The 57,671-nt window shown below is 57.9% G+C and carries 52 protein-coding genes; 26 read left to right on the top strand and 26 right to left on the bottom strand.

What is annotated here, in order from left to right:
• Window positions 1–88: 88 nt before the first annotated feature.
• The 4 genes from QZ383_RS11710 to QZ383_RS11695 form a co-directional block, all read right to left on the bottom strand.
• Window positions 89–1,633 carry a DHA2 family efflux MFS transporter permease subunit gene (locus tag QZ383_RS11710; protein ID WP_291445640.1) on the bottom strand — a complete coding sequence of 515 codons (1,545 nt, stop codon included), beginning with the start codon at window positions 1,631–1,633 and terminating at the stop codon, window positions 89–91.
• 24 nt (window positions 1,634–1,657) lie between these two features.
• On the bottom strand, window positions 1,658–2,833 hold the full coding sequence (locus QZ383_RS11705; RefSeq protein WP_291445638.1) for an HlyD family efflux transporter periplasmic adaptor subunit: 1,176 nt from the start codon (window positions 2,831–2,833) through the stop codon (window positions 1,658–1,660).
• A gap of 11 nt (window positions 2,834–2,844) precedes the next feature.
• Entirely contained in the window at window positions 2,845–4,281 is a 1,437-nt protein-coding gene (locus QZ383_RS11700) for an efflux transporter outer membrane subunit (protein ID WP_291445636.1), read from the bottom strand.
• Between the two features lie 69 nt (window positions 4,282–4,350).
• A complete protein-coding gene (locus QZ383_RS11695; RefSeq protein WP_192112432.1) occupies window positions 4,351–4,809 on the bottom strand; it encodes a MarR family transcriptional regulator in 459 nt (152 codons plus the stop codon).
• Window positions 4,810–5,390: 581 nt separating this feature from the next.
• On the opposite strand from QZ383_RS11695, the gene glp reads away from it, so the two are divergent.
• On the top strand, window positions 5,391–6,674 hold the full coding sequence (glp, locus tag QZ383_RS11690) for a gephyrin-like molybdotransferase Glp (protein ID WP_291445634.1): 1,284 nt from the start codon (window positions 5,391–5,393) through the stop codon (window positions 6,672–6,674).
• Between the two features lie 39 nt (window positions 6,675–6,713).
• Window positions 6,714–8,672, top strand: coding sequence for a molybdopterin biosynthesis protein (locus QZ383_RS11685; RefSeq protein WP_291445632.1), 1,959 nt, complete (start codon window positions 6,714–6,716; stop codon window positions 8,670–8,672).
• A 16-nt stretch (window positions 8,673–8,688) separates the two neighbouring features.
• On the opposite strand, the gene QZ383_RS11680 is transcribed toward QZ383_RS11685, so the two are convergent.
• From QZ383_RS11680 to QZ383_RS11650, 7 genes are all read right to left on the bottom strand, one after another.
• Window positions 8,689–9,564, bottom strand: a complete 876-nt coding sequence (locus QZ383_RS11680; RefSeq protein ID WP_291445630.1) for a ThiF family adenylyltransferase — start codon at window positions 9,562–9,564, stop codon at window positions 8,689–8,691.
• Between the two features lie 11 nt (window positions 9,565–9,575).
• Window positions 9,576–9,815 (bottom strand): MoaD/ThiS family protein, encoded by a 240-nt coding sequence (locus QZ383_RS11675; protein WP_291445629.1) that lies wholly within the window; start codon window positions 9,813–9,815, stop codon window positions 9,576–9,578.
• 153 nt (window positions 9,816–9,968) lie between these two features.
• Complete coding sequence (locus tag QZ383_RS11670; RefSeq protein ID WP_291445627.1) at window positions 9,969–11,717, bottom strand: aldehyde ferredoxin oxidoreductase C-terminal domain-containing protein; 1,749 nt, start codon at window positions 11,715–11,717, stop codon at window positions 9,969–9,971.
• Window positions 11,718–11,923: 206 nt separating this feature from the next.
• On the bottom strand, window positions 11,924–12,577 hold the full coding sequence (locus tag QZ383_RS11665; protein WP_291445625.1) for an ABC transporter ATP-binding protein: 654 nt from the start codon (window positions 12,575–12,577) through the stop codon (window positions 11,924–11,926).
• Window positions 12,574–13,269: an ABC transporter permease gene (locus QZ383_RS11660; RefSeq protein ID WP_192112425.1), complete on the bottom strand. Its 696-nt coding sequence runs from the start codon at window positions 13,267–13,269 to the stop codon at window positions 12,574–12,576. The genes QZ383_RS11665 and QZ383_RS11660 overlap by 4 nt, the downstream gene beginning before the upstream one ends.
• 101 nt (window positions 13,270–13,370) lie before the next feature.
• Window positions 13,371–14,198: a substrate-binding domain-containing protein gene (locus tag QZ383_RS11655; RefSeq protein WP_291445623.1), complete on the bottom strand. Its 828-nt coding sequence runs from the start codon at window positions 14,196–14,198 to the stop codon at window positions 13,371–13,373.
• A 169-nt stretch (window positions 14,199–14,367) separates the two neighbouring features.
• Complete coding sequence (locus QZ383_RS11650; RefSeq protein WP_291445622.1) at window positions 14,368–15,375, bottom strand: TOBE domain-containing protein; 1,008 nt, start codon at window positions 15,373–15,375, stop codon at window positions 14,368–14,370.
• A gap of 426 nt (window positions 15,376–15,801) precedes the next feature.
• On the opposite strand from QZ383_RS11650, the gene QZ383_RS11645 reads away from it, so the two are divergent.
• Window positions 15,802–16,314 carry a DUF2846 domain-containing protein gene (locus QZ383_RS11645; RefSeq protein ID WP_291445620.1) on the top strand — a complete coding sequence of 171 codons (513 nt, stop codon included), beginning with the start codon at window positions 15,802–15,804 and terminating at the stop codon, window positions 16,312–16,314.
• A gap of 200 nt (window positions 16,315–16,514) precedes the next feature.
• On the opposite strand, the gene QZ383_RS11640 is transcribed toward QZ383_RS11645, so the two are convergent.
• Together QZ383_RS11640 and QZ383_RS11635 are read right to left on the bottom strand one after the other, a co-directional pair.
• Window positions 16,515–17,180, bottom strand: a complete 666-nt coding sequence (locus QZ383_RS11640) for a DUF1641 domain-containing protein (protein WP_291445619.1) — start codon at window positions 17,178–17,180, stop codon at window positions 16,515–16,517.
• Window positions 17,181–17,194: 14 nt separating this feature from the next.
• A complete protein-coding gene (locus QZ383_RS11635; protein ID WP_291445617.1) occupies window positions 17,195–18,436 on the bottom strand; it encodes an FAD-dependent oxidoreductase in 1,242 nt (413 codons plus the stop codon).
• Window positions 18,437–18,836: 400 nt separating this feature from the next.
• On the opposite strand from QZ383_RS11635, the gene QZ383_RS14505 reads away from it, so the two are divergent.
• Window positions 18,837–19,268, top strand: a complete 432-nt coding sequence (locus tag QZ383_RS14505; RefSeq protein ID WP_365861861.1) for an energy transducer TonB — start codon at window positions 18,837–18,839, stop codon at window positions 19,266–19,268.
• Window positions 19,269–19,372: 104 nt separating this feature from the next.
• Here QZ383_RS14505 and arsB read toward each other — a convergent pair whose 3' ends face one another.
• From arsB to QZ383_RS11615, 3 genes are all read right to left on the bottom strand, one after another.
• Complete coding sequence (gene arsB / locus QZ383_RS11625) at window positions 19,373–20,431, bottom strand: ACR3 family arsenite efflux transporter (RefSeq protein ID WP_291445615.1); 1,059 nt, start codon at window positions 20,429–20,431, stop codon at window positions 19,373–19,375.
• 12 nt (window positions 20,432–20,443) lie between these two features.
• Window positions 20,444–20,917, bottom strand: a complete 474-nt coding sequence (locus QZ383_RS11620) for an arsenate reductase ArsC (RefSeq protein ID WP_291445613.1) — start codon at window positions 20,915–20,917, stop codon at window positions 20,444–20,446.
• Window positions 20,918–21,020: 103 nt separating this feature from the next.
• Entirely contained in the window at window positions 21,021–21,410 is a 390-nt protein-coding gene (locus QZ383_RS11615; RefSeq protein ID WP_291445612.1) for a helix-turn-helix domain-containing protein, read from the bottom strand.
• Window positions 21,411–21,578: 168 nt separating this feature from the next.
• Between QZ383_RS11615 and kdpA the strand changes: the two genes are divergently transcribed.
• From kdpA to QZ383_RS11590, 5 genes are read left to right on the top strand one after another with little or no spacing between them, the layout of a single operon-like run.
• Window positions 21,579–23,372, top strand: coding sequence for a potassium-transporting ATPase subunit KdpA (kdpA, locus tag QZ383_RS11610; RefSeq protein WP_291445610.1), 1,794 nt, complete (start codon window positions 21,579–21,581; stop codon window positions 23,370–23,372).
• A 28-nt stretch (window positions 23,373–23,400) separates the two neighbouring features.
• Complete coding sequence (gene kdpB / locus QZ383_RS11605) at window positions 23,401–25,479, top strand: potassium-transporting ATPase subunit KdpB (protein ID WP_291445609.1); 2,079 nt, start codon at window positions 23,401–23,403, stop codon at window positions 25,477–25,479.
• Between the two features lie 11 nt (window positions 25,480–25,490).
• Window positions 25,491–26,126 carry a potassium-transporting ATPase subunit C gene (locus QZ383_RS11600; protein ID WP_291445607.1) on the top strand — a complete coding sequence of 212 codons (636 nt, stop codon included), beginning with the start codon at window positions 25,491–25,493 and terminating at the stop codon, window positions 26,124–26,126.
• Window positions 26,127–26,158: 32 nt separating this feature from the next.
• Window positions 26,159–28,978, top strand: a complete 2,820-nt coding sequence (locus QZ383_RS11595; protein ID WP_291445606.1) for a sensor histidine kinase KdpD — start codon at window positions 26,159–26,161, stop codon at window positions 28,976–28,978.
• 14 nt (window positions 28,979–28,992) lie between these two features.
• Window positions 28,993–29,745 carry a response regulator transcription factor gene (locus QZ383_RS11590; RefSeq protein ID WP_291445605.1) on the top strand — a complete coding sequence of 251 codons (753 nt, stop codon included), beginning with the start codon at window positions 28,993–28,995 and terminating at the stop codon, window positions 29,743–29,745.
• A gap of 149 nt (window positions 29,746–29,894) precedes the next feature.
• On the opposite strand, the gene QZ383_RS11585 is transcribed toward QZ383_RS11590, so the two are convergent.
• The 6 genes from QZ383_RS11585 to QZ383_RS11560 form a co-directional block, all read right to left on the bottom strand.
• Complete coding sequence (locus QZ383_RS11585) at window positions 29,895–30,161, bottom strand: RNA-binding protein (RefSeq protein WP_192112410.1); 267 nt, start codon at window positions 30,159–30,161, stop codon at window positions 29,895–29,897.
• A gap of 823 nt (window positions 30,162–30,984) precedes the next feature.
• Window positions 30,985–31,266, bottom strand: a complete 282-nt coding sequence (locus tag QZ383_RS11580) for a hypothetical protein (RefSeq protein ID WP_027180673.1) — start codon at window positions 31,264–31,266, stop codon at window positions 30,985–30,987.
• Between the two features lie 118 nt (window positions 31,267–31,384).
• Complete coding sequence (locus QZ383_RS11575) at window positions 31,385–31,615, bottom strand: hypothetical protein (protein WP_291445602.1); 231 nt, start codon at window positions 31,613–31,615, stop codon at window positions 31,385–31,387.
• A gap of 73 nt (window positions 31,616–31,688) precedes the next feature.
• A complete protein-coding gene (locus QZ383_RS11570) occupies window positions 31,689–33,233 on the bottom strand; it encodes a fused MFS/spermidine synthase (RefSeq protein WP_291445600.1) in 1,545 nt (514 codons plus the stop codon).
• A 72-nt stretch (window positions 33,234–33,305) separates the two neighbouring features.
• Entirely contained in the window at window positions 33,306–33,827 is a 522-nt protein-coding gene (locus tag QZ383_RS11565) for a nucleoside deaminase (protein ID WP_291445599.1), read from the bottom strand.
• A 7-nt stretch (window positions 33,828–33,834) separates the two neighbouring features.
• Window positions 33,835–34,500: a TIGR00730 family Rossman fold protein gene (locus tag QZ383_RS11560; protein WP_291445598.1), complete on the bottom strand. Its 666-nt coding sequence runs from the start codon at window positions 34,498–34,500 to the stop codon at window positions 33,835–33,837.
• Between the two features lie 252 nt (window positions 34,501–34,752).
• Here QZ383_RS11560 and QZ383_RS11555 point away from each other — a divergent pair, with 252 nt between their 5' ends.
• The 17 genes from QZ383_RS11555 (at window position 34,753) to QZ383_RS11475 (ending at window position 51,153) form a co-directional block, all read left to right on the top strand.
• The gene (locus tag QZ383_RS11555; protein ID WP_291445597.1) at window positions 34,753–36,363 is read left to right on the top strand and encodes an MBL fold metallo-hydrolase; all 1,611 of its coding nucleotides are present in this window, start codon (window positions 34,753–34,755) and stop codon (window positions 36,361–36,363) included.
• A 6-nt stretch (window positions 36,364–36,369) separates the two neighbouring features.
• Window positions 36,370–36,921: a 16S rRNA (guanine(966)-N(2))-methyltransferase RsmD gene (gene rsmD / locus QZ383_RS11550; RefSeq protein ID WP_291445595.1), complete on the top strand. Its 552-nt coding sequence runs from the start codon at window positions 36,370–36,372 to the stop codon at window positions 36,919–36,921.
• Window positions 36,918–37,457: a pantetheine-phosphate adenylyltransferase gene (gene coaD, locus QZ383_RS11545; RefSeq protein ID WP_022657927.1), complete on the top strand. Its 540-nt coding sequence runs from the start codon at window positions 36,918–36,920 to the stop codon at window positions 37,455–37,457. The genes rsmD and coaD overlap by 4 nt, the downstream gene beginning before the upstream one ends.
• A gap of 2 nt (window positions 37,458–37,459) precedes the next feature.
• On the top strand, window positions 37,460–38,413 hold the full coding sequence (miaA, locus tag QZ383_RS11540; protein ID WP_291445593.1) for a tRNA (adenosine(37)-N6)-dimethylallyltransferase MiaA: 954 nt from the start codon (window positions 37,460–37,462) through the stop codon (window positions 38,411–38,413).
• Window positions 38,414–38,458: 45 nt separating this feature from the next.
• On the top strand, window positions 38,459–39,148 hold the full coding sequence (locus QZ383_RS11535; protein WP_291445591.1) for a phenylalanine--tRNA ligase beta subunit-related protein: 690 nt from the start codon (window positions 38,459–38,461) through the stop codon (window positions 39,146–39,148).
• 300 nt (window positions 39,149–39,448) lie between these two features.
• Window positions 39,449–40,420, top strand: coding sequence for a nine-heme cytochrome c (locus QZ383_RS11530; RefSeq protein ID WP_291445589.1), 972 nt, complete (start codon window positions 39,449–39,451; stop codon window positions 40,418–40,420).
• Window positions 40,421–40,447: 27 nt separating this feature from the next.
• Entirely contained in the window at window positions 40,448–41,560 is a 1,113-nt protein-coding gene (gene hmcB, locus QZ383_RS11525; protein WP_240823880.1) for a sulfate respiration complex iron-sulfur protein HmcB, read from the top strand.
• Entirely contained in the window at window positions 41,561–42,775 is a 1,215-nt protein-coding gene (gene hmcC, locus QZ383_RS11520) for a sulfate respiration complex protein HmcC (RefSeq protein WP_291445587.1), read from the top strand.
• A gap of 23 nt (window positions 42,776–42,798) precedes the next feature.
• Window positions 42,799–42,948, top strand: coding sequence for a sulfate respiration complex protein HmcD (gene hmcD, locus QZ383_RS11515; RefSeq protein WP_291445585.1), 150 nt, complete (start codon window positions 42,799–42,801; stop codon window positions 42,946–42,948).
• A 457-nt stretch (window positions 42,949–43,405) separates the two neighbouring features.
• The gene (gene rnk, locus QZ383_RS11510; protein WP_291445584.1) at window positions 43,406–43,819 is read left to right on the top strand and encodes a nucleoside diphosphate kinase regulator; all 414 of its coding nucleotides are present in this window, start codon (window positions 43,406–43,408) and stop codon (window positions 43,817–43,819) included.
• 74 nt (window positions 43,820–43,893) lie between these two features.
• Window positions 43,894–44,958: a peptidoglycan bridge formation glycyltransferase FemA/FemB family protein gene (locus QZ383_RS11505; protein ID WP_291445582.1), complete on the top strand. Its 1,065-nt coding sequence runs from the start codon at window positions 43,894–43,896 to the stop codon at window positions 44,956–44,958.
• A 253-nt stretch (window positions 44,959–45,211) separates the two neighbouring features.
• Window positions 45,212–45,463, top strand: coding sequence for a HypC/HybG/HupF family hydrogenase formation chaperone (locus QZ383_RS11500; RefSeq protein ID WP_022657919.1), 252 nt, complete (start codon window positions 45,212–45,214; stop codon window positions 45,461–45,463).
• Window positions 45,464–45,815: 352 nt separating this feature from the next.
• Window positions 45,816–48,632 (top strand): isoleucine--tRNA ligase, encoded by a 2,817-nt coding sequence (ileS, locus tag QZ383_RS11495; RefSeq protein ID WP_291445579.1) that lies wholly within the window; start codon window positions 45,816–45,818, stop codon window positions 48,630–48,632.
• Between the two features lie 5 nt (window positions 48,633–48,637).
• A complete protein-coding gene (gene lspA, locus QZ383_RS11490) occupies window positions 48,638–49,165 on the top strand; it encodes a signal peptidase II (protein WP_291445577.1) in 528 nt (175 codons plus the stop codon).
• A complete protein-coding gene (locus QZ383_RS11485; protein ID WP_022657916.1) occupies window positions 49,162–49,368 on the top strand; it encodes a PLDc N-terminal domain-containing protein in 207 nt (68 codons plus the stop codon). The genes lspA and QZ383_RS11485 overlap by 4 nt, the downstream gene beginning before the upstream one ends.
• 11 nt (window positions 49,369–49,379) lie before the next feature.
• Window positions 49,380–50,399 carry a tol-pal system protein YbgF gene (gene ybgF, locus QZ383_RS11480; protein ID WP_291445575.1) on the top strand — a complete coding sequence of 340 codons (1,020 nt, stop codon included), beginning with the start codon at window positions 49,380–49,382 and terminating at the stop codon, window positions 50,397–50,399.
• 124 nt (window positions 50,400–50,523) lie between these two features.
• On the top strand, window positions 50,524–51,153 hold the full coding sequence (locus QZ383_RS11475; RefSeq protein WP_291445574.1) for a protein phosphatase CheZ: 630 nt from the start codon (window positions 50,524–50,526) through the stop codon (window positions 51,151–51,153).
• Window positions 51,154–51,449: 296 nt separating this feature from the next.
• Here the strand turns inward: QZ383_RS11475 and QZ383_RS11470 are convergent, their stop codons facing one another.
• The 4 genes from QZ383_RS11470 to fdnG all read right to left on the bottom strand — a co-directional run bounded on the left by QZ383_RS11470 (window position 51,450) and on the right by fdnG (window position 57,253).
• Window positions 51,450–51,881, bottom strand: coding sequence for a cytochrome c3 family protein (locus QZ383_RS11470; RefSeq protein WP_291445572.1), 432 nt, complete (start codon window positions 51,879–51,881; stop codon window positions 51,450–51,452).
• A 269-nt stretch (window positions 51,882–52,150) separates the two neighbouring features.
• Window positions 52,151–53,101, bottom strand: coding sequence for a formate dehydrogenase accessory protein FdhE (locus QZ383_RS11465; RefSeq protein WP_291445570.1), 951 nt, complete (start codon window positions 53,099–53,101; stop codon window positions 52,151–52,153).
• Between the two features lie 404 nt (window positions 53,102–53,505).
• On the bottom strand, window positions 53,506–54,165 hold the full coding sequence (locus QZ383_RS11460; RefSeq protein WP_022657910.1) for a 4Fe-4S dicluster domain-containing protein: 660 nt from the start codon (window positions 54,163–54,165) through the stop codon (window positions 53,506–53,508).
• A 49-nt stretch (window positions 54,166–54,214) separates the two neighbouring features.
• A complete protein-coding gene (fdnG, locus tag QZ383_RS11455; RefSeq protein ID WP_291445564.1) occupies window positions 54,215–57,253 on the bottom strand; it encodes a formate dehydrogenase-N subunit alpha in 3,039 nt (1,012 codons plus the stop codon).
• Window positions 57,254–57,671 lie beyond the last annotated feature (418 nt).

Below are 57,671 nucleotides of genomic sequence, written 5' to 3'. Positions count from 1 at the left end.
CCAACACTTATGGGTTTCTTCACCACCGTCAATGGCGGCCAGGATCGTCTTAAATTCCATAATAATCCCTCATTTTTTGGCAGGAATATCAATGAGCGCCGCCCGCATCGGTGGGAGCCGTGGCCCCCTGCCGGACCGGTCTTGACAACCAAACCAGTCCTAATAAGCCGATGAACATTGCGCCCGACAACCAAAACAGGTCAGTTGCCGACATGATGAAGCTCTGCTGCTCCAGCACTCTGTCCAGCATGCCGTAGACCTGCTGCGGTGCCAAATGTAGTGAGGCAGCGTGTTCGACAAACTGTGAGGTTTGTTGCGAATATGGGGTAATGCTCTCGGCCAGATAGGCGTGATGGCGGATGGCGCCATCTTCCCACAAAGTACCATAGAGCGAAGCCGCGAATGAGCCAGCCATAATACGGGTGAAGTTATAGAGGCCAGAAGCTGCCGGGATGCGATTTGGCTCAAGCCCCGACAATATCACCGTGGTGAGAGGGATAAAGAAGGTCGCCATAGCCAGGCCTTGAAGCACATGCGTGCCTGCTATGCTCCAAGGTGAAACGTCTGGACTGAAGGTCGAACGCCAGAAGCCACAAGCGGCGAAAACCATAAAGGCGACAGAAGCGTACAATCTGGGGTCGACCTTATGGATAGTTTTGCCGACAAGAGGCGACAGAATCAACGCAAGAATGCCCACAGGTGCTGTTACCAATCCCGCCCACGTTGCGGTGTAGCCCATTGTTCTCTGTAGCCACATGGGAATCAAGACCAGATTGCCAAAGAACACGGCGTAGCCGACGGTAATGGCAAGAGTGCCCGTGGTAAAATTGCGGCTTTTAAATAGAGACAGATCAACAATGGGGTGTTTTTCGGTCAGTTCCCAAATCAGAAAGAAAGCGAAGCCCACAAAGGCTATCACAGCCAATCCCACAATAAAGTTGGAACTGAACCAATCCTCGTCCTTGCCTTTGTCCAGCAGTATCTGCACAGCGCCTACCCAGATAATAAGCAGGGCTAACCCGATTTTATCAATGGGCAGCCTGCGTATTTCGCTTTCTCGCCCTTTCAGCGTAACCCAGGTCAACCAGGCTGAAACGAAGCCCACAGGAACATTGATATAAAAAATCCACGGCCAGGAAACATTATCGGTCAACCAGCCCCCCAGCATCGGCCCCATCACCGGAGCGATGACCGTGGTCATGGCCCAAAGGGCGATGGCCATGCCAGCCTTGGACTTGGGGTAGCATTGCAGCAGCAGCGCCTGCGACAGTGGGATCATCGGCCCTGCAACCAACCCTTGCAGAGCGCGAAACGCCAGAAGCATGCCAAGATTAGACGCAATACCGCACAGGAATGACGTCAGTACAAACAGAAGGACAGAGGCCAGAAATAGCCGTAACTGCCCGAACCTCATAAATAACCAACCGGTTAACGGCACTGAAATGGCATTGGCGACACCAAACGAGGTAATTACCCAGGTTCCCTGACTTGCGCTCACCCCAAGGTCGCCAGCGATGGTGGTCAGGGCAACATTGGCGATAGTAGTGTCCAAAACATTCATAAATGTGGCCAGTGACAGGGCCAAAGTCGCCAGAACGAGTCGATTACCCGATAACGGGGGGTGGGAGATCATAATATCGCCTCCATCCACATCACGCTACTGAGCCAGCCCGCTGTTTTGAACAGACAACTCGGAGATCAGGTGGTCAACATCCCGGTCCATATCCCCAAAAACAGCTGTTTCGGCCACAGTATCGGCCTGCTTGCCGGTTGACAGCTGCGGGCCGCTTTCGTCCTTGACCGTAACCTCAACCACCATCGACAGGCCGATGCGCAGGGGATGTGCCTTCAGTTCGGCAGGATCAAGCGCAATACGAACAGGCAGACGCTGAACTACCTTGATCCAGTTGCCGGTGGCGTTCTGCGCGGGCAGCAGCGAAAAAGCCGAGCCAGTACCAGCTGACAATCCCACCACCTTGCCGTGATACGTCACCGAGGAGCCGTAAAGATCGGCGATCAGGGTGGCTGGCTGGCCAATGCGCATGGCGCTCAGCTGGCCTTCTTTAAAATTTGCGTCCACCCACAGTTGCTCCAGCGGCACCACCGCCATCAGGGGCGTGCCAGGGGCAGTGCGCTGCCCCACCTGCACAGAACGCCGAGCCACCTGCCCCGAAACCGGGGCGGGAACCTGCGTTCTGCGCCAGGCCAGATAGGCCTCCCGCAGGCGGGCGGCAGCCATCTTGACGCGCGGGTGGTCAGCCAGTGTGGTGTTGTCCACCAGCACTCGATTGCCCTCCAATTGCTTGCGAACGTTATTCAACTGATCATTGGCAGTTTGTACGGCATCGCGGGCATGCTTCAGTTCTTCCGCCGAAACAGCACCGGTACCGGCCAGTTTCTGGCGGCGGGCCAAATCCTCTTGCAGACGGGACAAATTGGTTTCCTGTAATGAGACGGATGCAACCAAAGCACCCTCGTTGCTATAAAGGGCGCGCACCTCACGCAGGGTCTGCGAGAAAGTAGCCTTGGCCTGATCCAACGCCAGACGGGTATCAACATCGTCAATGCTGACAAGTGGCTGCCCGGCCTGAACATAGTCGGTATCATCGGCACGCACGGCAACCACTGTGCCAGTGATCTGCGGCGTGACCTGAATCACGTTGCCCGACACATACGCATCGTCGGTGGAGACATCATAGCGAGCCGAAACGAACCAATAGGCACCGTAAACAAAAGCCAAGACGACAAAGCTGGCAGCGGCCGCGCTCAGCAGAAATTTGCGTCTGGACGATGGAATCAACGATTGGGGAGAGACGGGAGTAGGAGTACTCATTGCGAAATTCCTTATGGATTGGTGACGGTCTGCTGCGGCACCACGCCGCCGCCAAGAGCATGAGTCAAGGCAACGACGATGGTGTACTGACGATTGTGCGAAATCGCTTCCCTGCGCTTCTGGTCGATCAGTTCGCCCTCGGCCGAAAGCACGGTGAGATAATTGCTGAGACCTTCGCGATAGCGCAACATCGCCAGACGATAAGCCTCGCTGAGATGCTGGACGGCCACTCGTTGTTCAGCCAGGGCCGTCTGGTTGCCCTTCCACGAAGTCAGCTGCCCCACCACATCCTGTAGGGCGGCCAGCACAGTGGCATTATACTGCTCCACCTGAATGTCCTGCTCGGCAGTGACCTGCCCCAGATTACTGCGCAGACGACCGGCATCAAAGATCGGCAAAGTGATCGCTGGCCCAGCACCATAAATGCGGCTGGAACCCCTGAAAAATTTGTCGAGGCCTATGGACTCAAAACCCAAGAAGGCGGTCAGGTTGATATTGGGATAAAATTGCGCCTTGGCGGCGTCGATACTGTACCCCGCCGCCTCGATCCGCCACCGTAGGGCCACGACGTCAGGCCGTCGTCCGATAAGCTCGGCAGGCATTTCACTGGGCAAACCGACAGGAGCCGACAAACGCAGGGACGGGCGAGCGATGCTTTCGCCCCGGTCAGGCGAAGCGCCGGTTAACACTGCCAGAGTCTGCTTCATCAGGGCAATGCGCTCTTGACTGGCGGAAATTTCAGCCTTGGTTGAGGCGATGGCGGCCTTTGCCTGACGGTTTTCGATGTCATTGCCGATTCCGGCTGAATTCAGTCTGGCTGCCAGCTGCTGGATTTCAGTCTTCTGGCGCAACAGATCGTGGTCAATGTCCAGCTGATCATACTCGCCAGCCAGGGCCACATAGGTCTTGGCAATGGCGCTGGTCAGCTCCAGCCGGGCGGCCTGGGTGTCCACCTCTGCGGCTTTGGCATTGCCCAGCGCCTGTCGATAGGCGGCCTCGTTACCGCCCCACAGGTCAAGGGTATAGGAACCGACCAGTTCGGCATTGTTTCTGGTTTTGATTTCTCCAGCCAAAGGAGCCGGATAAAGCCCGTTGTTGGTGAAGCGTTCGTCTGAGACCGAAGTTTTGGCACCCATCTGCGGAAAAAGCAGCGAACGGCTGATGCCGGCAATGGCTTCGGCCTTGCGCAGTCGGGCCTGTGCCAAACGCAAGGCCGGGCTGCCCTGCAAGGCCTCGCCCACCAGTTTGTTCAGTTGTTGATCATGAAAACCAACCCACCAGTCCTCAGCAGGCCACGGCTGCCCCTTGCCAGCATCGCGAATGCTCTGCTCGATGGCCAGAGTGGACGGATCTATGGCCTTGGCTTGCGGCTTGATGCCGCTCCAATTGGCACAACCAGATAACAAAACGACAAGAAGCGGTGTGACTTGCAGAAAGGTGACGCGCATGGGCTATCCTTACATGTTAATTGCTGTGGCAGTAACTGCTTAAGCAGCTAATATGGCAAAAAAATATAGCTACTCAGCGATTTTTAAATTGGCGACAATACGATCAAGGAAGCCCATCAACGTTTCAACTTCGTCGGAGGTAAAGCCCTTAAGACTCTGATTATGATTGCTTATAGCCACGGGCGTCAGCCGGGGATAGAGATCCTGCCCCTCCTTGGTCAGATGCAGGTTGACTACTCTACGGTCTTCAGAACTGCGTTCCCGGTAAATCAGACCGGCTTTCTCCAACCGGTCAAGCATGCGCGTCATTGAACCACTGTCATATTCGATTGCGCGGCATAGCTCGGCAGCAGTGCTTCCCACCTTGCTGCCAATGCGAATTAAAACAATCCATTGCGCAAAAGTAATGCCCAGGTCGGCCACCCGGCGGCCGCCCACTACTTTAATCGCGCTGGCGATGTCAATGATCGAGCGTAAGGGGTTGCGCTTGGGAGAGTAGTTATCGAACGTATAACGATGGTAAGACATAATTACCCCAATTCACAGTTACTGCTTGGGCATATACTGCTTAAGCAGCATAACGTCAAACAAATTTTCACTTTAGCGAGCGTTGCCGATCTCGCACTTATATACGCAACCCTACACGAATTGCGCAGACAGCTCTGTTGCGCCTGTGTCCATGATCTTTATAGACACGAGCACAAATCATAATTGTGCCTATTTGTTAATATATTAAGTCTGTTATGAACGATATTGAACTGTTCAGACAAAGTCCGCCGAAGTTGCACAACTTCGGCGGACTTTGCGTTTTACGGCTGAACAGGCTTCTTTAAATCTCCCCCAACGTTGCTGACTTCTGTTTTTTGGGGTGGGAATCAATGCCTCGGAAACAACAGGCTGCCTCAGGCGAGAACTTATTGCGAAATGTACCAAGGGCGTGCATCAGCAAGGGCAAGAGACACCAATCAATCACGGAATGATTGATGACCATTCACAGCCAGCTTTTGGGCTTTTGCCGTCCCTTGTGCAAATCGTATTGCCCTTTACCCCCGTTTGCGCCAATATTACCATAGATTTCATACCGTCGCGCACATGAACCGGAGGGCCGGGTGAAGCCTTTTTTGACCTTGCAATCAGTTGAATCGGTGCTTGAGCATATTCGGGCCTTTCCCCTATTGGGTGAAGAGCGCGTCCAGTTGGACGACGCCCTTGTTCGCAGCCTTGCCCAATGCTTTTCGGCAACAGAAGACCTGCCGGGATTTGACCGCTCCACCGTTGACGGTTTTGCCTGCCGCGCCCGCGATGTTTTTGGCGCGCAGGAGGGCAACCCTGCTCTGGTGGAATGCGTGGCCGACTGCCGCATGGGCGAGGTGCCAGGCATCAAGCTTGAAGAGGGACAGGCCGCGCGCATTCTCACCGGGGGCATGCTGCCGCAGGGCGCGGATTGCGTGGTGATGGTTGAATACTCCCGCCCGGCGGGAGGCAACCTCATTGAGATTACCCGCAGTCAGGCCCCGGGCGACAATGTTATTTTTCGCGATGATGACGCAACCGCAGAGTCTTTGCTGCTGCAAGCCGGGCACCGCCTGCGCCCTCAGGACATCGGCCTGCTGGCGGCATTTGGAGTGGTGGAGGTGGAGGTACGCCGCAAACCGCTGGTTGCCGTACTCTCTACGGGCGACGAGGTTGTTCCCAGTTCCGCGACCCCACCGCCGGGCAAAATCCGCGATATCAACGCCCACAGCATTGCAGCCCTCTGCCGCGAGGCTGGCGCGCAGCCAATGAGAGCCGGGATTGTCAACGATGACGCCGCCAAGCTCAAAGCAGCCGTGACCCAGCTCGCAGAAACACATGACGTGGTGGTGGTTTCCGGCGGCTCCTCAGCGGGCATGCGCGACCACACCGTGGAAATTTTTGAGTCTCTTCCCCAGGCCCAGCTGCTAGTGCACGGGGTCGCCATCAGCCCCGGCAAACCCTTTATTCTGGCCAGGGCCGTAGTCAACGGGCGCACAGTCTGCCTTGTGGGCCTGCCCGGTCACGTCACCAGCGCGCTTGTCTGCGCCCGCGTATTTCTTGCTCCCTTGCTAGAGCATCTTCAAGGCCATGCCGATTCCGCAAAACAGCCGCAGGTTCCCGCTGTGCTTGCACGTTCTGTAGCTTCCGCACAGGGCAGGCGCGACTATCTGCGCGTGAAACTGCGCCCCCTGCCCAGCCAGCTCCCCACGCGGGCGCAGTCAGACAAAGCCCTGCAACCGCTGTACGAGGCGGAACCCATCATGGGCGCATCGGGCCTTATCTCTGGCATTGCTGCGGCAGACGGCCTCATGGTCTGCCCTGAAAACCGCGAAGGCTACGATGCGGGCGATACCGTAATGGTGGAACTTTTTCGCTAGACCAGTACGCGTCTGGCACTTATTGCTGGGAGAATCATCTTGAAGCGCAACACCTATCTGACCCTGCTGCCCCCGGAAGAAGCCCGCGCCAGCTGGTTTTCATGCCTTGACGCCAAAACTTTCGCCCTTGGCGAAGAACGCATCCCTCTGGCGCAGGCCCTGCGCCGCGTGCTCAGCAGGCCCGTGGCGGCCCTGCGTTCATCCCCGGCCTTTCACGGTGCGGCAATGGACGGCATTGCCGTACATGCGGAGGATACCTTCACCGCCTCTGCCCGCACCCCCTTGCGGCTCAAACTCGGCGAGCAGGCCCACTGGATCAACACCGGTCACCCCTTGCCTCTGGGCTGCAATGCCGTGGTGATGATGGAGAACATCAATACCGAAACCGAAAAGGATCATCAGGGCGAATCGCAGTGGGCCGTTATAGAAAAAGCCGCCTTTCCCTGGCAGCACGTGCGCAAAATGGGTGAAGACATGGTGGCTACAGAGATCATCCTGCCGCCCGGCACGTGCATTGGTCCCTACGACCTTGGCGCGCTGGCGGCCGGCGGTGCGCTTGAAGTACCGGTATTCCGCCGCCCCCGCGTTTCCATCATCCCCAGCGGGTCTGAAATTGTTCCGCTGGTGGATGCACGAGATGAAGATCTGCGCGCAGGTCGTGTGCTGCCCGAATTCAATTCACTGATTTTTTCGGCCATGATTACGGAGGCCGGGGGCGAAGCCGCCACCCTGCCTGTGGTTCCTGACGACCCAGAGGCCATACGGGCCGCCATTGCCAACGCCATTGCAACTGCCGACATGGTCATTCTCAATGCCGGGTCTTCGGCTGGCAGCCACGACTTTACAGCCCATGTGCTCGGGCAGATGGGCACTGTGGTGACGCATGGCATTTCAGTCATGCCGGGCAAACCCACGGTGCTGGCGGTGGTCAACGGCAAACCTGTGGTGGGTGTACCCGGGTATCCGGTTTCTGCGGGCATATCCATGGAAGAATTTGTTCTGCCCCTGCTGGCCCTGTGGCAGAAACGCGCCATGAGCGAGCGGCAAAAGATCACGGCAGTACCCTGCAATCCCCTGCCCTCGCGCCCCGGCATGGAAGAACGGTTGCGGGTCAAACTGGGCTGCGTGGGCGATACGGTTGTGGCCGTGCCCCTGCCGCGCGGCGCAGGCACCATAACCAGCCTCAGCCGGGCCGATGGCATCATCCGCATTCCACGCGACAGCGAAGGCTGCAATGCGGGGGAACCTGTTACTGTCGAGCTGCTGCGCCCCGCCACGGCCCTGGCAGGCGCGCTGCTTGCCATTGGCAGTCACGACAACACACTTGACCTGCTGGACAGCATGCTGCGCAAGGCGCATCCGCAGTTCCGCCTCACCTCGGCCCATGTGGGTTCGCTGGGCGGCATCATGGCGCTCAAGCGCGGGCAGTGCCATCTGGCGGGCAGCCATCTGCTCGACCCGGCAAGCGGCGTATATAACCGCAAGGCCATTGAAGATAATCTGGAAGAACCCACCGTGCTGCTGCGTCTGGTGGACAGGGAACAGGGCATTCTGACCGCGCCCGGCAACCCCCTTGGCATCAGCAGCATTGAAGACCTCGCCAAGCCGGGGGTGCGCTTCATCAACCGCCAGCGCGGCAGCGGAACCCGCGTGCTGCTCGATTACCGCCTGAGTTGCCTTGGCATCGCGCCCACAAGTATCAGCGGCTACCGCGACGAGGAATACACCCACATGAACGTAGCTGCGGCGGTGCTTTCCGGCCGGGTGGATGCCGGCCTTGCCGTGCGGGCGGCAGCCAACGCGCTGGGCCTGCCATTCATACCCATTGGCGTTGAGGAATACGATCTGGTCATTCCCCGGCGCTTTTTTGATGGGGATGCGGTTCAGGCCCTGCTGGATGTTATCCGCAGCGAGGCCTTCCGCCAGACAGTGGAAGGCCTGGGCGGTTACGGCATGGAAAAAACCGGGCAGATTATCTGGGAATACGCCGGGAAATAGGGCGTGGAATGAACGGCTAGGCCTTGCCTGCCCAGTCAAAACGCTCCAGTTCCGGCACAGAGAGGTCGAGGTGGAACAGGGCGCTGCTGGCGGTGCGGCTCAAGATGGCCCGCAGAGCCAGCTTGGCCATAAGGCAGGCAACCGAAGCCGGGGCCAGCGCCCCAACGCCTTCGCGCCTTGCATGCTCAAGCTCGCTGTTGCTCTGCCCCTGCGGGTAAAGCTCCTCAAGCCGCGCCTGCGGGCCTGCGTTGGCGTAGCAAAAGCCTTCTTCGCGCAGTACGGAACCGTGAATGAAGACGACGCCGGCAGCAAGAGCTGCCCGCTCCAGGGCAGTTTTACCGCTGATGTTGTCCAGGCAGTCCAACGCCACGTCCATACCCGCCACAAGATCGGGCAGATTGCCCTCATCGGCCACTAATTCAAGGGCTTCTGTTTCCACATGGCTGGCAATATCCGCCAGCGCGTCGCGCACTACGCAGACCTTGCGCTGCCCCAGCACACGCTCGGAGCAGAACCGCTGGCGGTTGAGATTGCTCTCGTCAAACACATCGTTGTCCACCAGCCGGATGCTCCCCACGCCGGAGCGGGCCAGCAGTTCGGCCACATACCCCCCCAGACCGCCGCAACCCAGCACAAGCGCACGGCCTTGCAGCAGCCGCGTCATTTCCTCCGCTGTGACCAGCCCGAAATTCCGGCGAAACCGCTCCGGCCAAATGTTCTGCCCCAACAGGTAAATCATGGCCGCGCGTAATGTCAGAGCCTGGGATGCAGCCCAAAGGCGCAAGCCCTCAAGGCTCACAAACAGGGTTTCCTGCGTGTCGCCAGCAAATTTTGTCTGGTATTTTGCCCGAATATAGGGGCTGAAGAACTGATGCAGATCAGATTTTGTCATGGTCAACGGGCCTAGCCTCCTCCGACAGCCGGAAAATAGGCAATACGGTCTCCGTCGCGCATGAGATCGCTCACCTTCTGCTGGCGTCCGTTGACCATGACAATTTTTATGTCTTGCGGCGGCAAGCCCAGATGTTGCGCCAACTGGGCCACAGTGCTTCCTTCCGGCATTTCCACCTGCAGGCCTGTTTCCGGCACATAGCCCGGCACATAGTCACGCAGGGTGGTGCTCAGCTTAACGGTCAGTTTCATGGACGCTCCTTGACCTCGTGAGGTCTTGTCCAGTTATGCCCGCCCTGTCCGAAAACAGTCAAGCCAGCCGGGGCGCACGCCATGGCGCCGCCGTAAAACAAAATCTCTGGCCCCGCTCCGAACCAGCCGGAGCGGAGACCAATAAGGGCAACCCTACTTCTTTTCCTCAATCCAGTTGAAGACCGTCTTGAGTTCTTCGTGGGTGATATCGAAAGTGGTGTTATGCGGAGGCAGCTTTTCGTCAGTGAAGAAATCGGGCAGTACGTCCGCAGCCTGGGTAATGCCAGCACGGCGGTTGAAGTCGATTTCCGTGGAAAGAACGCGCTGGCCCAACGTTACAACGTCGTCGCCAGTGAGCTTCCAGCCAAACTTGGCATTGAGCATGTCCACAACGGCGGGCAGGGCGTCCGGCACGTCAAGGATGGCAAAGGCCGTGAACAGACACAGGCCCACGGAATCCACAGAGGCGGTAGCCACCTGGAGATTGCGTGAAAGCTCGATCTGCCCATCCTTCTTGAGGGGGTCAACCGTGCCGCCGCTGTTAAGGATGTTGGCCGTAACCGCGTAACCGGCGGTGTGGTCTGCGCCCATGGGCGAGGTGGCGTAGGTGACGCCCTGGCCCTTGACCGCACGGGGATCATATGCAGGCAGGCTCTGGCCCTTGACCGTGGGCACGCGCCGCACGCCAAACACCCGGCCCGTGGTGGCCGCGCCGCAACCAACAATACGGCCAAGCGGAGAGCCATCGCTGATGCCGTTCATGACATCAAGCACAGCCTTGGTATCCCCGTAAGGGATAGCTCCGCCAGCCATGGCAACGCCCACGGCAACGCCCACGTCGATGGTGTCAACGCCGATATCATCGCACATGTAGTCGTACTTGGAGATGGCATCAAGGTCACCAATGCCGGAGTGGGGGCCGAAGCACCACAGGGTTTCGTATTCGGGCCACTTGCTCTGGAACTTGCCCTTTTTGTCGGGCAAAATGCCGCTGCAACGGATCATGCAGCCGCTCATGCAGCCGTGGGCTACCTTGCCCTCGCCGCCGCGCTCCTTGGTGAGCTGGTTCAAAAGCTCGCCCGAAACAGCCTCATGCTTGTCAAACTGGCCAACAGTAAAGTTTGCGGTGGGCAGGCCGCCCGCCTCGTGCAGAATGTTGACGAGCACGGCGGTGCCGTATTCGGCAAGCCCCTTGCTGGTGATGGGGTGTTCGGAAAGCGCCGTGGCGAAGCGCTTGGAAGCCTCGCGAAAAGCCTTTTCATCAGTCAGAGGCTGGCTCTTGCCGCCTTCGGGATTCACAATGATGGCCTTGAGGCCCTTGGAACCCATTACCGCGCCGACGCCACCGCGCCCGGCATGGCGCATGGGGCGCAGTTCGCGGTCGGTGCAGGCGATGGAAGCCGCGGTGAGCTTGAATTCGCCCGCACGGCCAATGGTGATGTAGCTGCAATCCTTACCGTACTTTTCCACCAGCTTGGCAACAGCATCAAAGTTGTTCATTCCGGCCACTTCGGCGGGAATCAGCTTGGCGTGGTCTTTACTCACTTCAAGCTGCCACCACTCGCCTTCCTTGGCCATGTCTTCCACAATAACAGCCAGAATGCCCAAACGGGCCAGGTGACCGCCGGGCTGGCCGCCCGCGTTGGATTCCTTGATGCCTTCGGTCAGCGGGCTTTTGCAGCCCACGGAAATACGGTTGGCGTTGGGGCTGTTGGTGGCGCCCAGCAGACCGGGAGCAAAAACAAGCTTGTTGTGGGGGCCAATGGGCGTACAGGTGGGCGGCACCTCACGCGCAACGATGGTAGAAGTCAACGCACGGCCGCCAAGGCCAGCGTATTCTTGAGGGATTTCTTCAAAAACACAGGTCTTGGTTGCCATATTGACGCGCAAAAAACGGAACATGGAGCCTCCTTAAACAAGGCGCATATACGCCCGTTTGTGTTTATCCTTCGATACCATTGTGAGAAAAAAAAGTGCAAGCGGGTAAAAAAAATGTCTCGCTTTTCTCCTGTTAGGGGAAAAGTTGGGGAGGAAAAGGGAGTTTTTGTGCAATAGGGAGGAAAAGGAGAATTTGCTGTAAGCGGAAACCAGGATAATGCAGGCAGGATCTATAATGACGAAATGCGGGCGTCCATGTCCCACGCAGTGCCAAGCTTGATTTCACGGGCATCAATGGCACGCAGCAAGGCAGGATCGTGTGTGGCGCAGACAACAGTCATGCCTTCTGCCGTGCTGTTCCTTGCGGCCAGGGCAATAGCCCATGCGCTTGCGGCATCCACATTGGCTGTTGGCTCGTCAAGCAGCAGCACCCTCGGCCGCAGGGCCAGGCGCGATGCCAGGGCAACCCGCTGGCGTTCACCACCAGAGAGTTCGCGCGGGCCTCGATCCGCAAAATTCCAGGGATCGTCAAAACCTGCGGCCTGCATGCAGCATTCAAATGTCTGCCGCAGATCTGCCCCTTGGTGGCGGATTTTCAACCCAAGCACCACGTTATTGAAAACGCTCATGTGCAGCAGATAGGGATCCTGCAAAAGCAGGGTTGCCTCCTTGCGTCCCTCTGCACCACCGGCATAGCGCAGCTCGCCAGCAGCCGGGCGCTCCAGAAAGGCCAGCAGCCGCAACAAGGTTGATTTGCCGCAGCCATTGGGGCCGGTGAGGAATACGGCCTCACCCTCTTCAATAGCAAGGTGCTGCACATTGAGCGCTTCGCGCCCATTATAGCGCTGCACAAGATTGTGGGCTTCATACAACTTGCCGCTCATGCCCGCCCCCTGCGCCGGAAAAATGCAAGCGCCAGATTGACCACAAAGGCCATGAGCAACAGCACAAGGCCAAGGGCAATACCCTGGGCAAAATCGCCCTTGCTGGTTTCAAGGGCAATGGCCGTTGTCATGGTGCGGGTGGCGTAACGAATGTTGCCCCCAAGCATCATGGCCACGCCCACTTCTGTAATCACGCGGCCAAAGGCCGTAACGCACACCATGCCCACGGCGTAACGGCACTCCCACAGCGCGTACATGGCAAGCTGCCTGCTGTTGGCCCCCAGTGTAAGCAGGGTTTCGCGGCAACGGGGATCAAGGTCTTCAAGCGCCTGCGCTGTCCACGAAACCACTATGGGCAAGGCCAGCACCGCCTGCCCTATGGCCATGCCCGGCAGGGTAAACAGCAGACCGTATTCGCCGAGTGGGCCGCGCGCGGTAATAAAGGCGTAGACCAGCAGGCCGATCAGCACTGTGGGAAAGGCCAGCAAGGTATCTGAAATCAGCCGCAACGCCCTTTTACCGGGAAAGGAGCAATGCCCAAGCAGAAAACCCAGCGGCACCCCCAGCAGCAAGGCTGCCGCCATGGCATAGCAGGTAGACGCAATGGTTGCATAAATGGCCGAAAGCGTGGCCGCATCCATGTGCGTGAGCAGATACAAGGCACTGCTGAAGCCGTTGATAAGATAATCCATTGCTGCCGCTCGTTGCTGGTCAGAAAAGCATTCGCCCGAAGCCGGGGCACACCACCGGCCCCGGGCGAATGCGCATTACATGCCTGCGCTACCGGGGTGCGCTACTTGTTGGCATTGGGGAAGAAAAGCTGTTTCCCCTTGAGCATGTACCCGGCAATCTTTTGCTGGGTGGCCGGGGCAACCCACCAGTCTTCAAACTTCTTGGCCAGATCGGTCTTGACCTTGGGGCACTGGGCGGGATTGACCGTGATGACGCTGTACTGGTTGAACAGGGCCTTGTCGCCTTCAACCACGATAGCCAGCGGGTTTTTGTCGCCCATCTTGTCGGCAAAGGTGATCCAGGTTCCGCGGTCGGTGAGGGCATAGGCCTGCTTTTCGGCAGCCATGTTCAGGGTAGAGATCATGCCCTGCCCCGCAGAAAAATACTTGGGATCCTTGTCGGGCACAATGTTGCTCTGCTGCCACAACTTCTGCTCCGCCTTGTGCGTGCCGGACTGGTCGCCACGGCTCACAAAGCCCGATTTGGTATCCAGAATACGCTTGAGCGCCTCGGCAGTGGTCTGCCCTTTCACGCCAGCGGGGTCGGCCACAGGGCCAACGATCACAAAGTCATTGTACATGACCTGACGGCGGTCCACGCCATGCCCGGCCTTGACGAATTCAAGCTCAGCCGAAGGCGCATGCACCAGCAGCACATCAGCATCGCAATTTTTGGCTATTTCAAGGGCTTTGCCTGTGCCCACGGCTACCCACTTAAGCTCAATGCCGGTTTCCTGCTTGAAAACAGGCTCCAGATATTCGAGCAGGCCGGAATCCTGCGTGCTGGTGGTGGTTGCCATCATGAGAGTATCGGCGGCCAGAACCGGCGCGGCGCAGGCCATGTAGCCCGCAGCGCAGGCCAGGAGCAGAAAACGGGATAAACGGAACATGGATCAGACTCCTTTTGAAGAGGTAATCTTAAAAGACCAACTCTGTTCAGCGCGACATTAATCACGCTATCATGAAAAAGCGGGACATAAAAGATTGCCAAAGGAGGCGCAAATCAGGGCAGCACCAAACCGGCTTCATGCGGACCGCAGCCGATATCAGAAACAAAAACTACTCGGCCACCAGCCGAACGGCGCTGGAGGCAAAATGGGCATACACCTTTTTGCCGTCACGCAGATGCATGGTGTCCAGCGTGCATGTGTCTACCGTTGCCCGCAGGGTTGTGCCGTCTGGCAAACCAACGCAGACAAAGGTTTCCACCATGTCCGAGTGCAGACTGTCCACCACGCCCTTGACGCAGTTGGCAAGGCTCATGGACGATTTTTCAGGGCTCAGGACTATGCGCTCCGGGTCTACCCGCACGCTCAGCACCTGATTTTCGTGCACTTCGTGCAGGGTGGCTTCTTCCGGCGTGCAGGCCGCCGCAAGCCTGAAATCTGAAAAAGTGGTTATCTCCACATATACCTTGCGCATGCCGGTAAATATGCGGGTAACAATGCCCCAAAAAAGATTGGTTCCGTCATCGGCCTCGCCGCCGTGGCAGGCGCTTGCCGAGGCGTCTTTTCCCTGAGCCTGCGAGGTGAGCAGCTTGCGCGCCTCGCCGTCAGAAAAGTTCAGAAAGGCCAGCAGTTGGTCAGCATCCTGTTGCCCGAGGAATTTGAGTACCAACGGCATGGGCACATGCAGTTCCAGCAGCTCAAGCCCTCGTGAATAACGTATGGCGCGCGGCCCCACGCAGGCAGACGGCAGATCCATCAGGCTGCCCACTGCGTAAAATTTCTTGCGCAGAAAGCTCTGGTCAAACTGCAAAAAATCAGGCCCGGCCGCCTGCGGCAGACCAAGAATACGCCGGATATTGCGCATGGCGCTCACAGGCAGCAGAATTTCGCGCGCGTTGGAGCCAGAAACGCGCAGCATGCCCGTGACGGTGTCAATGGAGGAACGAGGTTCCAGCGCCAGCACTTCGCCCAGCCGCAAGCCGCCGTAGCGCATAAGCAGAAAAATCAGGTGCAGACGCGCACGCATGGTTTTTTGCGTTCGGGTTGCGGCCTCGGCCTCCCACTGTTCCCAGCACAGGGTCAGGCCTTCGAGTTGTTGGCGAGTCAGATGATTACGCATAATTTTTCTTGGAGCGAGAATAGCAGGTTGCACAGCCGCTGTCAGCTATGCCTTTTTATCCATCTATTCAGATTGTTATAAATCCCCTACCAGTTGGCGCATGCTGTGACTTTCAAGTGGCAGGTGGCATCGAGACAAGGAACGGGGCTACTTTTTTGAGACGAATTATGCTCCGAGAGCGTCCCTGTTGCATTTATTGGTTCGACAAAAGCCCCAAAAACCTGTCGCCCTTGGCACTTTGCACCACCCCACCAATACCTATCACCTTGGCGTTTCACCCTCGTCCAGCATGCCTATCAGTGTCGCTATATTAATTGGAATGGAGAATATCCCTTCTTGCGCCAATGGTTTCACTTCCTCCTATCCAAAAACTGGGTTGAGGCGATATTCGCAGACTGATAAACCAGTATAAAATTGGAGGGAATTATGAATAAGCTGCTTTCGTTCAGTATCGTGGCGTTACTGTTCCTCTTTTCTGTAGGTTGCGCAAAGATGCCGCTTCGTGGTGATTATGTGGAGGAGAAGTCGCCTCCACAAATACAAGCAGATGAACAAAACGCCGCTATTGTCTTCTTTCGCGAGTGGGCATTTACCGGTGGTGGAATGAGCTATTTCATAACTGAAGACACTAACAACATCGGCCTCCTGAAGGCTGGCTCTTATTTCGCATACCGCGCAGCCCCTGGAAAGCATACATATTCGGCTGAAACAGAAGCAAGATCGTCCGTCACGCTGGATGTTCAACCGGGTCAGATTTATTATATTGAAGGTGGAATAGGCATCGGTTTTTGGGCAGGTCGCCCTCAGCTTTCAGAAGTTACCAAGCCGATATTTGATAAAGTAAAACCAGACTTGAAGTATATACGACTCGCAACACCAGAAGAAGCCGCCCAGTTCAAAGAAAAAGAACAGAAGCGCGATTCAGGAACGACCCTGTAGCCATCAGTTTTCACAATCTCCACCAGAATCAAACGGAATGCGTGTGAAACTGCTTTTTGAATAAAAATTGACTTCAGAATTTAGCTGGCACCGATCACCAAGAACTCTTCACGCAAAAGCCCGCCGAAGTTGCACAACTTCGGCGGACTTTACATTTATAAACGGGTGGTTCCGGGGAACCCGTTCAGATAACCTCTCGGTTATTTGGACGCGCTCTGCGCCGTGAACTTGCCTGCCACTTTTATCAGTTCGGCAAGCAGGCCCAGGGTCTGTTTGCCTTCCGCACTGCCAAGCGCCCCAATAAGGCCAAAAACGCCCGTGGGCTTCACGTTGGCAGTGTCGATCTCGCCCAGCATGCCGATCAGGTTCGTGATCTTGGCTTGCAGGTCGGGGTCGGCAAGGCGCTGCAACTGGCTGATCAAAAAGGCCAGGCCCTCGCCTGTTTTGGCAATGTCTTCCGGGCTCATGGAGCCAAGCAGGTTGCCACCGGCGTTTTTAAGCGCAGACATCTTTTCAAACACGCCATCCTTTTCCCACTCGCCCATTTTTTCAATGATGTGCGGAAAGGTCGGCGCAAACGCAGGGTGCAGAATCTTCCACAGATCGGTGGCGTTCTCGAGCTGGTCGAGCAGCCACGTAAGCCGGGGAACAGTCAGCAAGCCCTTTCGGCCCAGATCCAGAATATCGTCAAGCGTAACCCTGCCGTTGAGGGTTTCCATCTCTTCAACAATCAGGCGGAAGGCATGGTTTCCAATGGGCGTCAGCTCGCTCAGCAGCATGCTGCTGCTTTCCTTGCTCGCTTGAAGGTCGCTGAGCCTGCCTTCAATGGCTTCCAGCCGCTCAAGAATTTTATCTTCAGGTGTCATATGATCCCTCCGGTCTACTTGCTTCTCAGCAAGGAGGTATCTTTCCCTGCAAGATACATATTGGGTTCAAACGGGAGTTCATGGCCTTTCAGCATGAGGTTGTAGTACACCCACTTGAACATGAGCTTACCCCAGTAGTTGATGTGGCTTTCGCCCAGCAGCTCAAAGGGGCCAACGCCAGGCAGCGGGAACATACCCGGCAGGGGTTCCACAGCGTAGCTGAAGTCGATGAGCGAGGCCTTTTCAAAACCTGTGACGATAAAGCAGTTGGTGTGGCCGTCAAACCTGTAATAGTTGTCGGTTCCTTCAATGTCGGCCATCAGGTTCTGGGCGATCACGTCCGCTTCAAAGTGGGCCACAGACCCGGCTTTTGACGCGGGGACGTTTGTTGCGTCGCCGATGATGTACATGTTCTCGAACTTCTTGGACTTCAGCAGTTCCTTGTCCGTATCGATGAAGCCGGTCACGTCGGAAACTTCAGATTCGATAAGGAATTCCTGCCCAAGGTTCGGGGGAATGCTCACCAGCAGGTCGTAGGGGATTTCATCGCCCGTCACAGAAGAGATCACGGCGCGGTCGGCTTCAACGCTGTCCACAGTCCAGTTGGTTGTGACCTTGATGCCCTTCTGCTCGCACAGCGCGCCAAGAATGTTGTTTGCCACAGGCTTGGTGAAGGCACCCGTAAGCGGCGTGACAAGCTCAATCTCCACATCTTTGCGCACGCCCATTTTTTGCAGGTACCAGTCGGCCATGTACACAAATTCCAGGGGCGCGACCGGGCACTTGATAGGAGTTTCGCAAATGTGGAGAACAAGACGGCCCTTCTTGAAGTGCTTCAGCTTGTCGCCAAGTGCCGCTGCGCCGTCATGGGTGTAGAAATTGTGGATCTTGCCGCCCCAGTCGTCCAGAAGGCCGGGCACTTCGTCAGGAGCAATTCTTGCGCCAGAGGCAACAACAATCCAGTCGTAAGTGTGCGAGCTGTTTTTGCATTCAACCTTGCGCTGAATAGGATCAACAGCCGTGATCGTATCAAGCACGAAATTGACGCCACGGCTGATAAAGTCCTTCTTGGGCCGCACGCATCCCTGCGGGGTATCGACACCAAATGGAACCAGCAACCAACCGGGCTGATAGTGATGGACGGGATCCCGGTCAATCAGCGTTATTTCCCATTCTCTTTCACTCAAGAGCTTTCTCATTTTCGTGGCGATCATGGTTCCGCCAGCGCCAGCACCAAGAATAAGCAATTTTTTCATGCAATTAACCCCAAATTTAAGTATGCAGCAGTGTGCCATAAAAAGGTTTCCCTACTACGCGCAGCCACTGCCATCGCGGGCTGATATCATAGTAAGATGGTATTATTTGCTTACTATCACAGCTAATTTTCAACTGCACTATTTATGTCAATAAAAATGGACATATATCATTTAATACCTACTAACTAAGTATTTTATTGCGCGCATATGCATGCCTGCCTGCGACCTGTGGCAGGGACTATTCTTCTGGAAAACTAGGAGGATGTATAAAACTCCCAACATGCGTGGGCGCCGCTGAGGGCTATTAAAAAACAAGCGTAAGGCGTAGGCTGATAAAGAACGATGTGTGTGTTTTATTGTAAATAATGTCTTCGTAACCCTGGTTTATGGAAAAATCTCAATGCGTACACACAATGACAACAGACTATTATTTATTACTGCGTTAACTCTACTGCTCATATGTTCCTGTGCAAGGAATTCAACTCCACATTCAGCACCGATGCAAAAAGATATAACTTCTATTGTAGCTACCAGAAAGATGTCACCAATGGAAAATTACATGCACAGTTTTATGGAGACTGTGCGTCAGTATTGGGCATTTTCATCACCAAAGGATGAACACATGTCTTGCACAATAGATGTGAATGTCTCGCCAGACGGAGAAATTGTAGCATACAAGCTCATAAAAAGCTCTGGAAACAAGTATTTTGACAACTCCGCCCAGAACGCCATCGTGCGAACCCAGAGAAGCGGCGTGCGGCTCCCGCCCCCTGAACCTCTCCCCAAGGGGCTGACCATTATTTTCAATCTGCCTGAACGCATCATGCGATGACTAGCAATACTTACTGAACACGAAGAAGGCCGCCTTTTGGGCGGCCTTCTTCAATTACGGGCATGTTTACAGCCAGATCAGCAAAAATTCCCGGGCAAGGCCGATCAGACCGTTTCCCGCCCGACAAAATACTTGCGGCGAATATACAGAGCCACATTCACAAGGGCGATGAGCACCGGAACTTCCACCAAGGGGCCAATAACCGCCACAAAGGCCTCGCCGGAATTGAGGCCGAAAACGGCGATGGCCACGGCAATGGCAAGCTCAAAGTTGTTGGATGCGGCGGTAAACGACAGCGTAGCCGACTGCTCGTAGTTGGCTCCTGCCCTCCATGAAAGATAGAATGAAAGCAGGAACATCACGAGAAAGTAAATCAGCAGGGGGACGGCAACCTTCACCACATCCATGGGCAGCTGCACAATGTACTCGCCCTTGAGAGAGAACATCACAACAATGGTGAACAGCAGCGCCCGCAACGTCCAGGGGCTGATGCGGGGAATAAAAACATTCTCGTACCAGTCCAGCCCCTTGACCTTGAGTCCGTAGAAGCGGGAAACAACGCCCCCGATAAAGGGGATGCCGAGGTAAATAAACACGCTTTCGGCAATCTGCCCCATTCTCACATCCACTACCGCGCCCGAAAGGCCAAGCCAGCCGGGCAGCACGGTGATGAACACATAGGCGTAGACGGAAAAAAACAGCACCTGAAATATGGCGTTAAAGGCCACAAGCCCCGCGCAATATTCCCTGTCGCCCCCGGCAAGGTCATTCCACACGATGACCATGGCAATGCACCGGGCCAGGCCGATCAGTATGAGTCCCACCATGTAGCTGTTGTTGCCGGAAAGAAAGGCTATCGCCAGCAAGAACATAAGAATCGGGCCGATCACCCAGTTTTGCACCAGCGAAAGCAGCAAAACCTTTTTATCGCGAAACACCCGGCCAAGCTGCTCGTATTTCACTTTTGCCAGCGGCGGATACATCATCAGGATAAGACCGATGGCAATGGGAATGTTGGTGGTGCCTACCTGAAAAAAGTTGATGACGTTCTTTACACCCGGTGCAGCCCAACCAAGCCCCACGCCAGCAAACATGGCGAGAAAAATCCACAGGGTCAGGAACCTGTCGAGAAATGAAAGTCGCTGCAAAGTTGACTGACTCATAATTTCTGCCCCTTAGTGCGCGGCTATGCCGTCAAGAGTGCTCTGCAAGGTGCCTGCATCCATTGCTGGGTTGGCCTCGAGCTTCTGCGCCAGGGCTGTTACGCGCCTGCGCAGAACCTCCAGCGTTTCGGCAAAGGCGGCCTTGATTGTGGCTTCATCGCCCTGCACCTTGGCTGGATCGGGCATGCCCCAGTGGCTGCGCACTACAAATCCAAAATACACCGGGCAGGCTTCACCCGCCGCATCGGCGCACAGGGTTATGACCACCGAGGGCTTTTCCGGCAAATCATCCCATGACTTGCTTGCAAGGCCTTGGGCAGAAATTCCGGCCTCGGTCAGAGCCTCAAGAGCGCGGGGGTGCACATAGCCCGCAGGTTTGCTGCCCGCGCTCTGCGCTGTAACCCCAACCGGAGCCATAGACCGGAAAAGAGCCTCGGCAATAATCGAACGGCAGGAATTGCCCGTGCATAAAAAGAGGATGTTCATGGCTACCTCGGGGATGGGATTCAAAGAAGAGGTTCAAAACGTCGCCCGCAGCACTGGGGTTGCATTCATCCCGCCCCCTCATTTAGGGGTACATTTTCCAGGGTCACTCAAAGCTGCCCTCTGGATCAGGGGCATTGTCCCCGCAACAGTCGGGCAGAAACACCGCATTTACACCACTCTCACGGCGATACGCCCTGCACTGTTCGGGATGGCCAGAGCAGCACTCGGCGGTCAGATAGGATATTGTTTCAAGCATCAAGGGGATGTTTGCCCGGTAGCGTGTGTTGCGCCCCTCGCGCTCCATACTGGCAAGCCCGCTGTGGACAAGGGTTTTCAGATGAAAAGAAAGGTTGGTCTTGGGGATATCCGCCAGGCGGGAAAGCTCCCCCGCCACCAGACCGTCAGGGGCATGCTTGACCAGCAGGCGAAAAATGCAGAGGCGCGCCTCGGACGTAAGGGCTTCAAACACCTGGGTAGCTTTTTTTGTTTCCATTGGACAACCATTCAACACTAATTGAACAATGTCAAGCATGCTGACAACGAAAACAACCATCGGCCTTAATACAAATTTTATACTCCCGCCCCAAGTTTAACACCCATTTTATGCGCTTTTTCATACCGTGTTCCCGTGGGCAAGGTTCAATCCCCACAGGAGGACGTTATGGAAAACATGATCGGGCAATGCCTGCTGTACATCATACTGCTCGCCTTACTGGCGTGGCCGCTGGGCATTTACATGGGCAAGGTCATGGACGGCGAACCGTTCTGGCTGCAAAAGGTGCTGGCCCCATGCGAGCGCGGCCTGTACCGCGTCATGGGCATCAACCCGGCGGAACAGATGGGCTGGAAGCGTTACCTCGGCTGCGTGCTTGCTTTCAGTGCCGTGAGCATTGCGGCACTTATGCTGCTGCTTATGGCACAGGGCAGCCTGCCCCTGAATCCGCAGGGCATCGCGGGTACAAGCTGGGATCTGGCTCTGAACACGGCGGTGAGTTTTGTCACCAATACCAACTGGCAGGCCTATTCGGGCGAAAGCGCCATGGGCTATCTGGCCCAGATGGCAGGGCTTACGGTGCAGAACTTTGTTTCCGCCGCTGTGGGCATTGCAGTGCTGTTCGCCTTAATCCGGGGACTGCGCGCGCGAAAAGCAGAAACATCCGGCGGGCCAGATACTCCCGCCACGCCAGCCGTTTCAGGTCTTGGCAACTTCTGGGCGGACGCAACCCGCGCCACCCTGTACATTCTTGTGCCTCTCTCTCTGGCGCTTTCGCTGCTGCTCATCTGGCAGGGCGTGCCGCAGAATTTTTCACCCTACAAAACTGTTGCCCTGCTTGAGCCGCTTACAACCGAAGACGGGGCGACCGTTACGGAACAAATGGTTCCCATGGGGCCGCAGGCCTCGCAGGTTGCGCCCAAGCAGCTTGGCACCAATGGCGGCGGCTACAACGGCGTCAATTCCGCCCACCCGCACGAAAACCCCACACCCCTTGCAAATATGCTGGAAATGCTGGCCCTTCTGCTCATCCCCGCAGGGCTGTGCTTCACCTTTGGCAGACAGATCAGGGACATGCGCCAGGGCGTAGTCATATTTATCGCCATGACCCTGCTGCTGACCGCAGCCATTGGCTTCACCGCCTGGGCCGAGCAGAGCGCCACCCCGCAACTGGCCCAGAGCGGGCAGGTTGATCTTGCCGCCCGCAGCGGCCTGCTGGCTCAGGCCGGGGGCAACATGGAAGGCAAGGAAGCGCGCTTCGGCATAACAGGCAGCGCCATCTGGGCCGCGGCCACAACTGCCGTTTCCAACGGTTCAGTCAATGCCATGCACGACAGCCTCACGCCGCTGGGCGGGCTGGTTCCCATGGTGCTCATGCAGCTTGGCGAAGTTGTTTTTGGCGGTGTTGGCAGCGGCCTGTACGGCATGCTGGCATTTGTGCTGCTGACCGTCTTCATGGCTGGGCTGATGGTGGGCCGCACCCCAGAATATCTGGGCAAAAAGGTGGAACCCTTTGAAATGAAGATGGCCGTTGTGGTCTGCCTGACCACGCCGGTAGCAATCCTGATCGGGGCAGGCCTGATGTGCCTTGTTCCACAGGTTGTGGACAGCCTGAACAACGCCCTGCCCCACGGCTTCAGTGAGCTGCTCTATGCCGCCACCTCTGCCGGGGCCAACAACGGTTCCGCCTTTGCCGGGCTGAACGCCAACACTCCATTCCTGAACGTGCTCCTGAGCGCGCTCATGCTTGCCGGGCGCTTTGTGCCCGTGGCAGCCATCCTTGCCGCCGCTGAGAGCATGGCGGGCAAAAAGACCGTGGCCGCAAGCTCCGGCACGCTCTCCACCAGCAACGGCATGTTTGTTTTTCTGCTCATATTTGTGGTGCTGCTGGTGGGCGCGCTGAGCTTCTTCCCCGCTCTGGCTCTTGGCCCCGTGGCCGAACACCTGCAAATGACGCGCTAACTGGCGCTCAATAATAAAGGATACAGCCATGTCAGCCAAAACTGCACATGCCCCGCGCAACAGCCGGATGCTCCAAAGGGCCCTTGGCGACTCGTTCATCAAGCTGGCCCCGCACATTCAGGCGCGCAATTTTGTCATGTTCACCGTATATCTTTCCGCCATCATGACTACTGGCCTTGCACTGGCAGGAGCATGGGGATTCATGCCCGCCGCCGCAGGCCAGGGCGCCTTTGCCTGCGCAATCGCCGCCATACTCTGGTTCACGGTGCTCTTTGCCAACTTTGCGGAAGCCATCGCCGAAGGCCGGGGCAAGGCGCAGGCCGACAGCCTGCGCAAATCACGCAAGAACGTTGACGCCCGCAAGCTGCCGGACCCTGCGCAGCACGAGGCCTTTGTGATGACCTCCTCCACCGAGCTGAAACCCGGCGACCACGTGCTTGTGCTGGCAGGCGAGATGATCCCTGCCGACGGCGATGTGGCCGAAGGGGCAGCCTCTGTGGACGAAAGCGCCATCACGGGCGAATCCGCCCCGGTCATACGGGAGAGCGGCGGCGACCGCAGCGCCGTCACCGGCGGCACCACTGTGCTTTCCGACTGGCTGGTGCTGCGCGTTACCAGCGAGGTTGGCCGCAGTTTTCTGGACAAAATGATAGCCATGGTCGAAGGGGCCGCCCGCCAGAAAACCCCCAACGAAATAGCCCTGAATATCCTGCTGGTGGCGCTTACGGTCATTTTTCTGCTGGTCACGGGCACCCTGTGGTGCTTTGCCCGCTTTGCGGCGGATCAGAACCATGCGACAAACCCGGCGGACGTCACCTCGCTGGTGGCACTCTTTGTCTGCCTGGCCCCAACCACCATCGGCGCGTTGCTTTCGTCCATAGGCATTGCGGGCATGAGCCGCCTCAATCAGGCCAACGTGCTTGCCATGAGTGGACGCGCCATTGAGGCGGCTGGCGATGTGGACGTGCTCCTGCTCGACAAGACAGGCACCATAACCCTTGGCAACCGGCTGGCCGTCAGCTTTATACCTGTGGACGGACACGCCGAGCAGGAGCTGGCGGAGGCCGCCCGCCTTGCCTCGCTTGCGGACGAAACCCCCGAGGGCCGCAGTATTGTGCAACTGGCAAACAGCCTGTTTCCGCAGAATGGCGCAGCGCATTCTGAGTCAGACACGACTTTTGTTCCCTTTTCCGCGCATACCCGCATGAGCGGTGTTGACGCGCGGGGTTCGTCCATCCGCAAAGGCGCGGCAGATGCGGTGCGAGCTTTTGCGGAACAGCTTGGCGGGCGTTTGAGCCCGCAGTGCGATGACGCGGTGCAAAGCATTGCCCGTCAGGGCGGCACGCCTCTTGTGGTTGCCCGCGATGCCGCGGTGCTTGGCGTGATCCACCTCAAGGACGTCATCAAGGACGGTGTGCGCGAAAAATTCGGCGAGCTGCGCCGCATGGGCATCAAAACCGTCATGATCACGGGCGACAATCCGCTCACTGCCGCCGCCATTGCCGCCGAGGCCGGTGTGGATGACTTTCTGGCCGAAGCCACGCCGGAGACCAAGCTGAACCTTATCAGGGACTATCAGGCCAAGGGACATCTGGTAGCCATGACGGGCGACGGCACCAACGATGCCCCGGCTCTGGCGCAGGCGGATGTGGCGGTTGCCATGAACACGGGCACGCAGGCCGCCAAGGAAGCGGGCAACATGGTTGATCTGGATTCTTCGCCCACCAAGCTGCTGGATATCGTGCGCATCGGCAAGCAACTGCTTATGACGCGCGGCAGCCTCACAACATTTTCCCTTGCCAACGATGCGGCAAAATACTTTGCCATCATCCCGGCCCTGTTCATGGGGCTGTATCCCGGCCTTGCCGCACTCAACATCATGGGCCTGCACAGCCCGCAAAGCGCCATACTGGCGGCCACCATATACAATGCCCTCATCATTGTGGCTCTCATTCCTCTGGCTTTGCGCGGCGTGCCCTACCGGGAGGAAAGCTCCGAGCTGCTGTTGCGCCGCAACCTCTTTATTTATGGCCTTGGCGGACTTGCGGCCCCCTTTGCCGCCATAAAACTTATTGACCTCTGCCTGGTCGGCCTTGGGCTGGCCTGAGGAGAAACATTATGTCCATAACAATATTGTTGCGCCGCTCTCTGGTTTTTCTGTGCATCATGACGGCCCTTACCTGCGTCTATACCGGCGCGCTCACCCTGGCGGGCAAGGCGCTGTTTCCCTTTCAGGCCGAAGGCAGTATCATTACCGCCAAGGGCAGGCAGTACAGCACGTTGCTGGGCCAGCCCTTTGCAGCCGCCAACCATTTGTGGGGCCGCCCCGTGAGTGCAGACACCGCCACCTATACCGACAACGGCAAGCCCCTGCTCTACGCCGGGCCAAGCAACAAAAGCCCTGCCACAACCGCATACGCCACAAGTTTGCAGGAGCGCGCGGCGCGCATCCGGCTGGCGCATCCGGAAAAATCCGGCCAGCCCATTCCTGTGGATCTGCTGACGGAATCAGGCAGCGGGCTTGATCCGCATATTTCGCCAGCCGCAGCAGAATTTCAGGTGGAGCGGCTGGCCCGCGCCACAGGTTTTACGGCTGCGGAAGTGCGCCGCACCATCGCCATGTACACGCAGGGCCGCACTCTGGGTTTGCTGGGCGAGGCGCGGGTCAACGTGCTTGAAGTCAATCTGGCGCTGGAAGGCCTGTTACCCAACGGGCACGGGGTTTCAGGGGCCTCAAGCGCGGCTCCCCGCTGAATGCCGCGCGGCATACGAACCTGAGAACAACCATGACAGACAGCTACAAACGTCCATCCCCCGATGCCCTGCTGGCCCAGTTGCAACAGGCGGCTCCGGGCGGCAAGCCCCTCGCTGGCGAGGCGAGCGCAATCGTGCGCCCATCGCCCAGAGGATTGCTCAAAATATTTTTCGGCTATGCGGCTGGCGTGGGCAAAACATATTCCATGCTGCGGGCGGCCCACGCCGCTCAGGAGCAGGGGCACAGCATTGTTGTGGGCTATGTGGAGCCGCACCCAAGGCCGGAAACAGCGGCCCTGCTGCCAGGTCTGGAGGCCGTGCCGCCTCTGCGGATCGAGCACAGGGGCATCACGCTCAACGAGCTGGATGTGGATGCCGTGCTGGCCCGCAAGCCGGGAATCGCCCTTGTGGACGAGCTTGCCCACTCCAACACGCAGGGCTGCCGCAACCTCAAGCGCTTTCAGGATGTGGAGGAGCTGCTTCAGGCGGGCATATCCGTGTGGACCACAGTCAACGTGCAGCATCTGGAAAGCCTCAACGATGTGGTTGCCGCCATGACCGGAGTAGTGGTGCGCGAGCGCATACCCGACAGTGTGTTTGACGGGGCCGATCAGGTGGAACTGGTCGATCTGGAGCCAGACGAGCTTGTATCCCGCCTGCGCGAAGGCAAGATATACGCCGAGGCGCAGGCGCAACGGGCGCTGGGGCACTTTTTTCTGCCCGCCAACCTCATTGCCCTGCGGGAGATCGCCCTGCGCCGTATGGCCGACCGCGTCAACCGGCGGGCATCCGCCGCTGCCGGAGGGCAGGAAGCAGGGCGGCAGATCAAGGAGCACATTCTCATCTGCCTTTCAGGCGCGCCCAGCAATGCACGGGTTATCCGCACCGCCGCCCGCATGGTGGAGGCCTTTCGCGCTGATTTCACCGCCCTTTTTGTGCAAAACACAGCGCCGCGCCGCAGTGACGCCAAAAGCCGCGATACCCTGCGCAGCAACCTGAAACTGGCGGAAGACCTGGGGGCGGTTATCGTGACCCTGCACGGCGAGGATGTTCCCGCCCAGATAGCTGAATACGCGCGCATGAGCGGGGTGAGCAAAATCGTGGTGGGCCGTTCCCCGGCTGGCGGATGGCTGTTCCGCAAGAGCAAAACGCTGGTGGAACGCCTTGCCGAACTTGCGCCGGAGATGGAAACCTACATCATCCCCGATGCCGTGCCCGTGGGCAGAGCGCCCGGACATACCGGGCCTTTGTTTGCGGCGCTCAGGGCCTTGCGGGGCACAGCCCCCCGCTCCTGGCGGCAATGGTGCGCCACTGCTGCGATCATGGTCGTGTGCAGCGTTGCAGGTTTGCTCATGTTCTCGCTGGGCATGCCCAATGGCGGCATTGCGGGCCTGTACATGCTGGGAGTGTTGGGCGTTTCCATCCTCACCACCGGGCCGTGGTACGGCGTCGCGGCTTCTGTGGCCGGGGTGGGCCTTTTCGATTTTCTCTTTGTTGAGCCGCGTTTCAGCTTTACCGTTTACGATACGGGCTATGTGGGGCTTTTTTGCGCAATGCTGCTGGTTTCCGCAGCCACCAGCGCCATCACGGGGCGGGCACGCATGCAGGCGCGGCAAAGCGCGGTGCGGGCGCTGCATACCGAGCTGCTGTTGGGCAACAGCCGCCGCCTGCAAAAAGCCAAGGACGAAGCCGCCATCCTGCTGGAAACTGCCCGCCAGCTCGGCACCCTGCTGGGGTGTGAAACAACGCTCTATTCCGTGCGGCAAGGTCTGCTTGAAACCCGACCCGTTTTTTCCTACCGGGCTGACAAAATGCAAGGGTCGGGCAGCCCACGCATTGCCTCCCGGCACAGCAAAAGCACGCCAAAGGACGAACTGGGCGTTGCGCAATGGGTTGCCAAGAATAACCGCCCCGCTGGCGCGGGAACAGATTCCCTGCCCGGATCGCGGCACAGCTTTATCCCTATCAGCAGTCAGTCTGCCGTGCTCGCCGTGGCCGAACTGCACGTTCTGCCGGGTCGCACGACTCCGCTTGCCGATGCCAACAGCAAAAACCTTGTTCTTGCCCTGGCAGGGGAATGCGCGCTGGCGCTGGAAAAGGAACGACTCACGCAGGCCAACGCCAGCATTGCCGTGCGCGCGCAACAGGAGAAACTGCGCGCCGATGTGCTGCGCTCCATTTCGCACGATCTACGCACGCCGCTCACCGGCATCTGCGGCAATGCCGCCATCCTTGCCGAGCAAGGTGGCTCCGGCTCGCCAGAACGCAATATGGCCCTTGCTACCGCCATCGAGGAAGAAGCCCGCTACCTTGTGGGCATGGTGGAAAACCTGCTGGCCCTCACCCGTCTTGAGCAGCAGGATTTTACCCTTCGCCTTGAGCCGGAGCTGCTTGAAGATGTCATTGCCGAAGCCGTGCAGATCACCAGCCGCCGTGCAGCGCACCACGATCTGCGCGCGGAAATGCCCGAAAGTCTGCTCATGGCCCGCATGGACGCGCGGCTCATGGTGCAGGTGCTGGTCAACCTGCTGGACAACGCCGTCAAACATACGCCAGAGGGAACAGCCATACGCATACGAGCTAGGGCTGACGGGCCGTGGGTCAGGCTGGAAGTTGCCGATAATGGCCCAGGAATCTCAAAAGCGGAACAGAACCGCATTTTTGGCATGTTCCACTCCGCAGCCATAAAAAAAGGCGATGGCCGCAGAGGCATGGGGCTTGGGCTGGCCCTGTGCCGCAGCATTGTGCAAGCTCACGGCGGGAGCATAGAGGTATTTGACAACACGCCGCAGGGCGCGGTTTTTTCCATGATTTTGCCGCGCGAAACCAAAGATTTCACCCTCCCGTCCTGACAGAAGGAGCCTCCATGCCGCTAAACTCGCCAGCAGATACCACTCCCGCGCAGAACGTCAACGGCGTCCCCGAGCGTATTCTTGTGGTGGAAGATGACAAGGTCATCCGCGCGCTTGTGACCACCACGCTTGAGAGCCGCAGCATATCCTTTCTGACCGCCGCCACCGGGCGTGAGGCCCTTGCAGAGGCTTCGCGGGCAAATCCTGACGTCATACTGCTTGATCTGGGCCTGCCGGATATGGACGGCGTGGAGATCATCCGGGAGGTGCGCCAGTGGTCCATGCTGCCCATCATTGTATTGAGCGCCCGGACTGAAGATGACGACAAGGTGGCAGCGCTGGACGCAGGTGCGGACGACTACCTTACCAAGCCTTTCAGCGTTGATGAATTGCTGGCCCGGCTGCGCGCCGCCCTGCGCCGCGTGCGTTATGAGCGAGGGCACATGGGCCGCAGCGAAAGCAGCTTTGAAAATGGCGAATTACGTATTGATTTTGCCGCAGGCTGCGTCAGCGTTGCCGGGCAACAGGTGCATCTTGCCCCCATGGAATACAAACTGCTGTGCCTGCTGGCAAACAATGTGGGCAAGGTGCTTACGCATAAAACAATCCTGCAGGCTGTGTGGGGCAGTGCGCTGCCACAGTCGCTTCCTTCATTGCGCGTGTTCATGGCAACCTTGCGCAAAAAACTGGAGGCCGCCTCGCCGCAATGTGATTGCATCCATACCCATGTGGGCATCGGCTACCGCATGAGCCGATTTGATGGCTGACTTGGGGCGGTCTGCTGCTTTCGTATTGTCCTCAAGCCGCCTTTTCTCTACGCGACAGCCGGGCACACAGCCTGTCCATTAAAACTGCTTTTAAGACAAAAGAAGGCCGCGATTTCTCGCGGCCTTCCATATCAAGCGAATTTGGTCGACTACCAGCGACGGGGGGCGGGCTTTTTGGGCTCGGCCTTGTTGATGCGAAGGGCGCGGCCGTCAAATTCCTTGCCGTCAAGAGCGGCAATGGCGTTGATGGCGTCGGCGTCTTCCATTTCCACAAAGCCAAAGCCACGGGCGCGGCCGGTTTCGCGGTCGGAAACGAGCTTCACGGAAAGAACTTCGCCGTAGGGGCTGAACAGGGATTCAACGCCTTCCTGAGTGGCGGACCAGGGCAGATTGCCGACGTAGATAGAAGTAGCCATTAAGGACTCCAGAGATTACGGGAGGTAGACTTTCCGCTTGGAGCCTTACCCATGTAAAGCCTCTGCAAAAAAATTTACTATACCCAATCAGTGATTGCCCGAACATAGTTTGGGGCATTTTCAATGTCAACAGATATTATTTTTTTCAAGCAAAAAACTGGGCCTGCCCGCTGGCGACACCGCATTTCCCTACCTGTTCGCAGTGTTTTTTGCCAAACTTCAGCTTTCTCAATTTTGTTTGGCACGAAATGCGGGTATACTGTATTTTTTGGATAAGGAATACCCGCTAAAATTCGGTACCGCTATCCCCATACAGCAATCCGATTTTTTCAGCGGAGCTTGCCAGGGAGTTTTTGCAGTGCATTGCCTGCCCGTCAGCCGATATGCGTCTGCAACAGCAGGCTGCCGATAATCCTTAACGCAAAGCTAACGCCCCCTCCGATATGTTTCAACATACATAATGGTAGCGGACAGGCCGCAACTACGCCGCAACCATTGCCTCCGCAGCCACAGCTGCGTATACGCCGATGCTGCCACATGGGCGTATCCCCTTCCCTCCTCCTGCGCGAAGCGCCCTGATAAACCGGGGCGCTTCCTGCGCATGGCAGTACAAAAGCCTATTGGGGTTTTTGTACTGCCAACCTCAGCCCTGCTCCACAGAAAAGGCCGACGCTCTAAAGAGTGTCGGCCTTTTCCAGATGCATTGCGGGTTAACTGCATGCATGCTGCGGCATGAAAGATTCACGCGCAGGTAGGCATTTGCCCGGTCAAACGCGGAGCGTATTTGCAAAAGCTGTAGCTGCCCGCTCCGCCAAGGCTTTATCTAGTTGATCCAGGAACTCAGGGCATCAACAATCTTGCGGGCCTGATCCGCGCTGGAAATATTAAATTTGGACTGCTGGCGGTATTCGCCCCCCGCCTTTTTGTAGCGGCGGATAACATACATGTCCGGGCCAAAACAGTCTTTTTCCGGCTGCCACTGTTGGTAGCGAAAAAGAATGGTGGTCCACGCGCCCTTGCTCAGCACAACTTTGTCCAGTTCGTTAACGATAACCTGACCGTTTTCCTCAAACTGCACTGTAAGATCATCAATTGTTTCGTTCAAAAAAGCCCCCCAAGTAGGCATAAGTAACGTAGTAACAGCAAGCAAGGACCAAGCGCTGCCTTCCGGGCCTTGCGGCCATCCAGCAGCAGCGTGCAACACAGCACTTTTGGCAGAAAACTTACCCGGCGTGTTCGACCAGCATCCCTTTGACGCTTTCCGGCAGTTCCGGCTTCTTCAACACCATTTCAGCGGGGCCGGGGCCGTAGTTTTTGGCAGTCACGCCAGCAGAGGCGGAAAGAGCCATCAGGTTCTCCGCCGTGGTCAGGTCGCTGCCGCTCGCATACTTTCTCCCAACGATATCCAGCACGAGATCATTGGGACTGACGGGTTTGACAACACTATTGTCCATATGCGCCTCCCTCACGTTAGGGTACCAGAATAACTTTTTCCTCCGCCCTCTGCAAGCACTGCCGCCTGAGCGCCTACTGACGCAACAAAACCAGCGTGTAACGCTCCACCGGGGCAAAATCATCCGTAAGCGCCGGGGTGGCAAAATGGGCTGCCCCCGTATATCTGCTTGCCAGCATGTCGGCAAGGCGCAAGCCGCCTGAAGGGGCATTTTCTGTGTCTGCTGCCGCAAGGGATGGCAACGCGCCCGCCGTGATGTCTGGCCGCTGTTCGGGAAAGGCCGCAACCATCAGATTTTGCAGCTTGTCTGGTGCTTCGCCGCCAGCGCAGTACACCTGCACCTCGGCAAAAGACTGACGCAACGCGTTGAAAATCCCTTGAAAAAGGCGGCCATCCGGCCCTTCCACAGCGGAAATAACGTTCATGAGTACAACCCCGCCAGGGGCAACCGCACGCCGCAGAGCAGCCGCTGCCTCACGCGTTCCCATCTGAAAAGGCACGGCATAGTGCGAGTTGAAAACATCCACAAAAACAAGGTCGTACTGATCGCGCTGACGGTTCAAAAAGGCTCTGGCGTCCTCGTGGCGCACTGTCAGGCGGGGATCGTCGCGTAGAGAAAACCAGCGCCGGGCTGTTTCCGTCATGGCCGGGTCAAGCTCCACCACGGTCATGCGCGTGGCCTCGGGCTTTGCCAGAGGGGAAGTATCAGCCAGCAGCCACTTGGGAACAGAATACCCACCGCCGCCCAGCATGAGCACCCGGCTCGCATGGGGCGTGAAATGCGGCCCCAGCGCGTAAAACTGGGTGTAGCGAAAATACAACTCAGTGGGGGCGTCCAGATACATGCCAGACTGGCTGTAACCGGGATCAGTAGCCATAAGGCGCACGGGTCTGCCGTTCTGCGCCCAGTCTACCCCTTCAAAAATGCGGATGCTGTTATAGGGGCTTTCCACCAGATGGCTCATGGCCTTGCCATCCTGCCAGCGGCCATAGCTTGCCGCCACCACAGCCATAAGCCCGCACACAACCAGCAACACGGCGCGCAAACGCATTTGCCCCCCCCCGTTGCACAGCGAAAGCCCAAGCATGGCCGCAGCCACACCCCACAAAATGCTGGTGCTGCCCCAAAATGATATGAGGATAAACCCGCCCAGAAAAGTTCCCACAATACTGCCCGCAGTGGAAAGGGCGTATAGCCTGCCCACGGTGGCCCCTGAGGAGTCTACACTCTCGATGCGCAAACGTATGGCATAGGGCGTCACCATGCCGAAAAAAAAGGCGGGCAGGGCAAAAATACACACCGCCGCCAGCACCGCCGCCGCGTACAGGTTGCCCACGGCTGCCGTCACCCACTGGCCGATAACCTCATGACACAAGGCCGTCAGCCCGCTGCCGATGCCCGCCCCGGCTAGAGCCAGCGCCAGCCCCCGGCGGGAAAGAGTTTTGTCGGCCAGCCGCCCCCCGGCCCATGCGCCCACGGCAAGGCAGGCCAGCACCACGCCTATGAGGCTTGTCCACACGACGGCGGAGGTTCCCACATGCGGGGCCAATACCCGCGCGCCGACCATTTCGAGCACCATGACCAGCGCGCCGCTCATAAATACTGTCAGTTCGAGCATACTGCTCCTGTGGCAGGTTGTGCGGCGGATGCAGAAGTCAGCCCCGCCGCGGCTTTATTTCGCCATGCCAGCCTACTCGCGCCGCTGGCCAAAAAAATCGTGGAGCAAGGAGGCGCATTCCTCAGAAAGCACGCCGCCCATGTGCCATACCCGGTGATTGGCGCACTGGGCGTCAAAATATTCGGCGCGGGAGACAACAGCCCCGGCCAGAGGGTCGGCTGCGCCGTACACAAGCCCCGCAATGCGCGCATGTATGATGGCGGCGGCGCACATGGCGCAGGGTTCAAGCGTCACCACCAGCACGCACTGGTTGAGTCTGTAGTTGCCAAGCGAGGCCCCGGCGGCGCGCAGCGCCAGCACCTCGGCATGGGCGGTGGGATCGTTGCCGCTGATGGGCGCATTGCCGCAACAGGCGAGGATGCGCCCATCCGGAGCCGCCACCAGCGCCCCCACCGGCACCTCGCCCGCAGCGCCGCTGGCGCGGGCCTTTTCCAGAGCCAGCCGCATCAGCCCCTGCCAGGTATGACCCGGCGGGGGCGGCGTTAACGGCCCGGCAGGAGAAAAGGCCCGCGCGTCAGAGCTATTCGTATTCATGCGGCGGCTAAATAATTACCCTGCACAACAGGGCGACCACTTCTTCGGGTGTGTCGCAAACCGTGATGAGCTTGTCGATTTCGCCTTCCTTGATGAAACCCCGCGCAACCATGGTCTTGCGCATCCACTCAAGCAAGCCGCTCCAATAGCTTGAATCGTACAGAATGATGGGGAAAGGCCGCGTGCGCCCGGTCTGGGCCAGCACAAAGGCCTCGGAGAGTTCATCTATGGTGCCCATGCCGCCGGGCATGACCACGTAGGCCATGGCGTATTTGACAAACATGAACTTGCGGATGAAAAAGTAACGGAAATTGCAGCGTGTTTTCACATACTGGTTGCAGCCCTGCTCGTGCGGCAACTGGATGTGCAGGCCAACAGACACGCCGTTGGCTTTAAAGGCTCCTTTATTGGCGGCTTCCATAATACCGGGGCCGCCGCCGCTGATAATGCCAAATCCGGCTTCCACCAGCAGGCGCGAAATTTTTTCAGCCTCTTTATATTCCTTTGAATCGGGTTTGCACCGGGCAGTGCCAAAAAGGGATATGCATTTGACCTTGAGCGCGTTGAGGGCATCAAGCGCCTCCACCATTTCCGCCATTATACGGAAGGTGCGCCAGGATTCTGTGGTAACGGAAGAGAGATCATCAATCATGTTCTGTTGCAGTTCAGGCATGAATGCTCCTTGTTCCTCTTGAAGTATGGGGGGAGGCCTGCGCGCAAAAGACGCCGCATGGGCCGACAACTTTCAGTATATGTGGCCCTTCGGCCAAAGGCAATGCGGGAACATTGGCGACTGGGCCCTTGCTTGACGCTGGGGCGCGCTTGCGGCTATGGAAAAAAGTCTCCTTGCGTCTTTTCCGCCTTGCATGGCGGTCGGCAAAGAGCTTGCGGCCTCTCAAGCCGCCAACCCTCAGTGGAGGAACAGATGAAAGTACAATTTCTGGGCGCGGCGCAAACCGTGACCGGTTCATGTTATATGGTTGAGGCGGCTGGCAAACGCTTTTGCATCGACTGCGGCATGCATCAGGGCAACAAGGCCATTGAAGCCCGCAACCGCGAAGCTGAACTTTATCAGCCTACCGCCATTGACTTTATTCTTGTCACCCACGCCCACATTGACCACTCCGGCCTGCTGCCCAAGATGGTCAAGGAGGGTTTTGCCGGCCCCATTTTCTGCACCAAGGCCACCAGCGAACTGCTGGACCTCATGTTGCAGGACAGCGCCCACATTCAGGAAATGGAAGCCCTGTGGGAAGCGCGCAAATACCAGCGGCGCGGGCTTAAAAATCCCCCAACGGCCCTGTACAGTGTTGAGGATGCCCAAAAAACGGTCACCCTTTTCCAGACTGTTGATTACCACAAGGTGTTTGAGCCTGCACCGGGCATCCGCGTAACCTACTATGATGCTGGTCATATTCTTGGTTCCGGCTCCTTGCGCCTTGAGGCCGATGAAGACGGCAAAACCACCAGCCTTATCTTTTCGGGCGACATTGGCCGCCCGCAGTCGCTCATTGTGCGCAGCCCTGAAACCCCGCCCAAGGCCGACTACGTGTTCATGGAGTCCACCTACGGGGACCGTGACCACAAGGACGAAAACCTCAGCGTTGACGAACTGGGCGAAGCCATTGCCTACAGCTACGGCAAGAGTGAAAAGGTCATCATTCCGGCATTTGCCGTGGAGCGTACGCAGGAAGTGCTCTACTGCCTGCACATGCTCGCCAAACAGAACAAACTGCCAGCGGATATGCCCGTATTTGTGGACAGCCCCCTTGCCATCCGCGCCACAGAAGTTTTTGAGCGCAACCGTGAGCTTTTTGACGATGAAGCGCTCAAGATGCTCAACGGCGGGGATGATCCCTTCGCGCTGCCCAACCTGCGCTACACGCTTTCCGCTGCCGAATCGCAGGCCATCAATGACTACAAGGGCCCTGCCATTGTCATTTCGGCCAGCGGTATGTGCAACGCGGGCCGTGTGCGCCACCACCTGCGTCACAATATCTGGAAACCCGGCGCGAGCATTGTTTTTGTGGGTTATCAGGGAGTGGGCACACCGGGCCGCAAGCTGGTGGAAAAAGCCAAAAAAATCACACTTTTTGGCGAAGATATTGAAGTTGCCGCCCGCATTTTCACCATCAACGGATTTTCCGGCCACGCCGGGCAAAGCCAGCTGCTTGAATGGCTCAAGCCGCTGACCGGCAACGGCGCGCAGGTGGTGCTGACCCACGGCGAAACAAAGGCTCAGAGTGTCCTGGCTGGCCTCATTGAGCAAAAGTTCGCCAAGCGCCCCCTTATTGCCACCTACCTTGAAGAAATGGTGCTTGAAGGGCCGCAGCTCACCGAAACCGTGCAGCACGAAACCCAGGCCCATCCCCGCGTCAACTGGACGTTCCTCACGGACGAGGTGGAACGCAAGTGGGGCATGTTCAAAGGCAAGATGGCCGATGTTGAAAACCGCCCGTGGGTGGAACAAACCGAGCTGCAGGAGGCCATGGAAAAGATGGATTACGCCCTCACCCGCCTGCTCTCGCGCATGTAGGCCGTCATGCGGATTATTTCGGGGCGTCTTGGTGGACGCAACCTTAAGACAGTTGAAGGCGAGGGCTACCGCCCCGCCATGGGCAAAACGCGCGAGGCGCTTTTTTCCATGCTCGCCGCGCGCGGCATGGACTGGTACAGTGCACGGGTGCTTGACCTCTTTGCAGGCAGCGGCAGCCTGACCTTTGAAGCCATCAGCCGGGGCGCGGAACACGCCCTGATGGTGGAAATGGCCCCCCAGGCCGTGCGCTGCCTCAAGGCAAACATCGCCGCCCTCGGGGTGGAAAATGAGGCCCGCCTTGTGAGCGACGATGTGCTGCGTGTGCTCAAAACTCCCCCGGCGGAACCGTATTCGCTTATTTTTATGGATCCGCCCTACCGTAAAAATCTTGCCAACCCGGCCCTCAAGCTGCTGGCTACTCGCCGCTGGCTTGCACCGGGGGCTTTTGTAACGGCTGAAATTGAAAAAGACGCACGGGTAAACCTGCCCGCAGAATGGACTCTTGAGGCCGAGCGCCTCTTCGGTCAGACACGCATATGCATCTGGACACTGCCATGAGAATAGCACTCTACCCCGGCACATTCGATCCGCTGACCAACGGGCACCTGAGCCTTATCCGACGCGGCTGCGAAGTCTTTGACCAAATTGTTGTGGCCGTGGCGGACAACACGCCCAAATTCCCCCTGTTCAGCCATGAAGAGCGGGTGGAAATGGCCCGAGAGGCGCTAAAGGACGAACCGCGCGCCGTGGTGGAGCCTTTCTCGGGCCTCACCGTGGAATACGCGGCCCAACGCGGGGCCTGCGCCCTGCTGCGCGGACTGCGCGCTGCCTCGGACTTTGAATACGAATTCCAGTTGGCGCTCATGAACCGCCGCTTGCAACGCCACATCCAGACGGTCTTTTTGATGACCGACTACCAGTGGCTGTTCATCAGCTCTACGATAGTCAAGGCTGCTGCCAGCCACGGTGCGGACATCAAGGGCCTCGTGCCTGAAAACGTGCGCACGGCCCTGATGGATAAATACCACAAGGGTGAAGTGCGTCAGGGTACGCCCTGCCTTGCTCCGCCTTTTGGCGGCTTCCGCGTCAAGTGATCATGGTTGAAACGACTTCTGCGCCGCTGCCGGTTATCTGCCTGGCCGGGCCTACCGGCTCGGGCAAAACGGCGGCGGCGCTTGCCATGGCCGCTGCCCTTGACGGCGAGGTGGTCAACGCTGATTCGCGTCAGGTCTATGCCGATTTCCCCTTGATTACGGCCCAGCCCTCGGCAGAAGAACGTGCCTCTTGCCCGCACCACCTGTACGGTTTTTTGGCTACGGAAAACAAGATCAGCGCTGGCCGATGGGCAGAAACCGCCGTGGACAAGGTGCGCGACATCCTTGCACGGGGCAAGACGCCCCTGCTGGTGGGCGGCACTGGGTTATACTTTCAGGCCTTGCTGCGGGGCATGGCGGAAATTCCGCCCGTTGACCCGCAACTCACCGCAGCAATCACCGCCCGCGTGGACGCGCAGGGCGCGCCCGCCCTGCATGCCGAACTGGCGCAGACCGACTCCGCCTATGCAGCCAAAATCCACCCCAACGACCGGCAACGCATCATCCGCGCGCTGGAAGTCTGCCAAAGCACAGGGCGGCCCTTTACGTGGTGGCACAGCAATTCCATGAGCACGCCGCTCTGCGTCGGCCCCCTGCTGACCCTGGACGCGTCCCTGGCATGGCTTGAGCCACGGCTGGCCCGCCGCCTTGACCTCATGCTTGCTGGCGGCGCGCTGGACGAGGCCCGCGCCGCCATGCGCCATTGCGCCGACCCCGCAGCGCCGGGCTGGTCGGGCATTGGCTGCGCCGAAGCGCTGGCGCACTTGCAGGGCCGCCTTTCGCTTGAGGACTGCCGCTCCCTCTGGCTCCGCAACACGCGGGCCTACGCCAAACGGCAGCTTACGTGGTTTCGCGCCCGGCCCGAGGCCCAATGGCTGCCGCCGGACGATCCCGCCGCAGTGGTGGAGGCCGCCTGCCGCTTCTGGCAGAAGGCGCGCGACAGCTACAATTCTTAAGTGATGTTTTGCTGTTTCAGGCCATTATAAGGAGTACCCACCGCCATGCCCATGCCCGCCATTTCCATTGATCCGGAATTGCGTTCGATCTGGCCGGATACGGCCCTTGGCTGTGTTTTCTGGTCTGCCCCGGTTCGGGCCGAGGAACCGCAGTTGTGGCAGTTCTTCAACCAGAATGTGCTGCCCGGTTTGAGGCAGAGCCTTGAACGCACGGAACTTGCCGACATGCCGCAGATAGGCCCCTCGCGTCAGGCCTTCAAGGCCTTTGGGCGTGACCCGGGCCGGGTGCGTATTTCCTCCGAGGCGCTCTACCGCCGCGTGCGGCAGGGCAAGGATCTGTACCGCATAAACTCCGCAGTGGATGCCAACAATCTGGTTTCGCTTGAAACGGGCTTTTCGCTTGGCACCTACGATCTTGCCCGCCTGAGCGGCAACATTGTGCTGCGCGCGGGGCGAGAAGGCGAAGCCTACGCGGGCATTGGCAAGGACGAGCTCGACCTCTGCCGCATGCCCCTTCTGGCGGATGATCAGGGCGCGTTCGGCTGCCCATGCAGCGATTCCCGGCGGGCCATGATTGCCGAGGACGGGCCGGACACATCGTCGCCACGGCGTCTGCTCACTGTTATTTATGGCTTTTCCGGCACCGGATCGGTCTCTGATGCGCTGAACATCTCACAGAAACATCTTGAAGTGTTTGCCGGCGCACAGATATTCGCCTCTTCCGTGCTCTGCTGAACGCCTTTGATCCGCCAAAATCACACGATGCACATCTTTTTTCGCAAAGAATCTGTGTTTTCCGTAGGTTGCGTGAACAATCAATAAAACGCTCTTTTTAGCGAAAAATATCCCAAGCTCCCTGTTCCCAAGGCATAAGAAGCAATTACAACAACGGCCCCTCCTTGACGTGTCTTGCATGCTGGGATACCGTTGCAATATCTGCGTGTTCACCCCCGTAGGGATCGGGGGTACGGAGGAACCCGCTGCAATGTATGCGGCGGGCGTTGGGGTAATGTCTGATTGCAAAAGGACAAGCACATGAGGAACGGCACATCACTGCTTTTGCTGGCGGCTCTGGCCCTGGCGGGCGCGGCGTGTCTGACGGCGCTCGGAGCTGGATCGGCCACGGCCGCAGCTTTGGAGCCGACAGACAGCGGCGCGCCGTCGGCCATTGTCATGTTTCCGGTAAGCGCCAAGCCCAATCCCAAGGGCGCGGCCATGAAACCCGCGGTTTTCAATCACCTCGCTCACGAGAAAAAGATTGCCAACTGCGAAACATGCCACCACACCGGCGATCCTGTGGCCTGTAGCACATGCCACACTACGGAAGGCAAGGCGGAAGGCAATTTCGTGACGCTTGACCGCGCCATGCATGCCACCAATATCGCCAAACGCGCCAAGGGCAACACCCCTGTGAGCTGCGTGAGCTGTCATGAACAGCAAACCAAAGAACGGCGCGAATGCGCGGGCTGCCACGCCATAGTGACGCCCAAGCGCGACCAGGCATGGTGCGCCACCTGCCACAATGTTACGTCTTCCATGACGCCGGAGCAGATGCAGCAGGGCATCAAGGGCAAGTTGCCCCCCGACCAGAACGAAGCCCTGGCCGCTGAAACCGTGCTGAACCACAAGACCGTGCAGCCCCTTACCGCCATGCAGGGCCCCTACAAGGTGAGCATTGATGCGCTGGCCGACAAGTACGAGCCCAGCAACTTCACGCACCGCCGCCATATGGCCTCCCTTATGGAACGCATCAAGGGCGACAAGCTGGCCGAGGCTTTCCACAACAAGCCCGAGACTCTGTGCGCCACGTGCCACCACAGAAGCCCGCTTTCGGCTACGCCTCCCAAGTGCGGCAGTTGTCACACCAAGGAAATCGACCCCGCCAATCCCAACCGTCCCAGCCTCAAGGCCGCCTATCACCTCCAGTGCATGGGTTGCCACCAGGGTATGAACGTGGGTCGTCCTAAGAACACCGACTGCACCACTTGTCATAAGGCCCGCCCGTAGGGCGCCTAACTGCACGGAGAAACGCATATGAATCGCAGAAAATTCCTGGCCATCATGGGAAGCGCGGGCGTGATTTCGGCATTGGGCACTGCCAAGGTGGCCAATGCCGGGGTACACACCTTCCCCTACTATGCAGACAGCTACGGCGTGCTGCATGACACCACGCGCTGCATCGGCTGCCGCCGTTGCGAAGAAGCCTGCAACGCGGTGAACCACCTGCCCAAGCCCAAGAAACCCTTCACCGACCTTTCGGTGACTGCCACCAAGCGTCGCACCTCGGCCTATGAGTGGACAGTGGTTAACAAGTACAACGTCAACGGCAAGGACGTGTTCCGCAAGTTGCAGTGCTTCCACTGCAACGACCCGGCCTGCGCCTCTGCCTGTTTTGCCAAATGCTTCCAGAAGCAGCCCGACGGCAGCGTGACCTACGAAGGTTCGCAGTGCGTGGGCTGCCGGTACTGCATGGTTGCCTGTCCTTTCTATGTGCCGGGCTTCCAGTATGATGAGGCGTTCGATCCCCTGGTGCAGAAGTGCACCTTCTGCGAACCCCGCCTCAAGGAAGGCAAGCTGCCCGGTTGCGTGGAAGCCTGCCCCATGGACGCCCTGACCTTTGGCCGCCGCAGCGACCTGATCAGGATTGCCCGCTCGCGCATCACTGAAAATCCCGGCAAGTACGTGAACTACGTTTACGGCGAACACGATGCCGGCGGTACCGCGTGGATGGTGCTTTCTCCTGCCGTGGCTGCTCCTGCCGCCGCCAAGGACGCCAAAGCCCATGATGCCCACGCCGACACCAGCGAACTCAAGCAACTTGGGCTCGACAAGCACCTGGGCACGCAGCCCATGGGCGAGTTGACCTACGGCGCTCTGGGTACCGTGCCCATGATCGTGGCCTTCTGGCCTGTGCTGTTTGGCGGTGCGTACGCCATGACCAAACGCCGCGAAGCCATCTTCAAGGCGGAGAAGGACGCACACGTCAAGGAGACCAAGGACGATCTGGCCGCAGCCGTTGACGCAGCAGTGCGCAAGATTGAGGAAACCCAGGGTCCGGGCGCTGCCGACACAGCCCGCCGCGCAATGACCGACGCCTTGAAGGCTCGGGAAGCGGAGTGCTGCAAGGAGCACGGGGAGGATAAGTAAATGGCACACCACAGCATAGTTATTCCCACCAGGGACAAGCTGTTCAATATCAGCGAATTCCTGACGCCCACCCCCGGCAACATCATTTCTGCCATCATTCTGGCCGTGGGCTTTGTTATCACCGTTATCCGCTTTACCGTGGGTATCGGCTCCGTCACCAACCTCAGCGATGTGCAGCCATGGGGCATGTGGATCGGCTTTGACCTTCTGTGCGGCGTGTGTCTTGCAGCGGGCGGCTATTTTACCACTGTCGCCTGCTACATCATGGGCATGAAGCACTTCCACTCGGCGGTGCGTCCGGCCATCACCACAGCCTTTTTGGGCTACGCCTTCGTGGTTATCGCCCTGCTGTACGATCTGGGCCATCCGCTGCGTCTGCCCTTCATGTTCTTCTTCCCCGGCACCACGTCAGTTCTGTTTGAAGTGGGCCTGTGCGTGGCGACCTACGTTTCCGTGCTGCTCATCGAATTCTCGGTGGCCCCGCTGGAATGGATGTCCTGCCGCTTCCCCTGGCTCATCAAGATCCGCAAGATCGTGGTCAAGTGCACCATTCCGTTGACCATCTTCGGTGTGACCCTGTCCACCCTGCACCAGTCCTCGCTGGGTTCGCTCTACCTGATCTCCCCCGGCAAGGTCTTCCCCCTGTGGTACTCGCCCTTCATGCCCATGTTCTTCTTTGTAAGCTCCATGGCCGCTGGCGCGTCCATGGTTATCTTTGAAGGCATGCTGGCCCACCGCGGCGTGCACCACTACATGGACAAAACCCACCTGCGTGAAGCTGACGACGTGACCTTCAGCTTTGCCCGCGCGGCTTCGTTCATTCTCTTCGCCTACTTCATGCTCAAGCTTATCGACATGCTTGTGCAGGCCAACTTCCCCTACCTCTTCACGGGTTACGGGGTTTGGTGGCTGGTGGAAATGCTGGGCTTTGTGCTGATGCCCGCCCTGATCTACGCCAAGGGCGCGCGTGACCGCAATCTGACCCTGTGCCGCATTGGCGCGACCAACACGGTGCTGGGCATCGTGCTGAACCGCTTCAACGTTTCCATGATCGCCTTCAACTACAACTTGCCGTCGGCGGAACGCTACTTCCCCAGCATCTGGGAAATCTGCATCTCCATGTTTGTGGTGACCATGATCGTCACGGTCTACCGCTTTATCGTTTACAACATGCCGGTGCTGTACGAACACCCAGACTTCAAGGGCGAGCACTAAGCCGCGCGTAGGAGGAGAATCCCATGGAATTCAATACTTTCTATCAGTATTTTCTCTTCACGAAGAGCTGGGCTTATGTGATGATGTTTGTGGTACTGCCCGTTTACGTGCTGTACTGGAACTTCGTCCTGTTCCCCGAAAAGAAAGAACGTAACAACAACTCCAAGCACTAGCCTGCTCGGGGTACGGAATCACAAGGGCGGAGCCGCAAGGTTCCGCCCTTGTTTTTTGCTCCGCGCGGAGTGTTAGCCACATGCCGAAAAAATCATACGCATTATATTAATTGATAATTTCACACCTGAAACAAAGTTTTGCTTTTGTGCTTGCACATACGCAGGCCAGCTGTTAGGCTGAGCTGATACAAATTTGGATATCTGGGCGGCAAGCTTTCCGTACAAAGGAAGGCTGCCATTTTTTCTGCATTCAAACGTTTTTTTTGACCAGGACAATACAATGCGTTTCTGCGTTTCTTTTGCAAAAAACATTTCCAGCGAAGTGACTAAGCTTCGCGGCTTTTTTGCAACCTGATAACGCCCGCATAACTACAATTCACAAAAAAGAGGGCGTACCGGTTACGCCCTCTTTTTTTATGCAACGTGCGCTGCTTTGCGCAGTACACAGGAGGAAAACATGAAAGAATATCCCAATATTACCATCACAAGCAAGGACGCCGCGAGGCTGGAAACCCTGCTGGAAACCCTGCCCGCCGATGGATTCCCCGGCCGCAAGGCTCTGGAAGAAGAGCTCTACCGCGCAAAGGTTGTGGCCCCAGAAGAAATACCCCCCTCGGTGGTGACCATGAATTCCACCGTGCGTTTCGCCATGCTGCCTTCCGGCACCGAACGCCGCCTCAAGCTTGTGTACCCCGGAAAATCTGACGCCAGCGAGGATTCCATCTCCATTCTGGCGCCTGTGGGCAGCGCGTTGTTGGGGCTTGCCGAGGGCGATGACATCCACTGGCCCAACCCCAACGGTGGCACCCTGCACCTCGTGGTGCATGAAGTGGAAGACCAGCCGGAACGCGCCGGGCACTACGACCTGTAAGCTCGTTTCAACAGCCGTTGCCGATTCCAGCGGGAACGGAACAACCTTATTCCCCACCTATGCAAGGAGGTATCATGGTGGATGTGATCGCCAAGGCGACTAACGAACTGAATCCGACAGACATACTGTTTCAGACCCCCTACTGGGCGCAGGTCAAATCGCATATGGGCATGGCCCCCCTGGCTTTTGACATTCATTCCACAAAGACCTGGGGCGACGTGCTGGTGCTGATAAAAGATCATTGCGGGCACAAGATGGCTCTTGTGCCGCAGGGGCCGGAGTATGCGCCTTCAGAGGATTCATACGGGCAGTATCTGGAAGACCTTTCCGTTGCCCTGGCAGACCGGCTTGAACCAGACGTGGCCTTTATCCGCTACGACCTGCCCTGGAAGTCCCTGTATGCGGACGAGATGCAGGAGCAGGGGTGGTGCGCCTTTCCGGAGGCGCGCATACGCGAGATGCGTATGAACATGGGCACCAGATTCTGGAACTTCAAAAAGGCTTCCGCAGACATGACCGTGGCAAGTTCGTTGGTGGTGGATCTTGAAGGCAACGAAGACGAAATCCTGGGCAGAATGAAGCCCAAAACCCGCTATAATATCGGTCTGGCCCGACGCAAGGGAGTGAGTGTGGAGGAGGCCGACAGCAGCAACCTTGCTGATTTTTACGGCCTGTACGAACAGACCGCCAGAAGAAACGGCTTTGCCCCTTGCAGCAGCAAACAGTTCTCGGCCATGTTTCGCTGCAATTTCGGCGCAAAGGATGAAGCAGATATTGTATTTTTGCTGGCCCGCCACGGGCGCGATATCCTTTCCGGCGCCATAATCGGCATTTCAGGGCAACACGCCAACTTTCTGTACGGGGCATCGGGCAATATCAAGCGCAACTATATGGCGTCCAGCCTCATGCACTGGACAGGCATGCGCATTGCGCGGCAGCTCGGCTGCCGCCGTTACGAAATGGGCGCAGTCTCGCCCACGCCTGACGCCACGCACCCCTTCAACGGACTGCACCAATTCAAGGTCGGCTTTGGTGGCCGCATCGAGCTGCGGAGCGGCTCGTGGGACTATCCGCTGAATCAGGGGGCATACCGCGCCATACAGAATGCCGAGGCCATGTGCAGAGAACTTGGAGCATGAAGGGAACGCTGCCGTGCACCACGGCCATAAGGGACACGCCACACCCTGACGGCATTGGCAGGGGCTGCGCAACGGGCAATAGCAATAGGTGCTGAACAGCTCTGAATTGTTCTGTACGTTGCGTCCTCTGCCGCCACTTCGTCAAGGCAGCTTGCGTGAAGCTTGCCGCGCTGATAAGCTGAAAATCTGCGGAACAGCCCTGGCCTTGCAGCCGGGCATTCAGTGATTATCTGCCTTCCAAGAGGTACCAAATATGTGTCTTGCCATACCAGCCAGAATTGAAGAACTTCAGGGAGAGGGCATGGCCCGCGTGCGCGTGGGCGAAAGCTCCACTTTTCTCACCGCCTCCATCATGCTGCTGCCCGAAGAACCCAAGGTCGGCGATTATGTGATTGTGCACGCCGGTTTTGCCCTGCACACCATGACGCCGCAAGAAGCTGAAGACAGCCTCTCGGCGTTGCGCGAACTGGCCCAGGCCATGGATGGAGCACCGGCCAACTTCTGACGGCCTGGTCCGCATAATTGTGCGGTAATTGCTGCGGAACAGAACATTCCGGGCGTTTCACTTATGCGCGTAACGCGTCTGAAACGCCCTTTTTGTTGGTGCTCCAGAGTATGATCCAGCCATTTCGTTCATGAAAAGACGCATTTTGCAAGGCGGGTTGCCATGCAGCTACACAATATCAGTGCGATCTGCCAAACTTTTTCATGCCCAGCCTGCGCACTTGCAGGCCACGCCAGCAGGCACACGGTGCCTTGCTCTTCTTGACTTTGCCCCGCTCTTTGCCCACAGTAGAGCGATTTTTTCACCGTACTATATTGCCAAGTCCTTGAGTTGAACTGTGCCGGGAGCCAGCATGAGCGATTATAAGAAAACATTGAACCTGCCTCAGACCGCCTTTCCCATGAAAGCCAACCTGGCCCAGCGTGAGCCGGAAACCCTGAAAAAATGGGACGCCATCAACAGCTACGAAGCCATGGTTGAGGCTTCCGGCAGCAAGGGAACCTACGTGCTGCACGACGGCCCTCCCTATGCCAACGGCCACATCCACATGGGCACGGCCCTGAACAAGATTCTCAAGGACATTATTGTTAAATCGCGCAACATGGCTGGTTTTGCCTCACGTTATGTGCCGGGCTGGGACTGTCACGGCCTGCCCATTGAGCACAAGGTCGAGCAGGAACTGAAAGAAAAGAAAAAGACCCTGCCCGCCCATGTGGTGCGCAAGCTCTGCCGCGACTACGCCTCCAAGTGGATCGATGTGCAGCGCAAGGAATTTCGGCGTCTCGGCGTGCTTGGCAACTGGGAAGATCCCTACATGAGCATGCGCCCCACCTATGAGGCCGCCACCGCCCGCGAGCTTGCCAACTTTGTGGAAACGGGCGGCGTCATGCGCTCCAAAAAGCCCATCTATTGGTGCTGCTCCTGCCACACGGCCCTTGCAGAGGCAGAGGTGGAATATTACGATCACACGTCCCCTTCCATCTTTGTGCGCTTTCCCCTGCAGGACGATGGCCTGAAAAAGGTCTTCTCCGCTGCGGATCCCGCCCATGCCTTTGTGGTCATCTGGACCACCACCCCCTGGACGCTGCCGGACAACATGGCCGTGTGCCTGCACCCCGAGTTCACCTATGTTCTCGTGGAAGTGGACGGCGCGCAGTACGTGCTGGCCGAAGAGCTGCTCGCCTCCTGCGCGGAGCAGTTCGGCTGGAGCGAACCCGAAATCCTCGGCCGCGCCACCGGCGAACAGCTTGAAGGCCTCAAGGCCCGCCACCCCTTCTATGACCGCGTGTCACCCATCATTTTGGGCCAGCACGTCACCCTTGAAGCTGGCACGGGCTGCGTTCACACCGCCCCCGGTCATGGCCGCGAAGACTACGAAGTGGGCCTCAAATATGGCCTCGAAATCTATTCGCCCATGGACGATGCCGGACGCTTTTTGCCCACGGTGCAGTTCTTTGCCGGGTTGAATGTTTTTGAAGCCAACCCCAAGGTCATTGAAAAGCTTGAAGAAGTCGGCGCATTGCTGCGTCAGGCCAAGATCAAGCACTCCTACCCGCACTGCTGGCGCTGCAAGCAGCCGGTTATTTTCCGCGCCACCACCCAGTGGTTCATCAGCATGGAAAAGAACGACCTGCGTGGCCGCGCACTCAAGGCCATTGACGAGCAGGTGCGCTGGATCCCCGCCTGGGGCCGCGAACGCATCCACAACATGATCGAATTTCGGCCTGACTGGTGCATCTCGCGCCAGCGCCAGTGGGGTGTGCCCATCATGGCCCTGCTCTGCGAAGACTGCGGAGAAGCCTGGAACGACCCAAACTGGATGCGCGACCTCTGCGACCGCTTTGCCAAGCACCCCACCGGCTGCGACTACTGGTACGAGGCCGAGCTTTCGGAAATCGTGCCGGAAGGCCTTGCCTGCCCGCACTGCGGCGGCAACCACTGGAAGCGCGAAACCGACATCCTTGACGTGTGGTTTGACTCCGGCACAAGCTTTGCCGCCGTGCTGGAACAGCGCCCTGAGCTTGCTTACCCCGCCGATCTGTACCTTGAAGGTTCGGATCAGCACCGGGGCTGGTTCCACAGCTCCCTGCTGGTCAGCGAAGGTACGCGCCAGCGCGCGCCCTACAAGGCTGTGCTCACGCACGGCTATGTGGTGGACGGCGAGGGACGCAAGATGTCCAAGTCCATCGGCAACGTCATTGCGCCGCAGGAACTCATTGAAAAGTTCGGTGCAGAAATAGTGCGCCTGTGGGTTTCTTCAGTGGAATACCGCGAGGACATCCGCATTTCCGACGAGATTCTTGGCCGCCTTGTGGATGCCTATCGCCGCATCCGCAACACCTGCCGCTTCATTCTTGGCAACCTTGAAGGTCTCGGCAAGGATGATCTGCTGCCGTTGAACGAGCTGCTGCCACTTGACCGCTTTGCCATTGACGCCGCAGCCCGCGTGCACGACCGTGTGCAGCAGGCCTATATGGATTTTGACTTCCACAAGGTCTATCACACCCTGCACAACTACTGCGTGACCGACCTTTCGTCCATGTATCTGGATGTGCTGAAAGACCGCCTCTACGCCTCCGGCCCCGCCAGCGCGGAACGCCGCTCGGCCCAGACAGCCCTGTGGCACATCCTTGGCCTGTTGCTGCGCGACATGGCCCCGGTACTTTCCTTCACTGCGGAAGAAATCTTTGCGCATCTGCCCGAAGGCCTGCGCGGTGGGGAACCCACGGTATTTGCCCTTCAGCCCATTGAATCTGCCCCACTTATGCTTGACGAAGGCGCGCGCGACGACTGGAACGTGCTCGCCGCCGTGCGCGGGGCCGTGACCAAGGCCATTGAACCCATGCGGCGCGATGGCGTTATCGGCCATTCGCTCGACACGCGCGTGACCCTCTTTGTGGCAGACGAACTTCGCCAGCGCCTTGAAGGCCTGAACACAGACCTGCGCGCCTTCTGCATTGTTTCGCAAATCGCCATGCAGCCCCTTGAAAGCGCACCGCAAGGCGCGTACTGCGATGAAGAAATCGCCGGACTTGCCATCGGTGTGGAAAAGGCTCACGGCGAAAAATGCGAACGTTGCTGGATTTACAGCACGGAACTTGGCACCGACGCTGAGCATCCCACGCTCTGCCCCCGCTGCACCGCCGTTATCAAGGCCATGGAAGCGTAACAGGAATGCCAAGGCGTTATCGCATACTCGGCATAGCGGCCATTGTCGCCCTTGTTCTCGATCAGGTGAGCAAGTGGGCTGTCATGCAGTTCATACCCGAGCACAGGCCCATCACGGTCATTGCCGGGCTGTTTGATCTGGTCAACATCCGCAATCGCGGCGCGGCCTTTGGCTTTTTGAACCGGTCAGACATTGAGTGGCAGTTCTGGCTTTTTCTCGCTGCCACGGTTGTGGCTGTGTGGGCCATTGTCATGCTGGTGCGCAGCTCGGAAGAAGACCCCTGGCTGTTCGCGGCCCTTGGACTTGTGATGGGCGGCGCGCTGGGCAATCTGGTTGACCGTGTGCGCTTTCGCGCCGTGGTGGACTTTCTGGATGTCTATTGGGGCGACTGGCACTGGCCAGCCTTCAATATAGCCGACTCGGCCATATTTGTGGGCGCGGTGCTGGCCTGCCTGATTCTCTGGCGCAAGCCCCAGGCTGCCGCCAGCGACAAAGGCGGCAAACCAACCCCCGGCAAGGGAGGAACCGCATGATTTTTCATTGGTGGCATGTGCTTGTGGTAATGTTCCCCATGATCCCGACATTGTGGAGCATTCTGCACATATGGGGACACGAGTTTGAAACCCCGCAACAGCGCGCCCTGTGGCTTGTGCTGGTAGTTTTTCTGCCATGTGTGGGGGGAATCATCTATATTTTCACCGGACGAAAAAAAGTTCTGGGAAAAGTGCAAAATTGAAAGAGGGTACTATGCGCACACTCCGTACTATGTACATCCTGACTCTGGCTTGCGCGGCGCTGCCTTTGAGCGGCTGCATGGGCGGCAGCACCAGCAGCGGTAATGGCAGCATCTCACTGGAACAGCAGGTGCAACAGCAAGACGTGCAGTTGCGCCAGTTGCAGCCTGCTCAGGCTGACGCCTGGAGCCAGATTCAGACGCTGCGGCAGGAAGTCAACACACTCAAGGGCCAGCTCGATGACCTGCAGAACGCAGGCGGCGCCAAAGCCCTGGTGGGCCGTGTGAGAGCGCACGATGAAGCGCTGCGTCAGGTGGAGCGCAGCATGGCGCTGAACCTGAACCTTGGCGACCCCATGACCAGCGGCGGTAGTTCTGCCCCCTTTGCGCAGGCGGCTCCTCAGGCGGTTCCTCAGGCGGCTCCTCAGGTTGCCCCCCAGGCGGCACCTGCTTTCAGCCAGCCTGGCTATGGCCAGCCTTCCTACGGGCAGGCAGCGGCAGGCGGCATGGCTGCTGGTTCCGTAGGCTACGCAGCGGCCTCCGCCGCTGGCGATCAGGGCGCGGCAGCAGCCCAGCCTCAGACCGTCATCAATCCCAGTTCCAGCACTTGGGGCCAGCCTAGCCCCCAGCCCGAACCGCAGGTTCAGGCTCCCAAAAAGGACATTTCGCTGGCGCTGTTTGATGCTGGCGTTAACGCCTACCAGTCACGCAAGTACGACGAGGCGCAGCGTTCTTTCAATGACTTTCTGAAAAACTACAAAGACCACAGCCAGGCCCCCGAGGCCCAGTACTATCTGGCCGAGTGCTATTTCCAGCGCAACCAGTTTGCGGATGCGGCCCTGGCGTATGATGCTGTTATCAAAAAGTATCCTTCTTCTTCCAGCGCGCCCGGCGCGTACCTCAAGCAGGGTATCAGCTTCAGCAAGCTCAATCAGTCTGCGGCTGCCAAAGCCCGCCTGGAAGAGCTGATCAAGAAGTATCCCAACTCGCCTGAAGCTGCGCGGGCCAAGACGTTTCTGAAGACCAACAAGTAAGTATCCCGGCTCCGCCGCGCCCTCGCGCGGCGGAGTTTTTTACTGCATTTTTTACCTTTGACCATACATCCGCAAAGGTTCAAAACGCACAAATTAAACCGCGCCGCGCGCAAAGGGGACGGGCATGAGCGACGAAAAGCCCGAAGCCGCAGTTTACAAGCAGATCAGCACGGAAATGCGCCAGGGTCTGAGAGAGATTTTTGAGCGCATCTCCACTGCCTCCAAAGGCCAGCCCCTGCCCCCCCCAAACCCGGATGCGCTATTTCTGGAAGCATCAAGCCAGCTGGATGAAGTGCTGAAAGATACAGAAAGCGCCACCATGACCATCATGGAAATAGTGGAACGGCATCTGGATCTTCAGGAACAGAACGCGGCACACCTGACAGGATTGCTTAGCGGCGGCGCGGATGCGGCCTCCATTGCCGAGCTGGAAGCAAACAACAAGCTCCTTGGCGATGACCTCACTTCAGTGCTGACCGCCCTGAGCTTTCAGGACATCACAGGCCAGCGCATTAAAAAGGTTGTTTCTGCCCTGAACCAGATTGAGGCAATGGTGGTGGAACTCTATGTTTCCACGGGCCTTATTCTGGACGCGGCGGAAAAAGACCCCAGCAAGAACGTTCAGGAATTGCAGGACGAAGCACGTCAGGCGGTCAAGGAATTCAATCAGGGCCGCAGCGAACTCAAAGGGCCTGACAAGGCCGGAGCTTCGCAGGGCGCTATTGACGACATGCTTTCCCAGTTGGGTCTCTAGACTGATACTCGGGTAAAACCATTCAGCAATTGAATGAGGGCGTTGCAAAACGCCCTTTTTTACGTCCTATACCACGTTGCTGCGCTTTACTGTTTTTTCAGGCTCACAATAAGCGTTCGCCTGAAGTGATCACCATTGAGCAATGGTACCGCAGACAACGGTTCTTCAATGAGAGGAGCACTGTTTTGCGGAGCTTCAACTGCACCCAGCACACCTGAATTGGATTGCTTTGCAACGCATAAAGGCCCCTTTCGGGGCCTTTATGCAGTACAGATAATATTGGGGTGAAAGTGAGCTTACTTCTGCTTGGCGGCTTCGCGTGCGCTTGCGGCCATGTGGCAGGGACGGCAGCCCTTGAACTTGGCGCCGTACTTGGCGGGATTTTCCTTGGCCTTCTGCGAGTGGCAGCCGTAGCAGGAGCGGTCGCCGTTCTTGGAGTGGAAGGCCATGAACATGCTCATGGGATCACGTTCGCGTGCACCGGGAGTGGCGTGGCATTCTGTACAGGCTACGTAGCGACTGTCGCTGCCTTCTTCATGATGGCAGTGCATGCAGTTGATGCCTTTGTGCGCCGTGTGGGGGAACATAACGCTCATGCGCGAGGATGTACCGCCAGGAATTTCAATGGGCTTTTTAATGATCTGCGACATTTCCTTGATATCACGTGCCTGCGCTTCGCCAACCCACACGAGGCTTAACGCAAGCAGCAACAAGGTCACATATTTCATCAGCTATTCCTCCTACTGGGTTCGTAAAGCGCAGGAGCAGGCCCCGGCGCACCACTGGCGGCTGAAAACCGCCATCAACACCACTCTCCGCAGCGGTTGTTCTACCCTAATAATGCCTGCTTGTGCAATAATTAAAGACTGCTACATCAGGAGCATTTAAACGGTTCAACAAACCGACTCAGCAATCCGCTGGCAGCCAGACTGCCAGCAAAAATTTTGCAGTAAAGGCAACTTCTAAAAACGCCTTTGGCGCTTGCCGCAAGGCACCGCTAAAATATGTTCCAGAATGATGGCCTGACTGGTTTGAGCTTTTTACGTGCGGCCACCATGTCCAGATGCATCATGCCAAGCGCCAGCGCATCCAGATTGGGAACAAACTCGCGTTCGCGCAGATCCACCGCCGGGCAGTAAGACTTGCACTTGGTGCACCAGTCCAGCCGCTCACCGTGCGCCGAGCTGCTCTCTCGCAGCAGTTCCATAACTCCGCTGCCTTCCTCGCCGCATGCAGGGCACGCGCCACGCCGGAATTTCCAGTCCGCGCCGCACACACCGCAGTGCAGGTGTTTTTTACCGCCGCCGCCGGCAAGAAACGCGTTTTTCTCGTCAATGGTGGGTTTATCCATCCAGCCGATGGTGGGCAGTGCGCCACACACGGGGCAATAGCCCTGCCTCCAGATATCACCGGCTTCCCAGGGGGTGTCGCCTTCAGCGGCCACGGCCTGAGCGGTCATGCCGCGCAAAATCGGCGCAACAATGAACCCGGTCACAAAATCCAGCACCAGAGGATCAAGACCAATTTTTTCAGCCAGAGCAGCCAGGGCGTCTCTGTCGCCCGAGGCAGCGGCGCAAACCAGTTCTTCCGATCGCTGGGCTTCAGCGCCGTCAGATTTCAGAAAAAAATCCGAGAGTTTGGCCTTGTGCGGAACCACTGCGTCCATGCGGCACAGCATGGGCAGCAACTTTTCTGCGCAAATGCGCACCGCTGGGGCCACACCTGCAAAGGAAGCTCCGGCAAGCATTGAAACTCCCTGCTCCATCCGCTGCGGTTGAGCCTGCGGCAGCGAAACCCCAGCCTTTTTCAAGCTTTTGGCCACAGCATCGCCAAGTTCCTCCTGGGCTGTGAGCAGCGGTTCGAACGACCGCAGCACAGGGGCCAGAACCGGACGCCAGGTGATAACTTCTTCAAGGGTTTGGGCAACGGTTTGCCTTTTTACAGCCATTGATACTCCGTGTGCCGGGGATAGCCCGGCTGATTTCCCAAACTATGCAACACTGAGGATGTCTGCCCTCAATGTTTTCAGAATGCTCATTCCGGCATTTCGCAACGCAAATGCAAGCGGTGCTGTCATTTCCGTGTACCGATCAGGCACCGGGCTGACAGGCATCTACCTTGCCTTGGCAAACACGAGTTCATGGAGCCGCCCGCGCAATTCAAGGCGAGCCTGCGCCAACCGGCTGAGGCAAAATCCAGGGGCCGCTCCAGCAATGTTCACGGCCGCAACAAGTGCAAACGTGCCTGCTGGATTGTACCCTGATGGTGAACCAAAGCGAAGGATTTGCCAACCCCCCGCAGTACTTTTCTACCCCCGCAGTATGCGGCTGCGGGGGTAGAGGGGATAAGGCCTTACATGAAGGCCGCGTATTCGTAGTAGTGTTCTTTTTCTTCCGCCAGCAGGTAGATGACGCTCACGTCCTCTACATCCGCCAGAAAAGCCTTGGGGAAGGTCTTTTTGACAATCTCAAGCCGCTTTTTGGCCATGGGCAGGATTTCTTCCCTTTCGCCAAAAGCCATGGTGCCCGTGGGGCACGTCTTGACGCAAATGGGCAGCATGCCCGCTGTGACGCGGTCAATGCACATGTCACACTTGGTCAGGCATTTGGTCTTGGGATCCAGCCGGGGAATATTGTAGGGGCAGGCGTCAATAACGGCCTGAGCATCCTCTGGGCTCAGCTTGGCGCTTTTGTCCGTGGCTATCACCATGCCCGTTTTGGGATCCTTGATGATTGCGCCGGGCACGGCCATGTCGGCCACTTCCTTGCAAATGGGCGTGATGCAGTGGCGGCACTGGTCGGGGAAAAAGTTCCACACAACGGTGCCGTCAGGCTTCATACGCTCGCGAAAACGAACAATCTTGAGGTTGTTGGGGTTCAGATCCGGCGGATTCTGATGAGTGCCGCGCTGCTTGGTCTCATTGGCAGGCAGGTCATGCCATTCCTTACAGGCCAACTGGCAGCCCCGGCATGCCGTGCACCGAGTGGTGTCGATCAAAAATGTCTTCGGCATAGCAATGCTCCTTGGCGGGCGCGCTCCATCAAGGAGCGCGCCCGGCTCGTTAGCCTATTTCGGTCAGCTTGTCGGCCTTACGCAGATTGACGCAGCAGGCCTTGGATTCAGGAATGGTGGTGTTAGGGTCAAACGCACCAACGGTCAGCCGGTTGGTGGAGTCGCCGCACTTGGGCGTTGTCCAGCCAAAGGCAAAGGGCATACCCACAAGGTGGATCGTTCTGCCCATAACCGTAAAGGGACGAATGCGCACCGTCACCATGGCGATGGCCTCGCAGGTACCGCGAATGCTCTCAAGAAGGACGCCGTCGCCGTTCTTGATGCCCTTTTCCTTGGCCAGCTCTGGGCTCATTTCCACATAAAGCTGGGGCTCGGTTTCGAGCAGGTTGGGCACATTGCGCGTTTCGCCGCCGCCGCACCAGTGTTCGGTGAGGCTGTAGGTGGTCAGCACATAGGGGTAGTTGGGGTCAGCCGGCGCGGCGATCTTGTCCATATCGGAGGTATGGAACTTGTACACCGGGCTGCTCAACTGCCTGGAGAACGGATGGCTGGCCAGAGGCGTTTCCGCAGGTTCGTAGTGTTCGGGGAAGGGACCGTCGGCGGGGCCGGGGCCAAAGAACTGGGCGTGACCATCCTTCACCATGATGAAGGGCAGCTTGCCGCCCTCATTGGCCATGGGCGGCCAGGGGCCGTCGGGCACGTCGCCCACCCACTTGGTGCCGTCCCATTCAATAACGGCCTTCTTGGGATTGAACGGCTTGCCGTTCACATCCACAGAGGCGCGGTTATACAGGATGCGGCGGTTCACCGGCCAGCACCACGACCAGTTGGGGAACAGACCAATGTTGGCCTGCATGGGGGTCTGGCTGGTATTACGGCGTTTGGACTTGTTGCCTTCTTCTTCTGTCCAGCTGCCTGTGTAGATCCAGTTGAGCGAAGAAGTGCTGCCGTCGTCCTTCAGCATGCCAAAGGCTGGCACGAGCTGGCCGCGCTTGTACTGCTTGTCGCCCACCTTGGTATCAGCCCAGAAGAAACCGTTGATACGGCGGGCCCACTCGGCAGCGTCGTACTTGTCTGTCCAGTTCATCTTGAGGATGGGTTCGGGCAGCACACCACCTTCGGCCTTGTAGAGATCGCGGATCTGGTTGAACAGGGGCACAACGATGTCCGCAAAGTTGCGGGCTTCGCCGCCGGGCTTGACGCCCTGGTCGAACCACTGCAACCAGCGACCGCTGTTGCTGATGGTGCCTTCCTTTTCAATACGGTGAGCCGAGGGCAAGAGGAACACTTCGGTCTTGCAGGCCTTGGGGTCCACACCGGGGCGCTTCCAGTTGTCCGTGGTTTCCGAATTGTGCAGTTCCGAGCACACGAGCCAGTCCAGCTTGTCCAGAGCGGCCCGCATTTTGTTGGTGTTGGGGAAGCTGTTCATGGGGTTCACGCCAAAGATGAAACCGCCGCGCATTTTGCCCTGATAGACTTTATCCATGGCAAACATGTACGAGCAGTCTTCGTTCGGCTCCAGCTTGGCCAGCAGGTCATAGCAGAAGTCGTTTTCAGGCGTGGCTTCATCGCCAAACCAGCCCTTGAGCAGGCTTGCGATATACTTGGGCCTGTTGCCCCACCAGTTGGCGCTGTTGGGCAGCTTGGTGACAGGGGTGTTGGCCTTGTTGTAGTCGGCCAGGGTCTGCCACGGGGCGCGAGGGGTTCCGTGGTAGCCGGGCAGGTTGTTGTACAGCAGGGCATGGTCCGTGGACCCCTGCACATTGGGTTCGCCGCGCAGGGCGTTAATGCCGCCGCCAGCCACGCCGATATTGCCCAGCAGGAGCTGGATCAGCGAGGAAAGACGGATGTTCTGCACGCCCACGGTGTGCTGTGTCCAACCCAGAGCGTACATGATGGTGCCAGCCTTGTCGGGGCCGCCAGTGGCGCAGAAGGCCTTGTAGACCTTGAGCAGATTTTCCTGCGAAACGCCCGTAACGTCAGAAACGTTTTTAAGCGTGTAGCGGGAATAGTGCTGGCGCATCATGTTGATGACGCAGCGCTCGTTCTGGAAGGTGGGATCGACCACAGGCTTGCCGTCAGACCCCATTTCCAGCACCCACGTTTTTTTGTCGTATGTGCGCGTGGCAGGATCATAGCCGCTGAAAAGGCCATCGTTGAAAGCGTAATCCTTGCCCACCACAAAGGCGGCGTTGGTGTACTTTTCAACATAGTCCTTGAAGTACAGCTTGTTTTCCAGAATGTAGTTGAGCATGCCGCCCAGGAAAGGGATATCCGTTCCCGAACGCAGGGGCACGTGGAAGTCGCAACGGGCGGATGTGCGCGAGAACTTGGGGTCAACGTGCATAAGCACGGCCCCGTTGTCCTTGGCGCGCATGACCCACTTAAAGGCGACAGGATGATGTTCAGCGGCATTGCTGCCGATAATAAGCACTGCATCGCTATTCTTGATATCGATCCAGTGGTTCGTCATAGCACCGCGTCCGAACGACTCTGCCAGAGCCGCAACAGTGGGGCTGTGTCAGACCCGTGCCTGGTGGTCCATATGGACAACACCCAGGCCGCGTATTGCTTGGTGAATGACAGCGCATTCTTCGTTGGAGGCGTGCGAGGTTCCCATCCAGAAGATGGAATCAAGACGGTTGACCGTCTGCCCCTTGGCATTCTTGAGAATAAAGTCTTTGTCGCGGGTGTCTTTAACCCGGCGGGCGATCTGGGCCAGGGTCCAGTCCCAGTCTTTTTCCACCCAGTGATCGCTGTTGGGCGCGCGGTAAAGCGGCTTTTTCAGGCGGTGATCATTGGTGTACATGCTGAAGAGCGCCGCGCCCTTGGCACAAAGCGCACCTTCGTTAACGGGAAAGTCCGGGTCGCCCTCTGTGGAAACGAGCTTGCCGTCACGCACATAGGCTATGACCTGACAGCAGACCGAACAGAAGGGGCAAACGCTGATGACTTCCTTGGCGCCTTCTATTTTGAGTTTAACGGCGTAAGCCTGGGCCTCGCCCAGGTCGAAGCCCAGCTGCCCCAATGTGAGGCAGAGAACTCCTGCACCGACGCCCTTGAGGAAACTCCTCCGGGTGCTTTTCATGATGACACTCCTTTTTTAGGCCAATCACGCAACGCAAGGTCAGAAATCCTGCGTTGAACAAGACGCCTCTAAACTGCGTCAATTAACAAGATGGAGATTTGTTTTCACCATAGTTGAAAAAACGTGATATCGCAAGATACTTGCATTTTTTTAAAGGGAACCGACCCTATTTGTGAGCATTTTCCCAATGATAGAATTTTATATGTCATTTCACGGTGATGGAACACTGCAATTGATAGAATTGTACACACAAACAGCATACATGAGCTTATATTTTCAACATCATGCACGCTGAAATCATTATTCTTTTTTCTTCAAATTTCACATCCACCCCTCGCTTATTGGTGATTCTATCGCACTAACAAATATCCCCCGGCTAAGCCGGGGGTTTTTCATATGCGCCTGTAAGGCTCTCTTA

It is taken from the genome of Desulfovibrio sp. (assembly GCF_019422935.1).
GTDB lineage: Bacteria > Desulfobacterota > Desulfovibrionia > Desulfovibrionales > Desulfovibrionaceae > Desulfovibrio.
Note: the sequence above shows the minus strand (reverse complement) of the source record. Positions and strands in the feature narration are given on the sequence as shown.

Coding starts and splice junctions, on each gene's coding strand:
- QZ383_RS11500 (WP_022657919.1), top strand. CDS start 45,212: ATGTGTCTTGCCATACCAGCCAGAATTGAAGAACTTCAGGGAGAGGGC.
- QZ383_RS11570 (WP_291445600.1), bottom strand. CDS start 33,233: ATGCTCGAACTGACAGTATTTATGAGCGGCGCGCTGGTCATGGTGCTC.
- rsmD (WP_291445595.1), top strand. CDS start 36,370: ATGCGGATTATTTCGGGGCGTCTTGGTGGACGCAACCTTAAGACAGTT.
- QZ383_RS11665 (WP_291445625.1), bottom strand. CDS start 12,577: ATGAGCGGCAAGTTGTATGAAGCCCACAATCTTGTGCAGCGCTATAAT.
- QZ383_RS11600 (WP_291445607.1), top strand. CDS start 25,491: ATGTCCATAACAATATTGTTGCGCCGCTCTCTGGTTTTTCTGTGCATC.
- QZ383_RS11565 (WP_291445599.1), bottom strand. CDS start 33,827: ATGAATACGAATAGCTCTGACGCGCGGGCCTTTTCTCCTGCCGGGCCG.
- QZ383_RS11645 (WP_291445620.1), top strand. CDS start 15,802: ATGAATAAGCTGCTTTCGTTCAGTATCGTGGCGTTACTGTTCCTCTTT.
- QZ383_RS11695 (WP_192112432.1), bottom strand. CDS start 4,809: ATGTCTTACCATCGTTATACGTTCGATAACTACTCTCCCAAGCGCAAC.
- QZ383_RS11470 (WP_291445572.1), bottom strand. CDS start 51,881: ATGAAATATGTGACCTTGTTGCTGCTTGCGTTAAGCCTCGTGTGGGTT.
- QZ383_RS11595 (WP_291445606.1), top strand. CDS start 26,159: ATGACAGACAGCTACAAACGTCCATCCCCCGATGCCCTGCTGGCCCAG.
- QZ383_RS11675 (WP_291445629.1), bottom strand. CDS start 9,815: ATGAAACTGACCGTTAAGCTGAGCACCACCCTGCGTGACTATGTGCCG.
- hmcB (WP_240823880.1), top strand. CDS start 40,448: ATGAATCGCAGAAAATTCCTGGCCATCATGGGAAGCGCGGGCGTGATT.
- rnk (WP_291445584.1), top strand. CDS start 43,406: ATGAAAGAATATCCCAATATTACCATCACAAGCAAGGACGCCGCGAGG.
- QZ383_RS11460 (WP_022657910.1), bottom strand. CDS start 54,165: ATGCCGAAGACATTTTTGATCGACACCACTCGGTGCACGGCATGCCGG.
- QZ383_RS11635 (WP_291445617.1), bottom strand. CDS start 18,436: ATGAAAAAATTGCTTATTCTTGGTGCTGGCGCTGGCGGAACCATGATC.
- QZ383_RS11555 (WP_291445597.1), top strand. CDS start 34,753: ATGAAAGTACAATTTCTGGGCGCGGCGCAAACCGTGACCGGTTCATGT.
- ileS (WP_291445579.1), top strand. CDS start 45,816: ATGAGCGATTATAAGAAAACATTGAACCTGCCTCAGACCGCCTTTCCC.
- QZ383_RS11585 (WP_192112410.1), bottom strand. CDS start 30,161: ATGGCTACTTCTATCTACGTCGGCAATCTGCCCTGGTCCGCCACTCAG.
- QZ383_RS11655 (WP_291445623.1), bottom strand. CDS start 14,198: ATGTTCCGTTTATCCCGTTTTCTGCTCCTGGCCTGCGCTGCGGGCTAC.
- QZ383_RS11535 (WP_291445591.1), top strand. CDS start 38,459: ATGCCCATGCCCGCCATTTCCATTGATCCGGAATTGCGTTCGATCTGG.
- QZ383_RS11670 (WP_291445627.1), bottom strand. CDS start 11,717: ATGTTCCGTTTTTTGCGCGTCAATATGGCAACCAAGACCTGTGTTTTT.
- arsB (WP_291445615.1), bottom strand. CDS start 20,431: ATGAGTCAGTCAACTTTGCAGCGACTTTCATTTCTCGACAGGTTCCTG.
- kdpA (WP_291445610.1), top strand. CDS start 21,579: ATGGAAAACATGATCGGGCAATGCCTGCTGTACATCATACTGCTCGCC.
- ybgF (WP_291445575.1), top strand. CDS start 49,380: ATGCGCACACTCCGTACTATGTACATCCTGACTCTGGCTTGCGCGGCG.
- QZ383_RS11680 (WP_291445630.1), bottom strand. CDS start 9,564: ATGACAAAATCTGATCTGCATCAGTTCTTCAGCCCCTATATTCGGGCA.
- QZ383_RS11560 (WP_291445598.1), bottom strand. CDS start 34,500: ATGCCTGAACTGCAACAGAACATGATTGATGATCTCTCTTCCGTTACC.
- lspA (WP_291445577.1), top strand. CDS start 48,638: ATGCCAAGGCGTTATCGCATACTCGGCATAGCGGCCATTGTCGCCCTT.
- QZ383_RS11620 (WP_291445613.1), bottom strand. CDS start 20,917: ATGAACATCCTCTTTTTATGCACGGGCAATTCCTGCCGTTCGATTATT.
- QZ383_RS11660 (WP_192112425.1), bottom strand. CDS start 13,269: ATGGATTATCTTATCAACGGCTTCAGCAGTGCCTTGTATCTGCTCACG.
- miaA (WP_291445593.1), top strand. CDS start 37,460: ATGGTTGAAACGACTTCTGCGCCGCTGCCGGTTATCTGCCTGGCCGGG.
- QZ383_RS11530 (WP_291445589.1), top strand. CDS start 39,449: ATGAGGAACGGCACATCACTGCTTTTGCTGGCGGCTCTGGCCCTGGCG.
- QZ383_RS11485 (WP_022657916.1), top strand. CDS start 49,162: ATGATTTTTCATTGGTGGCATGTGCTTGTGGTAATGTTCCCCATGATC.
- QZ383_RS11700 (WP_291445636.1), bottom strand. CDS start 4,281: ATGCGCGTCACCTTTCTGCAAGTCACACCGCTTCTTGTCGTTTTGTTA.
- coaD (WP_022657927.1), top strand. CDS start 36,918: ATGAGAATAGCACTCTACCCCGGCACATTCGATCCGCTGACCAACGGG.
- QZ383_RS11475 (WP_291445574.1), top strand. CDS start 50,524: ATGAGCGACGAAAAGCCCGAAGCCGCAGTTTACAAGCAGATCAGCACG.
- QZ383_RS11505 (WP_291445582.1), top strand. CDS start 43,894: ATGGTGGATGTGATCGCCAAGGCGACTAACGAACTGAATCCGACAGAC.
- QZ383_RS11590 (WP_291445605.1), top strand. CDS start 28,993: ATGCCGCTAAACTCGCCAGCAGATACCACTCCCGCGCAGAACGTCAAC.
- QZ383_RS11710 (WP_291445640.1), bottom strand. CDS start 1,633: ATGATCTCCCACCCCCCGTTATCGGGTAATCGACTCGTTCTGGCGACT.
- kdpB (WP_291445609.1), top strand. CDS start 23,401: ATGTCAGCCAAAACTGCACATGCCCCGCGCAACAGCCGGATGCTCCAA.
- QZ383_RS11705 (WP_291445638.1), bottom strand. CDS start 2,833: ATGAGTACTCCTACTCCCGTCTCTCCCCAATCGTTGATTCCATCGTCC.
- hmcC (WP_291445587.1), top strand. CDS start 41,561: ATGGCACACCACAGCATAGTTATTCCCACCAGGGACAAGCTGTTCAAT.
- QZ383_RS11465 (WP_291445570.1), bottom strand. CDS start 53,101: ATGGCTGTAAAAAGGCAAACCGTTGCCCAAACCCTTGAAGAAGTTATC.
- QZ383_RS11640 (WP_291445619.1), bottom strand. CDS start 17,180: ATGACACCTGAAGATAAAATTCTTGAGCGGCTGGAAGCCATTGAAGGC.
- QZ383_RS11650 (WP_291445622.1), bottom strand. CDS start 15,375: ATGCGTAATCATCTGACTCGCCAACAACTCGAAGGCCTGACCCTGTGC.
- QZ383_RS11575 (WP_291445602.1), bottom strand. CDS start 31,615: ATGGACAATAGTGTTGTCAAACCCGTCAGTCCCAATGATCTCGTGCTG.
- QZ383_RS11615 (WP_291445612.1), bottom strand. CDS start 21,410: ATGGAAACAAAAAAAGCTACCCAGGTGTTTGAAGCCCTTACGTCCGAG.
- hmcD (WP_291445585.1), top strand. CDS start 42,799: ATGGAATTCAATACTTTCTATCAGTATTTTCTCTTCACGAAGAGCTGG.
- QZ383_RS14505 (WP_365861861.1), top strand. CDS start 18,837: ATGCGTACACACAATGACAACAGACTATTATTTATTACTGCGTTAACT.